At 65.3% G+C, this 57671-nt stretch carries 50 protein-coding genes and 1 tRNA gene (1 of these 51 only partly in view); 19 read left to right on the plus strand and 32 right to left on the minus strand.

Translation table 11 applies throughout. From position 1 onward, the window contains the following. The first annotated feature begins 216 nt into the window (after window positions 1-216). From H9654_RS08100 to H9654_RS08110, 3 genes are all read left to right on the plus strand, one after another. Window positions 217-1254 (plus strand): AraC family transcriptional regulator, encoded by a 1038-nt coding sequence (locus H9654_RS08100; protein ID WP_191770370.1) that lies wholly within the window; start codon window positions 217-219, stop codon window positions 1252-1254. A gap of 69 nt (window positions 1255-1323) precedes the next feature. After that, window positions 1324-2442: a nuclear transport factor 2 family protein gene (locus tag H9654_RS08105; protein ID WP_191770371.1), complete on the plus strand. Its 1119-nt coding sequence runs from the start codon at window positions 1324-1326 to the stop codon at window positions 2440-2442. Window positions 2443-2490: 48 nt separating this feature from the next. Further along, window positions 2491-2937, plus strand: a complete 447-nt coding sequence (locus tag H9654_RS08110) for a nuclear transport factor 2 family protein (protein ID WP_191770373.1) — start codon at window positions 2491-2493, stop codon at window positions 2935-2937. 59 nt (window positions 2938-2996) lie between these two features. Here H9654_RS08110 and H9654_RS08115 read toward each other — a convergent pair whose 3' ends face one another. Next, window positions 2997-5042 carry a TonB-dependent receptor gene (locus H9654_RS08115; protein ID WP_191770375.1) on the minus strand — a complete coding sequence of 682 codons (2046 nt, stop codon included), beginning with the start codon at window positions 5040-5042 and terminating at the stop codon, window positions 2997-2999. 157 nt (window positions 5043-5199) lie between these two features. Between H9654_RS08115 and H9654_RS08120 the strand changes: the two genes are divergently transcribed. Continuing rightward, on the plus strand, window positions 5200-5589 hold the full coding sequence (locus tag H9654_RS08120; RefSeq protein ID WP_191770377.1) for an OsmC family protein: 390 nt from the start codon (window positions 5200-5202) through the stop codon (window positions 5587-5589). A 17-nt stretch (window positions 5590-5606) separates the two neighbouring features. Here the strand turns inward: H9654_RS08120 and H9654_RS08125 are convergent, their stop codons facing one another. Continuing rightward, entirely contained in the window at window positions 5607-6272 is a 666-nt protein-coding gene (locus tag H9654_RS08125; RefSeq protein ID WP_191770378.1) for a class I SAM-dependent methyltransferase, read from the minus strand. 55 nt (window positions 6273-6327) lie between these two features. Between H9654_RS08125 and H9654_RS08130 the strand changes: the two genes are divergently transcribed. Then, window positions 6328-6774 carry an Rrf2 family transcriptional regulator gene (locus H9654_RS08130; RefSeq protein WP_191770380.1) on the plus strand — a complete coding sequence of 149 codons (447 nt, stop codon included), beginning with the start codon at window positions 6328-6330 and terminating at the stop codon, window positions 6772-6774. Then, complete coding sequence (locus tag H9654_RS08135) at window positions 6771-7667, plus strand: NAD(P)/FAD-dependent oxidoreductase (RefSeq protein WP_191770382.1); 897 nt, start codon at window positions 6771-6773, stop codon at window positions 7665-7667. The genes H9654_RS08130 and H9654_RS08135 overlap by 4 nt, the downstream gene beginning before the upstream one ends. A 37-nt stretch (window positions 7668-7704) precedes the next feature. On the opposite strand, the gene H9654_RS08140 is transcribed toward H9654_RS08135, so the two are convergent. The 9 genes from H9654_RS08140 to H9654_RS08180 form a co-directional block, all read right to left on the minus strand. Then, window positions 7705-7980, minus strand: coding sequence for a hypothetical protein (locus H9654_RS08140; RefSeq protein WP_191770384.1), 276 nt, complete (start codon window positions 7978-7980; stop codon window positions 7705-7707). Continuing rightward, window positions 7973-8479: a hypothetical protein gene (locus H9654_RS08145; RefSeq protein ID WP_191770386.1), complete on the minus strand. Its 507-nt coding sequence runs from the start codon at window positions 8477-8479 to the stop codon at window positions 7973-7975. The genes H9654_RS08140 and H9654_RS08145 overlap by 8 nt, the downstream gene beginning before the upstream one ends. Before the next feature lie 201 nt (window positions 8480-8680). Beyond that, window positions 8681-8989 (minus strand): hypothetical protein, encoded by a 309-nt coding sequence (locus H9654_RS08150; RefSeq protein WP_191770387.1) that lies wholly within the window; start codon window positions 8987-8989, stop codon window positions 8681-8683. A gap of 93 nt (window positions 8990-9082) precedes the next feature. Then, the gene (locus H9654_RS08155) at window positions 9083-9559 is read right to left on the minus strand and encodes a hypothetical protein (RefSeq protein WP_191770389.1); all 477 of its coding nucleotides are present in this window, start codon (window positions 9557-9559) and stop codon (window positions 9083-9085) included. 562 nt (window positions 9560-10121) lie between these two features. Then, entirely contained in the window at window positions 10122-10415 is a 294-nt protein-coding gene (locus H9654_RS08160) for a hypothetical protein (RefSeq protein WP_191770391.1), read from the minus strand. A 705-nt stretch (window positions 10416-11120) separates the two neighbouring features. Further along, complete coding sequence (locus H9654_RS08165; RefSeq protein ID WP_191770393.1) at window positions 11121-11393, minus strand: hypothetical protein; 273 nt, start codon at window positions 11391-11393, stop codon at window positions 11121-11123. 502 nt (window positions 11394-11895) lie between these two features. After that, window positions 11896-12861 carry an RHS repeat-associated core domain-containing protein gene (locus H9654_RS08170; protein ID WP_225211938.1) on the minus strand — a complete coding sequence of 322 codons (966 nt, stop codon included), beginning with the start codon at window positions 12859-12861 and terminating at the stop codon, window positions 11896-11898. A gap of 16 nt (window positions 12862-12877) precedes the next feature. Then, window positions 12878-18124, minus strand: coding sequence for an RHS repeat protein (locus H9654_RS08175; RefSeq protein ID WP_191770397.1), 5247 nt, complete (start codon window positions 18122-18124; stop codon window positions 12878-12880). A 543-nt stretch (window positions 18125-18667) separates the two neighbouring features. After that, entirely contained in the window at window positions 18668-21088 is a 2421-nt protein-coding gene (locus tag H9654_RS08180) for a membrane-bound PQQ-dependent dehydrogenase, glucose/quinate/shikimate family (RefSeq protein ID WP_191770399.1), read from the minus strand. A gap of 196 nt (window positions 21089-21284) precedes the next feature. Here H9654_RS08180 and H9654_RS08185 point away from each other — a divergent pair, with 196 nt between their 5' ends. After that, window positions 21285-22343, plus strand: a complete 1059-nt coding sequence (locus H9654_RS08185) for a LacI family DNA-binding transcriptional regulator (RefSeq protein WP_225211939.1) — start codon at window positions 21285-21287, stop codon at window positions 22341-22343. Window positions 22344-22399: 56 nt separating this feature from the next. On the opposite strand, the gene H9654_RS08190 is transcribed toward H9654_RS08185, so the two are convergent. Genes H9654_RS08190 through H9654_RS08200 form a run of 3 tightly spaced genes read right to left on the minus strand, consistent with a single transcriptional unit; the run spans window position 22400 to window position 27239 of the window. Continuing rightward, window positions 22400-25465, minus strand: a complete 3066-nt coding sequence (locus tag H9654_RS08190; protein ID WP_191770402.1) for an efflux RND transporter permease subunit — start codon at window positions 25463-25465, stop codon at window positions 22400-22402. Next, complete coding sequence (locus H9654_RS08195) at window positions 25462-26559, minus strand: efflux RND transporter periplasmic adaptor subunit (protein WP_191770404.1); 1098 nt, start codon at window positions 26557-26559, stop codon at window positions 25462-25464. The genes H9654_RS08190 and H9654_RS08195 overlap by 4 nt, the downstream gene beginning before the upstream one ends. 47 nt (window positions 26560-26606) lie before the next feature. Next, window positions 26607-27239, minus strand: coding sequence for a TetR/AcrR family transcriptional regulator C-terminal domain-containing protein (locus H9654_RS08200; RefSeq protein ID WP_191770406.1), 633 nt, complete (start codon window positions 27237-27239; stop codon window positions 26607-26609). Window positions 27240-27500: 261 nt separating this feature from the next. On the opposite strand from H9654_RS08200, the gene H9654_RS08205 reads away from it, so the two are divergent. From H9654_RS08205 to H9654_RS08215, 3 genes are read left to right on the plus strand one after another with little or no spacing between them, the layout of a single operon-like run. Continuing rightward, window positions 27501-28301, plus strand: a complete 801-nt coding sequence (locus tag H9654_RS08205) for a MipA/OmpV family protein (RefSeq protein ID WP_182657122.1) — start codon at window positions 27501-27503, stop codon at window positions 28299-28301. A 26-nt stretch (window positions 28302-28327) separates the two neighbouring features. After that, complete coding sequence (locus tag H9654_RS08210) at window positions 28328-29041, plus strand: response regulator transcription factor (RefSeq protein WP_182657121.1); 714 nt, start codon at window positions 28328-28330, stop codon at window positions 29039-29041. Further along, the gene (locus tag H9654_RS08215) at window positions 29028-30386 is read left to right on the plus strand and encodes a sensor histidine kinase (protein WP_191770407.1); all 1359 of its coding nucleotides are present in this window, start codon (window positions 29028-29030) and stop codon (window positions 30384-30386) included. Before H9654_RS08210 ends, H9654_RS08215 begins: the two co-directional genes overlap by 14 nt. Here H9654_RS08215 and arsC read toward each other — a convergent pair whose 3' ends face one another. After that, entirely contained in the window at window positions 30387-30782 is a 396-nt protein-coding gene (gene arsC / locus H9654_RS08220; protein WP_191770409.1) for an arsenate reductase (glutaredoxin), read from the minus strand. Window positions 30783-30794: 12 nt separating this feature from the next. Beyond that, window positions 30795-31136: a hypothetical protein gene (locus tag H9654_RS08225; RefSeq protein WP_191770411.1), complete on the minus strand. Its 342-nt coding sequence runs from the start codon at window positions 31134-31136 to the stop codon at window positions 30795-30797. Window positions 31137-31360: 224 nt separating this feature from the next. Between H9654_RS08225 and H9654_RS08230 the strand changes: the two genes are divergently transcribed. The 3 genes from H9654_RS08230 (at window position 31361) to H9654_RS08240 (ending at window position 35437) form a co-directional block, all read left to right on the plus strand. Continuing rightward, window positions 31361-31834, plus strand: coding sequence for a hypothetical protein (locus H9654_RS08230; RefSeq protein ID WP_318241123.1), 474 nt, complete (start codon window positions 31361-31363; stop codon window positions 31832-31834). 137 nt (window positions 31835-31971) lie between these two features. Then, window positions 31972-34011, plus strand: coding sequence for a TonB-dependent receptor (locus tag H9654_RS08235; protein WP_191770415.1), 2040 nt, complete (start codon window positions 31972-31974; stop codon window positions 34009-34011). A gap of 1 nt (window position 34012) precedes the next feature. Further along, a complete protein-coding gene (locus H9654_RS08240; RefSeq protein ID WP_191770417.1) occupies window positions 34013-35437 on the plus strand; it encodes a PepSY-associated TM helix domain-containing protein in 1425 nt (474 codons plus the stop codon). Here H9654_RS08240 and H9654_RS08245 read toward each other — a convergent pair. Then, entirely contained in the window at window positions 35434-36327 is an 894-nt protein-coding gene (locus tag H9654_RS08245) for a LysR family transcriptional regulator (protein WP_101100409.1), read from the minus strand. The genes H9654_RS08240 and H9654_RS08245 overlap by 4 nt on opposite strands. A 159-nt stretch (window positions 36328-36486) precedes the next feature. On the opposite strand from H9654_RS08245, the gene H9654_RS08250 reads away from it, so the two are divergent. Then, window positions 36487-37140: an isochorismatase family protein gene (locus H9654_RS08250; protein WP_191770419.1), complete on the plus strand. Its 654-nt coding sequence runs from the start codon at window positions 36487-36489 to the stop codon at window positions 37138-37140. 137 nt (window positions 37141-37277) lie between these two features. Here H9654_RS08250 and H9654_RS08255 read toward each other — a convergent pair whose 3' ends face one another. Both H9654_RS08255 and pmbA read right to left on the minus strand, forming a co-directional pair. Then, window positions 37278-37661 (minus strand): DUF4870 domain-containing protein, encoded by a 384-nt coding sequence (locus tag H9654_RS08255; RefSeq protein ID WP_042612249.1) that lies wholly within the window; start codon window positions 37659-37661, stop codon window positions 37278-37280. A gap of 85 nt (window positions 37662-37746) precedes the next feature. Then, entirely contained in the window at window positions 37747-39120 is a 1374-nt protein-coding gene (gene pmbA, locus H9654_RS08260; RefSeq protein ID WP_191770421.1) for a metalloprotease PmbA, read from the minus strand. A 68-nt stretch (window positions 39121-39188) separates the two neighbouring features. On the opposite strand from pmbA, the gene yjgA reads away from it, so the two are divergent. Then, complete coding sequence (gene yjgA / locus H9654_RS08265) at window positions 39189-39785, plus strand: ribosome biogenesis factor YjgA (protein ID WP_191770423.1); 597 nt, start codon at window positions 39189-39191, stop codon at window positions 39783-39785. 146 nt (window positions 39786-39931) lie between these two features. Here yjgA and tldD read toward each other — a convergent pair whose 3' ends face one another. From tldD to H9654_RS08285, 4 genes are all read right to left on the minus strand, one after another. Beyond that, complete coding sequence (gene tldD / locus H9654_RS08270; RefSeq protein ID WP_191770425.1) at window positions 39932-41377, minus strand: metalloprotease TldD; 1446 nt, start codon at window positions 41375-41377, stop codon at window positions 39932-39934. 67 nt (window positions 41378-41444) lie between these two features. Continuing rightward, complete coding sequence (locus H9654_RS08275) at window positions 41445-45341, minus strand: YhdP family protein (RefSeq protein ID WP_191770427.1); 3897 nt, start codon at window positions 45339-45341, stop codon at window positions 41445-41447. A 30-nt stretch (window positions 45342-45371) separates the two neighbouring features. Continuing rightward, the gene (rng, locus tag H9654_RS08280; protein WP_042612244.1) at window positions 45372-46859 is read right to left on the minus strand and encodes a ribonuclease G; all 1488 of its coding nucleotides are present in this window, start codon (window positions 46857-46859) and stop codon (window positions 45372-45374) included. Further along, window positions 46852-47460, minus strand: a complete 609-nt coding sequence (locus tag H9654_RS08285) for a Maf family nucleotide pyrophosphatase (protein WP_191770429.1) — start codon at window positions 47458-47460, stop codon at window positions 46852-46854. The genes rng and H9654_RS08285 overlap by 8 nt, the downstream gene beginning before the upstream one ends. A 129-nt stretch (window positions 47461-47589) precedes the next feature. Here H9654_RS08285 and H9654_RS08290 point away from each other — a divergent pair, with 129 nt between their 5' ends. The 3 genes from H9654_RS08290 to H9654_RS08300 all read left to right on the plus strand — a co-directional run bounded on the left by H9654_RS08290 (window position 47590) and on the right by H9654_RS08300 (window position 52287). Next, window positions 47590-48327 (plus strand): SIMPL domain-containing protein, encoded by a 738-nt coding sequence (locus H9654_RS08290; RefSeq protein WP_101100439.1) that lies wholly within the window; start codon window positions 47590-47592, stop codon window positions 48325-48327. Between the two features lie 303 nt (window positions 48328-48630). Then, window positions 48631-49290 (plus strand): energy transducer TonB, encoded by a 660-nt coding sequence (locus tag H9654_RS08295; protein ID WP_191770431.1) that lies wholly within the window; start codon window positions 48631-48633, stop codon window positions 49288-49290. Window positions 49291-49473: 183 nt separating this feature from the next. Next, window positions 49474-52287 carry a TonB-dependent receptor gene (locus H9654_RS08300; protein ID WP_191770433.1) on the plus strand — a complete coding sequence of 938 codons (2814 nt, stop codon included), beginning with the start codon at window positions 49474-49476 and terminating at the stop codon, window positions 52285-52287. A gap of 78 nt (window positions 52288-52365) precedes the next feature. On the opposite strand, the gene H9654_RS08305 is transcribed toward H9654_RS08300, so the two are convergent. The 5 genes from H9654_RS08305 to rsfS all read right to left on the minus strand — a co-directional run bounded on the left by H9654_RS08305 (window position 52366) and on the right by rsfS (window position 54630). Further along, window positions 52366-52638, minus strand: coding sequence for a hypothetical protein (locus tag H9654_RS08305; protein ID WP_191770434.1), 273 nt, complete (start codon window positions 52636-52638; stop codon window positions 52366-52368). Window positions 52639-52730: 92 nt separating this feature from the next. Next, window positions 52731-53486, minus strand: a complete 756-nt coding sequence (locus tag H9654_RS08310; RefSeq protein WP_191770437.1) for a bestrophin-like domain — start codon at window positions 53484-53486, stop codon at window positions 52731-52733. 76 nt (window positions 53487-53562) lie between these two features. Then, window positions 53563-53639: transfer RNA gene (locus H9654_RS08315), tRNA-Asn, on the minus strand. Window positions 53640-53661: 22 nt separating this feature from the next. Then, window positions 53662-54132 (minus strand): 23S rRNA (pseudouridine(1915)-N(3))-methyltransferase RlmH, encoded by a 471-nt coding sequence (gene rlmH, locus H9654_RS08320; protein WP_191770439.1) that lies wholly within the window; start codon window positions 54130-54132, stop codon window positions 53662-53664. Between the two features lie 72 nt (window positions 54133-54204). After that, complete coding sequence (gene rsfS / locus H9654_RS08325; protein WP_042612238.1) at window positions 54205-54630, minus strand: ribosome silencing factor; 426 nt, start codon at window positions 54628-54630, stop codon at window positions 54205-54207. A 198-nt stretch (window positions 54631-54828) separates the two neighbouring features. Between rsfS and H9654_RS08330 the strand changes: the two genes are divergently transcribed. Next, window positions 54829-55098 (plus strand): hypothetical protein, encoded by a 270-nt coding sequence (locus tag H9654_RS08330; RefSeq protein ID WP_157825147.1) that lies wholly within the window; start codon window positions 54829-54831, stop codon window positions 55096-55098. Window positions 55099-55117: 19 nt separating this feature from the next. On the opposite strand, the gene nadD is transcribed toward H9654_RS08330, so the two are convergent. The 4 genes from nadD to leuS form a co-directional block, all read right to left on the minus strand. Beyond that, window positions 55118-55774: a nicotinate-nucleotide adenylyltransferase gene (gene nadD / locus H9654_RS08335; RefSeq protein WP_191770441.1), complete on the minus strand. Its 657-nt coding sequence runs from the start codon at window positions 55772-55774 to the stop codon at window positions 55118-55120. A 9-nt stretch (window positions 55775-55783) separates the two neighbouring features. Further along, window positions 55784-56824 carry a DNA polymerase III subunit delta gene (gene holA / locus H9654_RS08340; protein WP_191770449.1) on the minus strand — a complete coding sequence of 347 codons (1041 nt, stop codon included), beginning with the start codon at window positions 56822-56824 and terminating at the stop codon, window positions 55784-55786. Between the two features lie 12 nt (window positions 56825-56836). Beyond that, on the minus strand, window positions 56837-57490 hold the full coding sequence (locus H9654_RS08345) for an LPS-assembly lipoprotein LptE (protein ID WP_191770450.1): 654 nt from the start codon (window positions 57488-57490) through the stop codon (window positions 56837-56839). Window positions 57491-57644: 154 nt separating this feature from the next. After that, window positions 57645-57671, minus strand: the 3' end of a protein-coding gene (leuS, locus tag H9654_RS08350; protein WP_101100395.1) for a leucine--tRNA ligase. The gene runs 2613 nt beyond the window's last position; only the last 27 of its 2640 coding nucleotides appear in the window; its start codon lies beyond the right edge, outside the window; the stop codon is at window positions 57645-57647.

Below are 57671 nucleotides of genomic sequence, written 5' to 3' on the forward strand. Positions count from 1 at the left end.
CCTGGTGGGTGACGACCGTTGGTCGTCACGCTTCCGCCTTCCGCCTTCCGCTGCGCTCGCCGAGCATGGCTCGGCGCTACCCCGCCTTCGGTAGTGACGGCCGCTGGCCGTCACGCTCCGCCCTTGGTGGGTGACGACCGTTGGTCGTCACGCTTCACCACCCGGTCCATAATGCCCGACACCCCGCCAGCAACCCCTAGCGAAAGGACGCCTAGCATGCTGAGCCAGCACTTCCTGTTCTTCTTTGCCATGCTCGGCGCCTTCATGGGGCTCGGCCTGGCCAGCGTTCTCTGGTGGCGCGCCAAGGGCGAACCCACCCAGCGCTGGCTGTCCCTGCTGGTGCTGGCGGTCGGCGTGCGCACCGGCAAATCCGTGGTCTTCCATTTCTGGCCGGATATCCCACGCATCGCCCTGCAGCTCGGCCTCACCGCCTGTTTCCTGATCGGGCCCTGCCTGTACTTCCTCATCCGCTCCACCCAGGGCAACACGCGCGCCGCCAGCCGCGTGGACCGCTGGCATATCACCGCGCTGGTCATCATCACCCTGGCGGTGAACCTGTTCCTGCCCTACACAGGCAACGATGTGCTGTGGCGCAACCTCATCACCCCCGGCATCAATTACGCCTGGCTGGCCTACCTGCTGCTGGCCACCGCCGAGGTCTACCGCCATCGCGCGCGTTTGGCGCGAAGCCCGTCCGGCCCGCTGTTGCTGGGCGCGCTGCTCGGCATCTGGTTGATCTGGACCGCCTACTACACCGCCGGTTACACCTCCTACATCGTCGGCGCGCTGTGCTTCACCTTCGTGCTGGCGTCCAGCGTGCTGGTCTACCTGCGGCTGCGCTCCGGGCAGGCCGCCATCGAGCCCTACCAGGACCGCCGCATCCCGACCGACGAGGCGGCCACCCAGCTCAAGACGCTGGCCGAACTGATGGCCCGCGAGCGCCTGCACCTGGATCCCAGCCTGACCCTGCCGCGCCTGGCGCGTCGCATGGGCGTGCCGCAGACCCGGCTGTCGCAGGTCCTCAACGCCGACAACCAGACCTCGTTCAAGCGGTACCTAGCGCAGCTGCGGGTGGCCGAAGCCAGGTCGCTGCTGCTGCAGGTGCCGGTGAAGCCGCTGGAAATCGTCGCCTCCGAAGCCGGCTTCCAGTCGATGTCGACCTTCCACAGCGCGTTCAAGAAGCACGAGGGCATCACCCCGGCCGCCTTCCGCAGCCGCGCCACCGACTCCGGAAACGCATTCCAGCACTCCTGAAACACGACGCAATACCTTGATCTGAAAGGGATCACCTAACGTGCGGACTCCTTCCCGTGAGTCCGCACCATGTATACATCCCGCTTCATCCGCCCCTTGCTGATGCTGCTGCTGGCCGCCTGCCTGGGCGCGGTCAGCACGGTCCAGGCGGCCACCCCGCAGCGCATCCTGTTCGTACTCTCCAGCAGCAAAGTCCACGGCAGCTCCGCGCTGCCGGCCAGCGTCAGCTTCGGCGAGGTCGTCCACGCATGGGATGTCTTCCACGAAGCCGGGTATGCGGTGGATTTCGTCTCGCCCGATGGCGGGGCCGTGCCGATCCTGGATGCCTACGTGAGCGACGAGGTGGCCACCCGCCAGCAGGACCCGCGCATCATGTCCGGGTTGCGCAACACCACCACGCCCGCCCGGATTGATCCGTCCCTGTACCGCGCCGTGTATTACGTCGGCGGCAGCAACGCCATGTACGGCGTGGCCGAAAACCCGCAACTGCGGCGCATCGCCGTGCATGTCTACGAGCGCAACGGTGGGGTGGTGTCGGCCGTCTGCCACGGCACCGCCGGCATCGTGGACCTGACCCTCAGCGGCGGCCAGAGCCTGCTCGCTGGCAAACGCATCACCGGCTATCCGGAACAGCACGAACAGCAGGATGCGGCCTACTTCAAGCAGTTCCCGTTCCTGATCGGCCAGACCGTCACCGCACGCGGCGGCACCTTCAGCGCGATCGACAGCGAACAGCCGTACATCCAGGTCGATGGGCGCGTGGTCACCGGCCAGAACTACGCCTCGGCCGCGCCGGTGGCCAAGGCCGTGGTGGAGGTGCTGCGCGGCGGGCGCGCCGAGGTGGAGCAGGTCATGCAGAAGGTCATGCAGGCGTTCGAAGCCGGCGACGCCAACCGGATGTTCGAGGTCCTGCGACGCGATGGCGTCGTGCTCGGCTACTCCGAAGGCCAGCGCCGCGTGGTCACCCAGGACGCCGAGGAATGGGCCACCGGCTTTACCGGCGTGGCCGCCGACGAAGACCAACGCTACCGCCGCTACGAAATCCTGGACGTCAACGAAAACGCCGCCGTGGTGAAACTGACCCTCGATTATCCCCGCTGGAAGGGGCTGGACTACCTGGCGCTTTCCCGTATCGACGGCACCTGGATGGTCGTCTCCAAGTCCTGGTCAGGCCAGGTCACACCCTGATTCCTTCAACCGACGCGCTTCGCCACAGACCCACCATCGAGAATCCTCATGAAGACCCTTATCCGATCCCTTGCACTCGCAGGCAGCCTGCTCCTGCTGCTCCCCAGCTACGTCATGGCGCAGGCCAGCGACCGTGAGGCCGTCGACCAGGTCATGCAGACCTTCATGCGCGCCTACCCCACTGCCGACAACGCGCTGGCCAGGCAGGTTTTCCGCAGCGACGGGGTGATGATCGGCTACTCGGCCGCCCGCGGCAGCGGCCTGGCCACGCGCACCGGGGAACAGTTCGCCGAAGGCTTCAACGGCAAACCGGCCGCCAACGAAGCACAGCGCAAGCGCAGCTATGAAATCGTCGACATGGCGCAGAACCTGGCCGCGGTCAGGGTCACGCTGGACTACCCCGGCTGGGACGGCGTCGACTACGTCGTGCTGCTGAAGACCGACGGCAAGTGGATGATCATGAGCAAGTCATGGACAGGCCAGGCCAGACCCTGACCTTCGGTGGGTGACGGCCTTCGGTGGGTGACGACCGTTGGTCGTCACCTTCCTGGCCCTCACAACTTCAAGTTCAATCCTACATACACCGAACGCCCTGCAGCAGGCGAAAACATCGGCTGCGCCTGCTCCCAGAAGAAGCTGTCATACCACGCATACGCATACTCCCGGCCGGTGGCATTCTTCACCTGCAGGTCCACGCTCCACGCCGGAGTGATCTGGTAGCGCGCGCTCAGGTCCAGCACCGCGAAGCCGCCGAACTTGCCCGCCACGTTGCGTTCTTCCAGGTAGTAATCGCCCTGCGCACGGGCCTGCAGGCCCAACTGCAGCGCATCGCTGGCCTGGTAATCCACGCCGACGTTGCTGATGTACCGCGGGGTGGCAGCCACTTCGCGCCCCTGCAGCGAAAGGGCCGCATCACGATCATCGCGGGTGATCTTTGCTTCCTGATAGGCATGCGATGCCCACAGCGTCCAGTTGTCGCCCCACTGCGTGCTGATCTGAGCATCCACGCCGCGACGGCGGGTCTTGCCCAGCGTCACCGTGGTGCCCGTGGCCGGCATGTTCGACACCTCATTGGCCGCGTCCTGCTGCCACACCGCGATGCGTGCCTGGCTGCCCCCGAACGGACTGAACTTCAGGCCCAGCTCCATGCCGGTGTTGGTCGACGGACGCATCGCTGCCTGCCCTGGCGTCAGGTAGGCAGGCGCGGTGGAGCCGGTCAGTACCTGGAAGGTGCGCCCCCAGTTGGCATACACGTTGGTGTCCTCCGCCAGCGCGTAGACCACGCTCAGTTTCGGCTGTTCGATGGTGCCGTAGCGCTGCAGCGGGCCGGTGACGCCGCCGGGCAGCCGGGTATCCCCGTCGAAGCGGTCCACGCGGTACGCCGGCACGATCTTCAGCGGTTCGATCGGCTGGTAGATGGCCTGTACATAGGCGCCCCAGTTGTCGAAGGTGTGCCGGTCATCATTCTGGATGCGCGCCGGTGCACTGCTGAAATCGGTCGGCTCGCTGTAGCTGAAGCGCAGGCGCTGGTAGCCGTTGTCCTGGTGTTCGTAGTTCATGCCACCTTCCACGGTAACGCTGTCCCTGGCATGCCAGGTGAGCGTGGTCAGCATGCCGGTCTGCTTCTCGTCCCACACCCGGCGCTGGCGCGGTGCGTTGCCGGTGGGCAGGTCACTGAAGGTCACCCGACGGTCGTCTTCGTAGCGGTTGTAGTACAGCCTGCTGCCCAGGAACAGGCTGTCGGCAAGCTTCAGGTCCAGGTGTACGCCCACCTGCTGCATGTCGCGCACATCGCGGTCATTGAGGTTGCGGCGCTGCGATCCCCGCCGGTCGCTTCGCAGCTCGTCGGCGGTCATGAAACCGGGTTCATCGGCGATGTGGTGATAGGCGCGCGCGGTCAGCCCGATGCGCATGCCGTCTTCAAGATTCCCATGGAACCACTTGCCACCCAGCGCGTATTTTTCGGAGCTGTCGTGGTCACGGTAACCATCGGATGCCTGGCTGCCGACGAAGTAATTCTGCGCGAATCCATCGCGCTCGCGACCGACCGCCAATTGCGCATCGCGCGTGTTGTAGCTGCCATGGCCGAGCCGGGCATCGGTATAGTTGCCCCCCTGCCGCGTACCGAAGTTCACGTTGCCACCGATGTTGTGCAGCCCGTAGCGCGGATCGTTGGTGCCGCGCACCACCTCGATGAAGCTGATTTCCAGCGGGAACAACATGTCGATGAAGCGCTGGTTGCCACTGTTGACGTTGCTGGGCACACCGTCGATCAGGGTCTTGATGGCATTGAGGTAGCCCTCGCCGTTGAAGGCGCGGAAGCTCACCTTGCCCGACTCCGCACCCTGCCGGGTTTCGGTCAGCTGGATGCCGGGCATCTGCCCCAGCAGCTCCCAGCTGTGCGACACGTTCTTGTCCTCGATCTGGTCCGCACCCAGCACGTCCACCGAGGTCAGCACCTGGTGCGCGGTGAGCTGCCCGTCGGTGTGCTGGTGGACATCCACCTTGCCCAGGGTCAGGGCGGAGCTGGAGGACTGCGCGCGCGACTCGGGCGCGAACAGGATGGCCGCCGTAGCAGCGACCAGAGCTTGGATTTTCATGGGGTGGAAACGCCTGATGCAGAAGGGGACAAGGTCGCGAGCGGGGCAATGTTACAGAATAACATTACATTTCGACCAGTCCCCCCACCGGGCGATGTACTGCCCGCCGCCCCGCCTTACCATCGCAGCCTCGCCGTTCCGCACAGAGAGCACCCGCATGGCCCGCGTCCACGTCACCTCGACCGGCAGCAACTTCGCCCATCGCATCAGCAGCGGCCAGCACACGCTGCTTGCCGATGAGCCCGCGCCACTGGGAGGCCAGGACCAGGGCATGGCCCCGTTTGAACTGTACCTTTCCGCGTTGGCCGCGTGCACCGCCATTACCCTGCGCATGTACGCCGAGAAGAAGGGCTGGGAGCTGGGCGAATTCAATGCCGAGCTGACCTCCACGCGGGACGCGGCAGGCAAGCTGCTGGTGCATCGCACGCTGCGCGCATCGGCCAGCGTGACCGACGCCCAGTGGACGCGCCTGCTGGACGTGGTGGAGCGCACCCCGGTGACGCTGGTGATGCGCGAAGGCGCCACGATCACCAGCGAACGCGGCTGACCGGCAGCACGCGCGGATTACCCGGCGTAGGCCACCCAGCCCCTGAAACTGAAAGCGGCGTAGAACAGTTCCACCGTGCCGAAGCCAGCCTCGTGCAGCAGCGCCACGTCCTGCTCCGGTGACAGCGCGGGCAGCAGTCGGGCCATGCTGTCCACGGTGTGCGCCACGTCCAGCGCGATCCCCGAAGAGGCCGAGAACGCGGCAAAGCGCTGCAGCCAGCGGCCCTTCTGCGCGTCATCCTGCGCATAGCTGTGATGTGCCACCACCAACGGCGCGCCTGGTTTCAGCCGGCGCCGCATTGCTTTCAGCGTGTGCAGTCGCTGCTCGGCCGGCAGGAAATGCAGGGTCAACAGGCAGGCCGCGCCGTCGCATACTTCTTCGGGCGCGTCGTCGATGTAGCCCTCGGTGAACACCACGCGCGATGCCAACGGCCCCAGCCTCTGGCGCGCCATGTCCAGCATCGATGCAGACGGATCGACAGCGCGGAAATGCCACCCGGGCTGTGCCTCGGCGAAGGCGCGTAGCTCCATCCCACCGCCCGCGCCGAGCACCAGCACAGTGCCGTCTGCCGGCACGCGTTCTGCCAGCAACAGGCGCGCCATGCGCTGCATGTCCAGCAGGCCCGGTACCTTCTGCATCGCACCTTCTGCATAGCCTGCAATGGCGTGGGGATCGGAAAACATGGGCGCCTGCCTCGTTGATTTGACCTGTGGCGCTAAAGGTAACATCATTAGTTACATGAAACGCGACAGCCGACTTTCCGCCGTCCTGCATGCCCTGCTGCACATGGCCGAGCAACCCGGACCGATGACCTCCGACGCGCTGGCGACCTGCCTGGGCACCCATCCGGTGGTGGTCCGCCGCACCATGGGCCTGCTGCGCGAAGCCGGGCTTGTCGCCGCCGTGCGCGGCCACGCCGGCGGCTGGCGCATCAACGCGGACCTGAGCAAGGTGAGCCTGCGCCAACTGCACGAGGCACTGGGCGAGCCGGCCTTGTTCGCCATCGGCAACCGCCACGAAAACCCCGAGTGCCTGGTCGAACAGGCCGTCAACGCCGCCCTGGACGATGCCTTCGTCCAGGCAGAAGCGCTGCTGCTGGAGCGGTTTGCCGCGGTGTCACTGGCCGATCTCGCCGCCGACTTCAAACGTCGTCACGCCCACCATCTGCGGAGCAAGCATCCATGAACACCCAGGACGTCATCATCATCGGCGGCAGCTACGCCGGCATGGCCGCGGCCCTGCAGCTGGTACGTGCCAGGCGGCGCGTGCTTATCATCGACGCGGGCAAACGACGCAACCAGGCGGCCGCCGATTCGCACGGCTTCCTCAGCCAGGATGGCGCCGACCCGGCCGAGATCGCCCGCATCGCACGCCAGCAACTGCAGGCCTACCCCACCCTCACCTGGGTGGAAGACGTCGCCATGGATGCATCGGGAACACGCGATGCCTTCAGCGTGGCCACCACAGCATCCGGCACCTTCAGCGCCCGTCGCCTGCTGCTGGCCACCGGCGTGGCGGACGAACTGCCCTCCATCGACGGCATCGGCGAGCGCTGGGGAAAGAGCGTATTCCACTGTCCCTACTGCCATGGTTATGAGCTGGACCAGGGCGAGATCGGGGTGATTGCCGTGGTGCCGATGTCGATCCACCAGGCGCAGCTGCTGCCCGAATGGGGCAACGTTACATTCCTGCTCAACGAGGCCATCGAGCTGGACGCGGCGGCGCGCGAGGAACTTGTTGCGCGTGGGGTACGCATCGAAGCAACGCCCATCGCACGTATCGAAGGGCACGCCGATGTGGTGCTGGCGGACGGGCGAAGGCTGTCTTTTGCGGGGCTGTTCACCGCCCCGCTCAACGCGCCTTCCACGCCGATCGCGCAGACGCTGGGCTGTGCGCTGATGGAAACCCCGATGGGTACCCAGCTGCAGACCAGCGATGCCAAGGAGACCAGTGTTGAAGGTGTGTTCGCCTGCGGCGACGTTGCGCGCATGCCGCACTCGGTTTCACTGGCCGTGGCGGATGGCGCGTGGGCGGGGGCGCAGATTCATCGGACACTGGTGTGGCCTACGGCGGGGTGATGTCTGGAGTCCTTCGGGGACCTGCTTTAAAAAACCATCATTCGTTGCAGCTCGTCCACTGCCGAATTAGATCCTCGACATGCTCAATCTGCGCCTTCGCGTAATCCCTGTCCTTCACCCTGATATCCACATCGTCGAGGTAATGCCACAGTTCATGCGGAACACCCACGGCGCCTCGATCCAGCATCATGAGCCGCTTGATGGTCGCTGCATCACTGTTCCACTGCGCCATGCCCTCCCTGCACTCCGGCTCGGATAGAAGAAGGGTCCGGATACCATTGATGATGGCATCCCTGAGTTCATCATCAGCCATAAAAACCACTCCTTGACTCCGAATCGACCAGAAATCTGACACCGGAACCATCTGGTACGCACGCTATGGCCGGCGCAGGAAGATGGCCAGCATCAGCCCTTTGCACGGAAACGTCCCACACCGAATCATCCTGCCCGTCGTCTTCCACGGACACACATAATTCGATCACCACGGCGTCAATGACTATGGATAGCCGCCCATCCGCTTGGAGTTGAGTGGCATCAACCGTCTTGCCAATACAGAAGAATACTCGCGCAAGAAACTCACTCCGCCCGTCAAAGAAGTCGCTTGACCCTGGCGTGTCGGGCGACAGTCCATTCTCGCGAATCGTGGCAGCACACACAAAATCGACGTCAACGTACAGGCTCTCGCCCGGAATCACGACAGGATTGATGAATCGAAGGGAGATGGAAATGCTGGTAACACTAAAGCTGTCAAGGCATGCCCCTGCAAGCATCTGAAGCAGCGCGCCATTGGCAGATTCCGTATCCAGCTCCATCTTTGCGCAAGTCGACGTCACCGCGTCTTTCCTTTGGACAAAATGCCGCAGCCAAGGCCCACACGCATCAGGTCAGCCGTCATCGACCTTGCTCGCCATCAGCCACGCAACCATACGTTCTCCGATGCTGTTCACCCGCAGACAAGACTGCGTGGTCTTCGGGCGAAATCGACGCTTCCGTCAGCGGCAACTTTTCAGACATCATCGCCCACCCATGATCAAACGACCCGCCCTTGCAGCGGACAACCCGCGAACAGCGAGCCAAAATCGCTCCAGCGGGCCGATCCGGAAGAACGTAAAGCCCGAGTCGGCCGAGCGATTTTCAAGGCAGGACTCGTGGGTAACTTCCTCGATCTCATGAACCAGGTAGTACTCGCTGATAAGCGCTCCGCAGACGCCAACAACATGATGGGCGGCCATCCCTTCGCGGACAGGCGCCTCGACTTGCAGGCGCGCCACCCGTTCATCAGATGCCTCGCCATAGACCGTTGAGTAAAAGCCAAGCAGCATCTTATCGGGTCCCGGAGGAACCACGAAAACACCTTCGACAACTACCCTATATGCATGCACATCCAACCACCTTGAGTTGACCAGGCGTGGCACTTAGCGGCTCCAGCGCATTCCTACAAGCACCCCAAGCCGATCCGCGTCCACGGCCTCGAAGCTCGGAGAGACCTCGCCTCCAGCAATGTGCTGGAACGCACCCGATACACGGACATACTGAGGGCCGTCCTTGGTCATACTGACGAGCTTCTTGAACGATTCCGGTGAATCTACCGGATAGACAACGATCGAGGAGAAGGGATCGCGTGCATCAAGCAAATCCTTTGACGGGAACAGCATGATCACATCGTTCACTGGCTCTGCCCACGCCATGAAACTTACGCGCTCACCATCGTAAAGGGCAGGGTCTACGAGAACCGCAACGAATGAAGTCGCGCAGACACGGTCGTCGATGGAATTGACCATGAACCTGCAAACCCCTGGCGAACGCGTATCGCGCTGGGGCACCGGGTCCTTGGCACATGCAACCAACATGAGCGCAAGCGCGATGCCTGCGCAAGCTCTGACCTTCTTCATTGCAGCACCTCGTGACCTTCCTTGTTCCGTCAAGCACACCACCCCAGTGGCGCCAGCTTAACGAAGTCCTGTCAGCCTCACCAGCAGCGGCGACCATTCACTAACTCGGCAGTCTAGTCGGGGACACAGCTACCTCGGCAGGGGTAAACGCATATCTCACGACCCGCATCCTCCCGCGCAGTTACTGGTCGCCGAGCTGCGCGTTATCGACCATGTCGCGCCAGCGTTCGGCCTCAATACTGAAGGGATGCGTCGGCAATTAAAGGGTGCTCGATAGATCCATTTCGAGACCGCCATGGGCGTGGTGGGCGCGCTCGGGCTACACTTGCAGGCCCGGTCTACGACCTACGGATGACCCGCGCACATCACTCGCAAAACTGGCTTCAGGCGCCGTGCGCGGACCCAAAATGCCGGTACAGCGACTCTAGATGCAGCCTATTGACTGAAGGTGCCGATGGGTACCTTCAAGCTGACTTAGCCTTGCATCGACACGAGTTCTTCACCTGCCACGTTTATCCCGATATGTCGGGGCCCCGTGTTTGCGCACCTACACTTCCATGACTCAGCCCGTCATGAAAGCAGCGAATGTAAGCGCAACTACAGTGAATCCCAGAAAAACTCGAATCACCATCATCTCAAGCCGCACCTGATGCAGTTCTTGACGCGGAATCCTGGTTTCCAACCCGAGCACTATGGCGAGATACGTTGACTGTCCCCGCAGACCGAACGCCTCCGGGCAACCTACCCTTACCCACAGCTCTGGGTAGAGCCGAGGAAAGCGTCTCGAAAACCGAAAAAACACGATCAAGTAACCAACGACCGACAGAAAACCTATTGCAAAAATCATCTCAAGCATTATGGAAATTTCCCTGGTGTAGCCCCAACTTCGTAAATTTCCACGCGAGCTTCCGCACCTCCGCCGGGCTGACCCATCGCCCTTTGGTAACTCTCAAAACTAAATTCGTACACTCGCCCATTACGCACCATCATCGCGTCAACTCTCCTAGACGCGGCAGTAGAAAGATCGCCGCACCCAGAGTTCTGCCCGCCGCGGAACATCCCGCGACTCGACTTGTGCACTAACATATCAGCCGAACTCCTGATGGCTATTTGGGGTGCGTATGCATAAAGCCAATCTCGTCCCTTCCGCGAGTTAGAGGAAAAACTCCACTCGCGCTCGTTGGCCGTCCATCGCTATGTGCTGGCCCAGCTCGGACTTTGCCTCCCGGAGCTTTGTAGAACAAGGACACAATCTCAACCCCCCAACTCTCCGACACCGGCTCAACACTACTTGCCCAGACGCCGTACATTTCCTTCTTTGAATCGAACGGCCTGAACCCATCCGCGTTCCGCAAAGCTTGGTTCGCTTGTCGTGCCGCCCCTGCACCCGCTGTACTCGTTACCAACCCAGAAACGCCCCCGGCTTGACACATAGCGGTGATGTGAGCACCTGTGCACTGCCTTCCATCTCGATCAACGTTCCCCACAGGATTCCCGTTGGCATACCTATACCTGTTGAACTGACCAAATCCCTGCCCATACGGCGTCACGGGATCGACACTCAGGAAGCTGCCGATCGCACTACCTCGTTCGACGTGGTAATGGTTGCCGGCTTGCCGTCCGCGGTGTAAGTCCAGTCCTTGTCGCCATTCTTGTCCGGGAAGCGCAGGGTGATCAGTCGATTGCGCGCGTCGTAGCCACGCGCCACCTTCCGTGCGGCGACGGTGGTCGAAGCCATGTCACACGACGTTGTACTGGGGAGGTTGAGACCGGACGCGCTCCAGACCAGATTTCCCGCGTCGTCGTAACCCACCAGGGTCGAAGACGATTCCATCGGCGGTGACTTGTGAGCGGCAACTCCATCTACAGCCAACAACATGAGCCACCTTTACCCTGCACGAATAGAAGTGGGAATGTCGCAAAACTTTACATGACGCACTGCTCGGGCAGCTTTAACAGTACCTGTTCGATACATTCATCGAACCCATTATCGCAACGACCCTCTACTGAATTCGACTGAGGATCCTGCACGTCGAAGTCGATCAAATGTTTCGACAGCGGGCTTCCATCCGCTGCCTGCACGACGTCTCGAGTCAAGGGCCTGACCTCTCGGATGTTAATTTGCCATGAACCATTATTTAAATCGGCCGTCTGCGCGAGCTGGACACGCCTCATTAGCTCTGCCTGATACCACTGCGCCATTCCCGCACTAGGCATCTGGTTGATAACAACAACCTGACATGGAGCGTAGCCACATCCAGCCAGCATAAAACCAGAGCCAAGCAGAAACGCGGATCTCAGTACCCGCATCCTCAGCGACAATCGATTTCTTCCCATTATTTACCACCCAATTTTTTCTCAAGCTGCTTTGATTCAATCCTACCACTCACTCTGAACACCCCTTGGAAAGATCCCAATTGGTGCCTGAATGTAGTGGAGTTTCCTTTGATTGCATCCTCATCCATTGCGCGAAGCGAGTTTCCACTGCGATCAGCCATGATATGTTTCTGCGAATACCCAGGCCGATAGGTGGATGTACGCCCCTCCCTGCTACCTGAGTCAGCATAGCCCTCAGGCGCGCCAGCAAAATGCAATATGTCATGCACCGCTGCTCCGCGCCAGTTGAGCCCACCCGTGTCAATATAGCCTTTGTTTCCGCCAAAGCTGTCAACCCCTTCGCCAGCGCGAGGATAGGATTTGTAGTCCCTCCCCTCCTCGAGCCGCATAACATTAGTTCCAATACCCCCTGGCGCCTGAAGGGGCTGAAGCACTATCCTCAGCCCAGAGAATTCGGATTTAAGCGAATCTACTCTACGCTTGATTTCCCCAACATTCTCTCGCGTTGCACCAGAACCACTAAAATGAACGGGTATGACTACTACATTTGCGTCTGTGAAATAAATCGCATCATTCCCGTCAGGATCAAGAAATTTGAGCGGGTTCCCATTCCCATAACGGTAGCGATTGAAGTTCGCAGAACTACCGCTGTAAGCAGCGACGGCGTCGACTGAAAGAAAGGCGCCGATCTCTGCGTCGTAGTAGCGTTGTTGCATGTAAGTCAGACCGGTCGCGGAGTCCGCCACATGCCCCGTGAAACCCGGCGCATCCGACGGCCCGGTTCCTACGGTCGCGCCATACGGTTCATACACCGTCCGCTCGGTCACGTTCCCCGCGGCATCGGATACCGCAACCGGCGAGCCCAGCGCATCGGTGTGGATGTACTCGATGATCTCTTGGCTGGCGGCACTCCACGTGCCTGCCAGCAACACAGCGCCCGTGGCCAGTCTCTTGATGATATTCATGGTTCGCATCCGCTCGTCACAGGGGGTTGGTGAGGTCGCCAAGGTCAACCAACGACTGATTGACCGGCGGGCTGGACCATGCAGAGCAACCACTGGCATTGCAGGCGCGGATGATGTGGCTGGAAGCACAATATCCGGCGCCCTCAGACTTGATGGAAGTCAGCGGCCCGGTGTACTGCGTTCGGCCGCCATATGCTTGGAACTCATACGTTGCAGCCCCTGTCACAGGAGTCCATTGCGCCTCACAGCGGTTCTTGGTGGCACGGTTCACGATCCACTGATACTTCACTGACTTGGTGATCGCAGGCGTACCAGGCGGCGGGCTGGAAACTACCGTCACGTTGTTGGAGTACCCGCTGCAGCCGGCGGCATTGCACGCCTTCACCCGATACGTGTAAGTGGCAAACCCAAGGCCATTGCGCGTTGACTGGGTAGATCCATCGTTCTGGACCACGCCCCAACCGCCGCCATTCACGCTCTCCTCAAGCACATAGTTCACCGCCATCGCAACGCCATTCCAGCTCATCGTGGCGCTTCCACTACCAGTGCTTGCCGGGCCGCTCAGCCCCGGCGCGCCCGGAGGCTGGATGACCGAGACAGTCGCGGTTCCCGAATAGGCACCCCACCCTGCATCGTTGCCGCCACGCACGCGGTATGCATAACTACCCGTCCCCTTACCGCTGAACGCCTGACTGGTACCGGTAATGGAAGCCACCACCGTCCAGCCGCTTCCATTCACACTTTCCTCCAGGCCGTAGCGCGTGGTCGCAGCCAGCGCATTCCAGCTCACGGTATAGGCACCACCCAGGCTCTGGCCAGGTGCGGAGATACCCGGCGCGCTTGCCGGCGGGTAAAGAACCGTCGTCTTTGCGGTAGCCGACACCGCTCCACATCCTGCCGGGTTGCAAGCGTAGACACGGTACCCGTAGCTGCCCGTCGCCTTGCCCGAAACCGCCCAGCTACGCGCCGCAGTCTCCTGCACCGTTGCCCATGCACCGCTGCCGATCTGCTCCTGCAGCCGGTACGTGGCAGCGCCCGTTACAGCCGTCCAGGTGACGGAATAGTTGCCGTTCAGCGCGGTTGTCGGAACTGAGACAACTGCTGAGGCAGCGGGCGGCTTCTGCACCGAGATCGTGGCCGTCGCACTCCAGCTACCACAGGCATCCTGCTGGCACGCACGGATGCTGTAGCCATAATTTCCTTCGGCTTTGGCAGAGGCACTCCAGGTTCGCGCCGTGCCGTTGTGCACAGTGGTCCACGCCCCCGTCCCGAGCTGCTCGCGCAATTCATAGCGTGTTGCATAGCTGACAGCGGTCCAGCTCACCCCATACGTCCCGCTATTGCTGAACGATGGAACAGTCAGCGCCGGCGTGGTCGGCGCAACGACCTGGATCGCGCGCGCGACCAAGCTCCCGTTGAGCTGGATATACTCCGTGTTCTTGCCTTCGCGAGCATTGTCCTGCCGGCGTAGAACGCCGTCGTTGCCGTACAGGGAGCGGATGGTGCTGCCACCGCTGGTCGCGGTCGACAGGATGCGCCGCCCCTGTGCATCGTAACGATACCGCTCAGCGGCAGCCACCGCGCGCAAGCGATTGCCGAAGTCAAAGGTGTGCGTGATACCGCTGCGCTTGGCGACATTGCCCTGCACATCGTAGGTCAGCGCTATGGTTGTTGCGCCCGCGCTGTCCTGCACGTTGGCCAGGCGATTCTTGGCGTCGTACCAGTAGTTGTGGTCCTTGACCCCACCCAACTTCGCGCTACGCAGGTTGTCCACCGCATCGTAGGTGTAACGGAACACACCATCGCCGCCGAACGACGCCGAGTTCGCCTGCACCAGGCGATCCAGGCCGTCATAGCTCATCGTCCGTGTGCGCGCGCCGTCCAGGTGATCCACGATGCGCCCCACGTTGCCGTTGGCATCAAACTCATAAGTGGTATCAAGTGCGCCGCGGCTGTCGGTCACCCGTGCAGGCAACTGGCGTGCGTTCTGCTGCATCGTGTGGACGATGCCATTGCCATAGCTGAACTGCTTCATCCCACCGTTCGGGTAGTAGCTGACGCCGGTTGCAAAACTGCCGGCCTTGGTCGGCTGACCCAACGCATTGGGTGCGTAATCGACATAGCGGCCGCTGGGATAGGTCAAACCCGCCAAGGCACCCAGCGGGCTGTACGCATATCCGATGGACTGAATGCCCAGCGTACTTTCACTGGACGTTTCAGCAACAAGCATTCCGCGCTTGTTGTAGCTGTAGGTGTTTATGGCCTGGGCGGTGCCCGCCTCGTTCGACGTGGTAATGGTTGCCGGCTTGCCGTCCGCGGTGTAAGTCCAGTCCTGGTCGCCATTCTTGTCCGGGAAGCGCAGGGTGATCAGTCGATTGCGCGCGTCGTAGCCACGCGTCACCTTCCGTGCGGCGATGGTGGTCGAACCCATGTCACACGACGTTGTACTGGGGAGGTTGAGACCGGACGCGCTCCAGACCAGATTTCCCGCCTCGTCGTAACCCATCAGGGTCGAACCAGTTTCCGGCTCAATCGACTTGCAGAAGCGCTGATTGGCGTCGTAAACGTAGCTACGGGCAATGCGCGTGCTGCCATCGAGGTTACGGCGAACGATGGAACGGGGCTTGCCGAACACATCGCGCGTGATTTCGGTAACCGCACCTTCCGGATGGGTGATGACCGTAGGCGAATCGGTTGATGGCTCACCAAACGCTTGGAATCGCGTGGTGGTGATGTTTCCGCGCGCGTCGGTAACCTTCACCTGACCCGCGCCAGGGTAGTCGGTCAGCGTGGTAAGCAGGCCAGACTCCGCATCAACGGAAACGGAGCGCTGGCGGCCGAGCGCATCGTACGTCGTCCAAGCGCCTGCGTTCAGGGTCGCGCTGGTCCCCCAATGGGAGGCGAATACACGACGCCCAGCCTCGTCATACGCGAACCGCTGATAACGCTGCGTTGCACTACGCGCTGCGTTGTCGTATTCCTCTGTCACCAACGGCCGCCAGAACGCGTCGAAATACGTATTCTTGCGGGCATTGCCAGTCATGGTGCTCTGTCGCCAGTGGCCGGCCGGAATGCCGTACTCGTCACCATTCACCGCCGAGAACGTCTGTGTGGTCCGCGTCCAGGCAACGCTGTCATTTGCCGGCCAGTCGATGCTGGCAATGCGGCCCATGGGGTCATAGCCGTACTGGGTGGTCGCGCCGTTCTCGTCTGTCACCGAGGCAATCCAGCCGTTGTCGTCCACTACGGCGGACTGCGTTGCACCGTCGGCAAAGCGGATCTGCTGTGGCGTGCCGCGTTTCCATGCAGACAACGTGGTCGCGTTGCCCAGCACGTCCGTTACAGAGGCCACCGTGCCATCGGCGTTGTAGCCCAGCGCCTGCTTCAGTTTGCCGAATGCGCGCTCTTCGATGGGACGCATCAGCGAATCGAAGGTCGTCTGGGATTCAACGGCCCCGGTGTCATCATTGGTGAGCTTGGCCGTCTGACCCATCACCCACAACGCACTGTTGTCCTGATAGGTCGTAGTGTCCGTGCGCGAGCCGTAGGCACTGGAACGGTTGACCCGTGTAGGACGGGCCATGGCATCGAAAACCAACATACTGGTCTGGTAACTGTCGCCGTCCTGATCGATGGCCTCGGCCACGACCGGACGTACCTGGGCCGTGCTGGGATCGTCACTACCGTAGATCAGACCATAGGTGGGTGCGAAGGGCTGGCCTGCGACTTCACCCGTCGTCATGTAGACACTGGACCGCGTACTGACTGTATTGCCTGCGGCATCCAGCGTACTGGTTCCGAGTAGCCTACCTTCGTTGAGCGCATAAAGCGTGCCGTAGCGGTGAACGGTCCGCGTGCCATCCGGATTGGAGATGGTTACGTTCTTTTCCTTCTTGCATGTGGTGCAGGGATAGTTTGCAGGCGAGCCTGAGCTGCCCCAGAGAGGCTCAAAGCCTGCGCCGTAACTGTAGCTCCAAGTCAGCGGCTTGGAGAGGCCTGGACCAGTAATCGTCTTACTGGTCAGAGACACAACGTCAAAGAAGAAAGGCCTCCCCAGCACGTAGTAATACTGCGCTTCGCCGCCCTGAGTACTGCTCAACCGCTGCAGGCACTCACTCATGTGGACACCGCTGCGGCCATGCCGCAGATTGCGCAGCTTGAACGTTCCGGTGGCACCAGAAGGATGACCAACCGTCATCGTCAGCTCACCAAAGGATTCAGGCGGCTGCTCGGCGCAGTTGGGCCGCGAATTTCCATCCCACATCTGCGAATCGGTCCTCAACGCGCTTGAGTAGGAATACGACCAAGCACTACCGTCGGGTAAGGCGACCCGCGTAAGACGTGTTTGCCCTTCAACACTTCCGTAGGAGTACGACCATGTCCGTCCCGCTGCGGTCGCGGTGGCCAGATGACCGCCGCTGTACGTCAGCACGATCTCGCGCCCATCGCTGGACCAGATGCGGACCGGGCGTCCCTCTGCGTTGTAGGTGTACTGCACCCAGTTGCCGAAGCGGTCTTCCACACGACTGGCCTGAACATAAATGCGCATGCGGGAGACGCGGGCACGTCCACCGAATCCCAACGAACGGTCGATGATGCCGGCCAGGCGGCTGGCAGCTGTATCGAAGTAGTAGGAAACGCCTTCCGTGGTCTTGACCCGGTACCCTTCACCAGCCAGTCCAGACTTCATCGGAATACAGTCGATGGCATCGCGCTGGGCTGTAGTCCATTTACGGGCCACGCCATCATTGGGGCGCGGCGTGTCGGCGTTGAGTCCCAGCATGGCGCGATCGCCACCGCCCGGAATATGGATCTGATTACCCTGCCAGATCTCCGTCAGCTGGAAGGCTGTTGGATAGGAGGGCACCATGTGCCCACTACAGCGGTTCTCACCCCAGCCGCTGGCCGGAAAGGTCCCCGAAATGCTGGGCACATCGACTTCCCAGCCGCCTACGCCGTCAAGATTGGCGTTGTAGTTGGTGCCACCGATCAGATCCAGCTCGACGCTGAAGCGTCGACGCATCTGCACCGGCAAGGAATTGTTACCCGGCAGGGTGATGTCGGTGACGGCGAACTCCGTCTTGCCGTTGTACAGGCTGACGTTGTCGCCCATCAGGTCATCTTTCAGCGCGGTGAGGTTCTGCGCCGATTCGATGTGCTTGCGGTACTCCTGATACGGCTCGATGGCCGCAGCCTGATTCGCGCACAAGCCTGCTAGTACGGCGGCGCCGATACGGCCGCCCCAGGTCAGTTTCGTAGTCAACCCCAGTCTCCCTTTCACTACACGTCCGCGTACCCGGCCACGACGGCGGACGACGCTTCCATGCGCTGTTTAGGCGTCGAGTCTAAAGGATGAAGGATGGCTGAAGGAATGGCACGACAGCAAATCTGTGAAGTGGTTCGTACTGCACTGCCGCAATCCACGTCCGCCGTGTTCCCGTGACCGTGCACGACTCCCCCTCCTGCTTCGTCAACCAGTTGGAACGCAACCTGGAAGAACGGAGTCCACGATCAAGGAACAGCACCGACCTACGACGGTGCTGCCAACCTGACGCATGTCGAACGTATCGTCATCCCTGTCACTCCGCTGCGGGCGCTGGCGAACGCCGGCGCAACGTGGTGGGTGCACCGGGGAGCAGGTGTGGGTAAACGCTGCGCCATAGCGCATCGAATTGAAAAGGCAAACGCCAGCGGTGAATGACCGCCGTGAAGAATCAGTGTCATCCGCCTCGGTGCCCGGCGCCAGAACCCCTTTCCCATCAGGAAAAGAGGATCGGGCGCCGGCAGTTGTCACGCCTACGCGGTGCTACTGCGGCAATGCGTAGGCCACCACGAAGTTGCCGCGTGGGGTGTGCATGAAGTGGTGGCCGGTTGCCGTGATCACCACGTATTCCCTGCCCCCTGCCTCGTAGACCATCGGCATCGCCTGGCCACCGGCCGGGAGCGGAGCAGACCAGACGGTTTTGCCGGTGGTGATGTCGATGGCACGGATAAGGTCATCGGTTGCCGCCGCAATGAAGACCAGGCCGGACTTTGTGACCACCGAGCCGCCGTTGTTCGGCGTGCCGATGACGATGGGCAGACCCGTGGGCAGGCCGAAGGGACCATTCTTGCGGGCCGTACCCAGCGGTCGATCCCACACGGTACGACCGTCGCGCACATCGATCGCGCGGATGCCACCGTACGGGGGCTCCTTGCACAGCATGCCGGTGAACTTCATCTGCCAGCCCGCATTGACATCCACGGCAACCGGCAGGCCTTCCTGCGGATCGCCTGCGCCTTCGCCGTGCGCCTTGTAGCCGGGATCGTTGATGATCTGCGGGGCCTTCCACCCAAGCTTGTCCGCCTCTGCACGGCTGACCAGCCGGGTGTAGTTGGGCATGTCGTTGTAATTGGCGATGATCAGGCCGCGTGCCGGATCAAGCGCCACGCCACCCCAGTCCGAGCCGCCGTTATAGCCGGGATAGTTGATGATCGGCTTGTCCACGCTGGGCGGTGTGTACTGCCCGCGATAATCCGCCTGGTGGTACTGGATGCGGCAGGCCAGCTGGTCCAGCGGGGTCAGGCCCCAGGTCTTCTCCGGCGTCATGTCTCCCTTGGCCAGGCTGTTGAACAGCGAGAACGGTTGCGTCTTTGAACGCGCCGCCGGCTCGAAGCCACCCTGCGGCACCGGTCGCTCTTCCACCGGGAACAGCGGCTTGCCGGTCTCGCGGTTCAACACGTAGACGTCGCCACTTTTGGTCGGGAAGATCACCGCCGGGATGCGCGTTCCGTCTGCCTGCGGATAGTCGAACAGGGTCGGCGGTGAACCCGGATCGTTGTCCCACACATCGGCGTGGGTGTTCTGGAAGGTCCAGCGCGGCTGCCCGGTTTCCACGTCGAGCGCGGTCAACGAGGGCGAGTATTTCAGTTCTTCCGGCGTGCGCTCGGAGGAATAATAGTCGCCCGATGCATTGGCGACCGGCAGGTACACAAGGCCCAGCTTGTTGTCGCCGGTGAAGGAGGTCCACACGTCCGGCGAGCCGCGCTTGTACACGTCCTCGCCAACGCGCGGCGCGGTATCCATCGGGGTTGCCGCATCCCATGCCCACTTCAGCTTACCGGTGCGCACATCGTAGGCCTTGGTGACGCCGGAAGGACCATAAGCGCGCTGCCCATCGATGGTGGTGTGCCCGACGATCAGCGTATCGCGCACCACCGCAGGCGCCGAGGTAATGGCCACGTAACCCTGGTACACCTCGCCCATGCCTTCGGTGAGCTTCACTTCGCCGTTGCTGCCGAAGGAATCGCAGCGCTTGCCGTCACGCGCGTCGAGTTCGATGATGCGCGCATCCAGCGTGCCGACGATGATGCGGGTTGCGCAGGTGGCACCCGCTGTCGCGGTGTCGGCGGCCGGTTCGGCGAAGTACGCCAGCGAACGACAGGCCGGGGTGTAGGGCACTGCCTTGGAGGTCACGCCGGGGTCGAAGGTCCATTTCGCTTTGCCCGTGGCAGCGTCCAATGCGGTCACCGTATTGAGGTAGCCGCATACGTACAGAGAATCGGCGATTTTCAGCGGCGTGTTCTGCACGCCCCAGCGCGAATCACTCGGCACCTCGCCGACTTCCGCGGTCCATGCCACCGCGAGATTCTTCACGTTTGCAGGCGTGATCTGGCTCGCCAGCGAATAGCGCATGGCAGCCTGGTTGCCCCCGTAGGCGGGCCAATCGGTGGACGGCAACGCACTGTCCGTGCCGGCCCCGGTGGCGGCCTCGAAGGCATTGCCTGCCACGGCGGGTACATTCTCTGCTTCGGTCACGCCCTGCGGTACGAAGGCCAGCCCGGTTGCGACCAGGAACGCGGCGACCAGCACACCGGTGACCGCCCCCGCCCTGCGCCGGGTCATGCGGGCATGCAGCGTAGGCAGCAGCAGCGAGAAGCCGATGGCAAGCACCAGCACCAACGCAAAGCGCGGCACCCAGGCCCAGTAGCGTGAACCGGCCTCCCAGACAGTCCACGCCAGTGTGAGCAGGAACAAGGCGCCGAACCAGAGCGAGGCCGATGGTCGTCGCCGCGCCAGTCCGATGGCACTGCCAAGGCTGAGCAGCCCGGCGATGGCGTAGTACCAGTTGCCGCCCAACGCGATGAGCCAGATGCCGCCGCCGACCATGCAAAGGCCGAACACGGCCAGGACCAGCGACAACAGCCACCGACCTGCGCGAACGAGGGGTTTTTCCGAGGAGTTCATTTCAGTTCCGGGAGAGAGGGGGACGCGAGCCTGGCGCCTGGATACCGGTGCAGGCGGGTCCCCGGGGGAGACCGGGTAAGCAGGCCGGGCGTCGCATCGGGCGCAGTGGGCCGCTTCGGGGGATGAAACGTTTTTTGCATAGCTATGCAAGACTACGCCCACAGAAGTGAAAACCAAATCATCAGACGGTGCATCCATGTGTCCTGCAGGCTCGACATCGAACGGAAAACGGCGATCGCAGGTCTCTTCCTGGTCCGTGGCACGGTTGGCCGGCGTTTCCCAGTCCACGGTCTCCCGGGTCTTCACGCCCGGGGCGTCCGTGTCCCTGGCGGTGCGGGAAAAGGTCCTGGCCGCTGCGGACCAGCTCAAGTACCGGCCCAACGCGTTGCCGGCGATCCTGCAGACAGGCCGCTCAGGCCTGGTCGCGGTGGTCATGGGCGGCTTCTACAATCCGGTTTACGCAGGGATTCTCCACGGCATCACCACCGCCCTGAAGGAACGTCGGCTGGAAGCGGTACTGGTCGATGCCGGCAGCGACGAGAACCTGGGGGATCGCGTCGATGACCTGTCGCGCTACCGGATCGATGGCGCCATCAGCGTACTGGCGGTGCGTTCGGCCAAGGTCGCCGACCGGCTCGATCAGCTCGGCATTCCGGTGGTGGCGGTGAACTCCCGCCAGTTCGGCACGCTAAGGGTGGTATCCACGTCGAACCGGGCCATCGGCCGGGACGCTGCGAACGCGCTGGTGGACAGGGGCTGCACGCAGCTGGCGTATCTGGCAGGGCGCGATAACCCATCACAGCGCGAACGCGAAAGCGGCTTCAGCAAGCGCGTTGTCGCCCGCGGACTGCCCACACCGCAGCGCGCCGTGGCCGGATTCACCTATGAAGAAGGTTACGCCGCAATGGTGCAACTGCTGGCATCCGGGGCGCGGCCCGACGGGCTGTTCTGCGTGAACGACCTGGTGGCCATCGGCGCACTGGACGCCATCAGGACCGTGCCCGGGTTGCGCGTGCCCGAGGACATCCAGGTCATTGGCTGCGATGACATTCCCATGGCGGCATGGCAGCAGAACCGCCTCACCACATTTGCCCAGGACATGACCCTGCTCGGCCGCCAGTGCGTGGAAATGCTGGGCAATGACCCGCCTGCCAGCAGCGTAAGCGTACCGTCCACGCTGGTGCTGCGTGCGACTACCCGGACGCTGCTGCAGACACCGCAACAGATGCAGCGCAAGGCGCCGGCAGCGCAGTGACGGTTCACGCGGCCGGGTGGCGATGGATGCCGCCGACCATGGTCGGCGCTACCGGGCTAGGTGGCAGGATGCGAAGACTTCCGCCGGAACCTGCGTGACATCCACTCCCCCAGATCATCCACCACCGTGAACGCGGCCGGGATCACGATCAGGCTGAGCAGCGTGGAGGTGATCAACCCACCGATCACCGCGATCGCCATCGGCGCGCGGAAGCTGGAGTCACCCGCAAAACCCAGCGCGATCGGCATCATGCCTGCGCCCATCGCCAGCGTGGTCATGATGATCGGCTGTGCACGCTTGCGGCAGGCATCCACCAGTGCATCGTGCTGGCTCATGCCGTGCTCGTCCTCGGCGATCACCGCGTAGTCCACCAGCAGGATCGAGTTCTTGGTGGCGATGCCGATCAGCATCAGCAGGCCGATCAACGCCGGCAGCGACAGCATGTTCTGGGTGATCAGCAGCGCACCGAACGCACCACCGGCGCAGAGCGGCACCGCCGCCAGGATGGTGACCGGCATCAGCGCATGGTTGAACAGCAGCAACAGCACCATGTAGATGCAGACCAGACCGGCCGCCATGGCCAGCATGAAGCCGATGAAAAGCTCCACGAACACTTCGGCATCGCCGGTGTTGAGGAAGCTCACGCCCGGCGGCAACTGCTTCACCCCAGGCAATGCCTGCACTTCAGCCATCACCTCGCCCAGCGGACGGCCGTTGAGTTCGGCGGTGAGGGTGACGTTGCGCTGGCGCTGGTAGCGCGAGATCTGCGACGGGCCACTGCCCTGCTGGATATCGGCCACGGCCGCCAGCGGCACCGGACCATCGCGCCCCGGTACGCGCAACTGGCTGATCAACGCCGGGTTGGCCAGCGTCGCTTCGGCGAAGCCCACGCGGATCGGCACCTGGCGGTCCGGCAGGTTGAGCTTGGCCAGGCGCTGTTCGTAGTCGCCGGCGGTGGCGATGCGTGCGGCTTCGGCGATGTCGGCCGTTGCCACGCCCAGATCGGCGGCGCGCGCCGAGTCCGGAACGATCTGCACTTCCGGCCGCAACAGCGAGGCGGTGGAGCTCACGCTGCCCAGTCCCTGGATGCCACGCAGGTCGCGCTCCAGCGCGGTGGAGGCCTCCTGCAGGCGTTGCGGATCATCACCGGACAGCACCAACTGAAGCAGGTTGCCCGGTTCGGAACTCACGTAGCTCACGCGCACGCCGGGCAGGTTGGCCAGCTTGTGCCGGGCCTCGCGTTCGAGTGCGCGCTGGTCGCGGTCACGGTCATCGGCCGATCCCCAGTCCAGCACCAGCGTCGCCTTGCGCGGCTCGCCCACGCCGGTGGCGCCGGGGTCGCCGAGATCCAGCACGCTGCCCACGGCGGTGTAGACCTGCTTGAGTTCCGGCATGTCGGTGAGCAGCGCGCGGGCACGTTCGGCCACCGCCACGGTGTCCTGCAGGCGCGTGCCGGGCGGCAGTTCCAGGTTGAGGTTGCTGCGGCCCAGGTCGGACTGCGGGATGAAGGTGGCCGGGATGAACGGCACCAGCCCCAGCGAGGCCACGAACAGACCGGTGGCCAACCACAGCGTCCGGCCACGGTGGCGCAGCGCTGCGTCCACCCAGCCCAGGTACCAGACCATCAGGCGCGAATCCGGCTTCTCTTCGCCATGGGGCTTGAGCAGGTAGGCGGCCATCATCGGGGTGAGCAGGCGCGCCACCAGCAGTGAGAACAGCACTGCGGTTGCCGCTGTCCAGCCGAACTCACGGAAGAACTTGCCGGCGATGCCGGGCATGAAGGCCACCGGCACGAATACCGCGGCCAGCGTCAGCGAGGTGGCGATGACCGCATTGCCGATCTCGCCGGCCGCTTCGCGCGCAGCTTCCAGTGGCGGCTTGCCCATGCGCAGGTGGCGCACGATATTCTCGATTTCCACGATGGCATCGTCGACCAGGATGCCAACCACCACCGACAACGCCAGCAGGGTGATGATGTTCAGCGTGAAGCCGAAGAAGTACATCACCGCGAACGTGGGAATGATCGACAACGGCAACGCCAGCGCAGCTACCCAGGTGGCACGCCAGTCGCGCAGGAACAGCCACACCACCAGCAGGGCCAGCAGCGCGCCCTCCCACAGCATCGTCATCGACGAATCGTAGGAGCGGTGGGTTTCGTCGATGGCGGTGGTGACCAGCCGGAAATCAATGCCGGGATGGTCCGCCTTGATCTTGTCCAGCGCGGCATGCACGCCGGCTTCCACCTTGACCTCGCTGGAGCCGCGCGTACGCGACATCGAAAACGCCACGACCTGCTTGCCATCAAGCAGCGCCGCTTCGGTCGGGTCGGCGGCCGCGTCGGTCACCGTGGCCAGCGTGGAAAGACGCACCGCGCGGCCATCCGGCAGCGCGATGGAATAGTCACGCAGCGCCTGCGCATCGCTTACCGTGCCCAGCGTGCGGATGGTCTGCTGGGCGCCTTCTATCTCGGCCTTGCCGCCCGCGCGCTCCACCTGGATGCGCGCCAGCTGCTGGGAGACATCGCCGGCGGTGATGCCCATGGCGATCAGCGCGTTGGGGTCCAGGTCCACGCGTACCTGGCGCTCCACGCCGCCCACCCGGGTGACCTGGGCCACGCCGGGTACACCGTACATGGCGCGCGCGATATCGCGGTCGACGAACCAGCTGGCTTCGTCGCTGCTCATGTGCGGTGCGACCAGCGCGTAGGTCATCAGCGAGCCGCCGATATCGACCTTGGAAATGACCGGTTCCTGGATGTCCTGCGGCAGGTCGGTGCGGATGCGCGTGACCGCATCGCGGGTGTCATCCAGTGCAGTGGCGAGGTCCGCTTCCAGCTGGAACTCGATGGTGGTGGTGCTGACGCCCTCGCTCACCGAGGACATCACGCGCTTGACGTTGTTGACGGTAGCGACCGAGTCTTCGACCTTGCGCGTGACCTCTGCTTCCAGTTGGCTCGGCGAGGCGCCGGGCTGGGTCACCGTCACGGTGGTCATCGGGAAGGCGATGTCCGGGAAACGCGCTACCGGCAACTGGTAGAAGCCCCAGAGTCCGGCCACGCACAGCACGAAGAAGATCAGCAGCGCGGGAAGCGGGCGCTTGATCGCCCAGGCGGAAAAATTCATTGCGCAGCCGCCTTCGCATCGCTGGCCTTCGGCGTGGTGACCACGCGCACGCGGTCGCCCTCACCCAGGAAGCCCGCGCCTTCCACCACCACCTGGTCGCCGGCCTTCAGGCCTTCCAGGATGGCGGTGCGGCCCTGCACGGCCTGCCCGGTGCTGACGCGGTGGCGGCTGGCCTGCTGCTTGTCGGTGACGGTGAACACGTAATTGTGGCCGTCGCGCTGCACGATCGCCGCAGTCGGGATGGTCAGCGCCTGCCCGTCACCGGTGACGATGCGGCCTTCCACGTAGACGCCGGGCTTGAGCGGCCCGGGCGTGGGCAGGTCCGCGTACAGGGTGCCGGTGCGGGTCTGCGCGTCCACGCCGGGGGTGACCGCGCGGATGCTGCCGGTGACCACCTGGCCTGCGTAACGCAGTTCGATGGTGTTGCCTACGGCGACGTCGGCCAGCTGGTTTTCCGGCAGTTCGGCGCGCCATTCCAGGCGACCATCGCGGATCAGGCGCAGCAGCTCGGTGCCGGCCGATACCACCTGGCCGGGCTGCACCAGCCGCTTGGAGATCAGGCCATCGGCCGGCGCGCGCAGGTCGGCGAAGTCACGCCGCAGCTTGGCTGCATCGCGCGCGGCACGGGCGGTGGCAGTCTGGGCTTCGGCATTGATGCGGTTGGCGCGCAGCTCGTCCAGGCTGCTGGCGCTGATCAACTGCTGGGCGGCCAGCTTGGCGCTGCGCTCGTAGTTCATCCGTGCCAGTTCCTGCGAAGCCTGCGCCTGCCGCAGCGAGGCATCGGCCTGCGCCAGTTCGCTGTCCAGCGTGCGATGGTCCAGCTGCAGTAGCACTTGGCCCTTCTTCACCCACTGGCCCACGTCCACCGGCAGCGCGGTGACACGCTGGCCGCTGATTTCCACGCCCAGCTGCATTTCCTCGTAGGCAGTGACCGGCCCGGACACCAGCACCGTGCGCGCCATCGCCTGCTGCTGCGCGGGCGCCAGCGATACCGGAAGCGCGGAGCTGTCGGCTGCGGTTTCATCGGCCGCTTCGTCCTTGCCGCCGCAGCCGGCGAGCAGGAAAACCAGCAGGATCAAAAAGGGTGCACGCATGTGTGGCTTTCCGTGTGGAGGCATCAGGTTCAAAAGGAATGCGGGAGTCAGGGGGTGCGGCCAAGCCGCAGTTCGATGCCGTCCAGCATCAGCGCCAGGCCCTGTTCAAAACGGGTATCGAAATCGACTTCGCGCCAGACCTCGCGCGCTTCCCAGCAATGCGGGAAACGCTGCTCGGCCAGCGCCATGAACGCCTCACCCAACGCTTCCATGCTGCCGTCGCCGGGCCAGGACTGTTCTTCGATGACATAGCCCATCGTGTAGTACACGATGTCCATCGCCGTGGTGGCGGCAAAGCAGGCCGATGCACCAGCGCCAACCAGTGCGGCGATGCTGGCCTCGCCCACGCGCAGCACGTTTTCGGTGGCCAGGAAGGTCCCGGCATACACCCGTGCGCCATCACGCCGCGCCTTGAACGCGACGCGGAACTCGCGTGCGATCTGCAGCAGGGTCTGGCGCCAGGACTGGCCATCGGGAACGGCCTGCGCCACGTCGGCGATCATCGCGTCGGCCATGGCATCAATCAGCGCCTGCTTGCTCTTGAAGTGCCAGTACAGCGACGGCGCACGGATGCCCAGCGAACAGGCCACCTTGCGCAGGGTGAGCCCCTCCAGGCCGGCCTCGTCGAGTATCCGGAAGGCCGCCCCGACGATCTGTTCACGGGCAATCGGTTGGCGCACGAAGTTTCTACCTAACGTTGTTAGGGGGCGAATCTAACAGTGTTAGGTTGGCCGCCGCAAGCGCCCCGGTGGGGTGACGCCCCGCCGTGGTGGGTGACGACCCGTTTCGGTGGGGTGACGACCTGCTTCGGTGGGTGACGACCGTTGGTCGTCACGCCTTTGCCCCTGCCTGAACCATCCGCCACTTGGACACCCTCGGTAAGTCGCCTGTAAGTCAGCCCCGGCAAGACTCGGCGCACTCTCCCCCGCGAAGCCCTTCCGATGCTCAAGTACGTAGTGTCCGTTCCCTTCCTGCTGCCGGCCGCGGCCCTCGCGCAGAACACCTCCAGCACCGGCGATCTGCTGGCCAAGGCGGAGAACGACCGCTGGTCGATCGGCGTGGCCGCCGCGGCCAGGCAGAGCCCGTATGCCGGCGAAGGCACCCGCGTGCGTCCGCTGCCGCTGGTGACCTTCGAAGGCGAGCGGATCTTCTGGCGCGGCGTGAGCGGCGGCGTGCACCTGTTCAAGGGCGAATCGTTCACCCTGGATGCCGTGCTGGCCGGCCGCTTCGACGGCGTCGACATCAAGGATCTGGGGCGCCGCGAGCTGGCCGACAACGGGGTCGATCGGACCCTGCTTGAGGACCGCGACGACGGCCTCGATGCGGGCCTGGCGGCCAGTTGGAGCAGCCGTGCCGGCGAGTTCAAGCTGAGCGCAGTGGCCGATGTCACCGATACCAGCGGCGGCTACGAAATCGCCGCCGACTATGCGTACGCCCTCACCTGGGGACGTACCACCCTCGTTCCGGGGGTCGGGGTGCGCTGGATGTCCGGCGACGTGGTCAAGTATTACCATGGCACGCTGGATGAAGAAGTCGCACGCGGTGTGGCACGCTACCAGCCGGGATCGGCGGTGGTACCGCAGATCAGCGTCGGCTTCTCGCGCCCGCTGGGCGACAAGTGGCGCCTGATGGGCGGGGTCGACTACAGATTCCTGCCGAATGAAATCACCGACAGCCCGCTGAGCGAGCCCGATACGGATGGCTCGGCTGGCCTGCGGATCGGCATCACCCGCAGTTTCTGACCTCCCGCCCCCCGGTATCGTCCTGCATGCCACCGCCCCCGCTCGCTGCCCTGCCCAACCGCATCGCCCTGATCGAAGACCATCCCCGCCTGGCCAGCCTGGTAGAGCGCGGGCTGGGCGCGGCGGGCATTGCGGTGGATGTCTACCCGGGGGTGGAAACAGCCTGGCATGCGCTTGCGCGGCACGGTTATGCGGCGGCGGTGATCGACCGCGGCCTGCCGGATGGCGATGGCCTGGACCTCGTACGCCGGATGCGTGCGGCCGGCAACCGAATTCCCTGCCTCATGCTGACGGCCCGCGATGGCCTGCACGATCGCGTCGATGGACTCGATGCCGGGGCCGATGATTATCTTCCCAAGCCCTTCGCCATTGAGGAGCTGACCGCACGCGTGCGTGCGCTGATGCGACGTCCATCGGAACTGCGCGAGCTGGATGTGTCCCACCAAGGCCTGTACGTGAAGGCTGCGGAAGGCTGCATGCGCTGCGGCGACGAGCAGATCAGCCTGGCCCCGGCGGAGCTGCAGATCATCCTCTCGCTGGTGCACGCCGCTGGCCAGGTGGTCCGCCGCAGCACGTTGGAAGCGGCCGCGTGGGGTGTTGGTGAAGCGGTGACCCCGAATGCGCTGGACGTGGCGCTGCACCGGCTGCGCCGCAAGCTGGCGGCCATTGAATCGGGCCTGTCGGTGGTGAACGTGCGCAACCTGGGCTTTGCGCTGCGGATAGCCGATGCTTCCGCGTAGCCTCAGCGCACGCCTGATGCTGGCCACGCTGTTGGCGCTGCTGGCCGCAGCGGCCGCCGCAGTTGCGGTCACCGCCTGGGTAAGGATGAGCACGCCGGAAGACGCCGTGCGCGAGGAACTGCTGGAAGAGGTCGATGAGGTGCAGGCAGGCCTTCGGCCGGATGCCACTGGCAGCCTGCACGTGGTGCTGCCGCCACAGGCCGGCAACGTATACGACGCCATGCCCCGTGATGCGGCCTACTGGATCACCGACGCGCAAGGCCGCACGGTCGCCAGCAGCCGCCCCAGTCCCGCGCTGGACGCATTGAAGCGCGTTGCTGCCGGCGCAACGCGGATGACCGTCCCCAACCCCGGGGGAGACATCGCGCTGCAGGTGATCCACGCCCGGATCGATCATGCCGGAACCTCCTACGTGGCAAACATCGCACGCAGCGACCGGCTGGTGATCACCCTGAAAAACCATGCAGACAAGCTGTACCTGCGTGCCGGCGCGGCGGTGGTCATCCTCGCCCTGCTGACCTTCGCGCTGGTAATCACCCTCACCGTCAACCGCATGCTGCGGCCGCTGCGGCAGGCCTCCCGCATGGCGGCGCGGGTCGGTCCACGCAACCTGGACGCACGCCTGCGCAGCGACGGGTTGCCCTCCGAAGTGGTGCCGTTGATCGATGCGTTCAACGCCGCGTTGGAACGCCTGCAACAGGGCTTCCGCGTGCAGCAGGACTTCCTTGCCGCCGCCGCCCACGAACTGAAAACCCCCCTCGCACTGCTGCAGGCCGGGATCGAACTCAGCGGCGCCCCCAACACACCGCTGCTGCTGCGTGACACCGAACAGATGGCGCGCCAGGTGCACCAGCTGCTGCACCTGGCCGAAGTCAGCGAGGGGCATAACTACACGTTCACGCCAATCCACCTGCGCGCGGTAGTCAGCGATACCGTGGACTATCTGTCACGGCTGTCCGCGCAGCACGCGGTGCATGTGGCGGTGCTGCCGGCCAGCGTGCCCTCGACTGCCGTGGAAGCCGATGCGTCGGCGGTGTTCGTGCTGGTCAAGAACCTGCTGGAGAACGCGCTGCACCATTCCCCGGCGGGCAGCACGATCACCATCGCACTTCAGCCGGATGGCTTCAGCGTGCGCGACCAGGGATGCGGCATCGCTGAGGCGGACCGTCCACACCTGTTCAAACGCTTCTGGCGCGGCACTGCACGGGACGGCCGCGGTGCCGGACTGGGCCTGTCCATCTGCCTGGAAATCTGCCTGTCGCATGGGTGGGCGATCAGGCTTGAGCCCGTCAGTGGCTCATCCGGCGCGTGTTTCGTGGTGGAAACCAACGGCGGAGTGGAATGATCAGCCGACCACTTCGCCATCTTCCTTGGTGAATGGCCTGGTGATCGGCGGCAGGATCTGCAACACCACGTCCGAAGGCCGGCACAATCGCGTTCCCATGTCAGTCTGCACGAAGGGGCGGTTGATCAGGATCGGATTGGCCAGCATCGCATCCAGCAAGTCGTCATCACTGAGGGTGGCGTCGTCCAGACCGAGCTCCAGGTAAGGCGTACCTTTCTGCCGGATGGCATCGCGCACGCCAAGGCCAGCAGCCGTGATCAGGTCAACCAGCCGGCTCCTGTCCGGCGGATCGGCGAGATACTCGATCACCTCAGGCTCAATGCCTGCATGACGGATCAGCGCAAGCGTATTGCGCGAGGTTCCGCAGCGGGGGTTGTGATAAATCACCGCGTTCATGCGTTTTCCTGTTCAGACGAAGACCCACGCCAGCATGCCACCGGCGGGCAGAAAACCCAGAATCACAAACACGCCCAGGCACCCCGAACCACCGCCACGTCCCTGGCCGGCATACGTATCGGGCTCACGTCGGGGCTGGGATTGCAGCCACTTCAGGTGACAGGGCGGGCAGAAGAACCGTGTTTTCCCACGACGCCATGCTTCGATGGTGCGATTGCTGTGTCGGCTGGCGGTGTTGCAACGTCCACATTTGAACACCATGTGCGGTGGCTTGCGCTTGGGCCAGAACGATCCCATCAGCCCCAGAATGACGACTGCGGCAGCGACGCCTGCAAGGATGGTTTCCGGGCTCACGAAGCGTCCTTTCTGTCAGCGGTTTGAACCACGGGTTTCGATGCGGGCCCTGCGATCCATCCCCCTGCACAGGGCGCGCCCGGGCTCACTATATTCAACCGAGGCGTAATTGGCAGCATCCCTGCGCTGGTGACCCCGGGCCCAGGTGTGACAAAGCGTCGCAGCAGGCAGGTAAACGGCCCTCTCACGCGCTGATCCCGCTGGCTTCCCCTAGAATCCAAGTCGTGCGCTCGCCCCTCTTCCACCGCTGGCTCCACGCCTGGGCATGCCTGGCCATGGCCCTGGTGATGGTGGCGCCGCTGATCAGCCGTTCGCTGGCGGAGCATCCCGCGCCAACGGCTGCCCTGGCGCCCGTGGAAGCTGCCGCGAACCCGCACATGGGCAGCGCACACGATATGCACCATGGCATGCAGCACGCCATGCATCACGACATGACGGCAGCGCAGCCGCCGTCGCACGCCGCTTCAAGCGAGTCCGTAGCGCCCGCCTCCGCCGATCCCCACGCCAAGCATGAGATGGGCGTGGAGTGCGACTACTGCCTCATGGCTGCGCGGATGATCAGCCTGCTGGTCGCGCTGCTGCTGTTGCTCACTGTCTGGCCCGCAGCCTTCGGCACGATCACGGCACGTCACCCGACCCGGCCCGCTCCTGCGCTGGGCACGCTGGGCGCCCGCGGTCCGCCGGCCATCGCCTGCTGATTCAGTCCCCGGCCTGCGGCTGCATGCTGCACGTCGAGTAATGACTGAATCCCCGACTTCCCTTCCACCGGGCTGACGCACCGGATCTTCTGCCTGTCCCGACCGCCCCCGGTCGCGGCATTTCGATGTTGTGGACCATGAAAAAACTTCAACCAAAGCAGCCGCTGCCAACGGCGATCCTGGCGGCACTGGCGTGCGCGGCCGCCTTACCTTCGGTGGCAGTCGCGCAGGATGGAACCGCACTGACGTTGGGCACCGTCCACGCCCGCGCGACGGCGCAGCGGGAGCTGCCGGCACGCCTGGTGTTCACTTCGGTGGACGTCATCGGCGGTGACCTGCTGCAGCGGCAGAAAGTCGACCACAGCTGGGAGCTGCTGATGAACGCCCCCGGCGTGCAGGTGACCCAGTTCAAGATGGGCACCGATGCCGGCCGCTTCTCCTTCCGGGGCTTCAACGGCGAAGGCCGCATCAACGCGGTCAAGCTGCTGATCGACGGTATTCCCAGCAATGACAATGCTGGTGGGATGCCCTACCTGGATGCGGTGTTCCCGCTGGACATCAGTGCACTGGAAATCGTCCGCGGCACCAACGATGCCCGCTATGGCCTGCATGCCATCGCCGGCGACGTGAACGTCCTGACCCGCCAGGGCGGCAACGATGGGCAGGCCAGCCTCACCGTCGGCAGCTTCGGTACCCGCGATATCCAGATCGCCAAGGGATTCGAAAAGGGCGCGTGGGCGCAGAACTATTTTGTCGGCTGGCGCGGCTCCGAGGGTGAGCGCGACCATGCCGAAGCCAACCAGCGCAGCTTCGCCGGCAAGTGGTTCTACAGCAACGAAGAAGACCAGTGGCGTGCGGGGCTGAGCACCCGCTATTACAAGAACACCGCGCTGGAAGCCGGCTACCTGAATTACGCCGAAGTGCAGGCCAATCCAACGCAATCCCCCGATTACGCGCGCGATGACCGAAGTGAGCGCCGGACCGTGCAGACCTCACTGCATGCCGATGGCCAGCTGGGCAACGGCTGGAGCTGGAATGCCAAGGCCTACCAGAATGACTACCGCAACCAGCGCTGGGTGACCTTCACCGCGGGCGGCGCACAGCAGGAGCGCTTCAACGACGAGACGCACCGCGGCGTGATCCTCAACACCACCTGGCGCCCTTCTACCTCGCTGGCGGAGCTGGTGCTGGATGCCGGCGTTGACGCGCAGTGGCAGGACAATCTTGCCGCCCGCTACCGCACCGTGGCACGCGAGCGCCAGAGCACCCTGCGTGACTGGAGCTTCGACCTCGACACGCAGGGCGCGTATGTGCAGGCCGTGGTCAAGCCGGTTGAAGCGCTCAAGATCGTACCGGCGTACCGGGTGGACCAGATCGACGGAGGGTTCCGCAACCGCACCGATGGCAGCCATGCACCCGCTTACCGCTATGGCCTCATCAAGCAGCCGAAGCTGAGCGCGTCCTACGACCTGGGCGCCCGCACCGTGGCATATGCAAACTGGGGTCGCACGTTCCAGATCGGCAGTGGCAACGGTGCTTACCGTATCCAGGCCAACAACGTGCTGCCCTCGCGCAATGAAGGCTGGGAAAGCGGGCTCAAGTGGACGCCGCTGCCGGGGCTGCAGACCCGCGTGGCGTACTGGGAGCAGCGCGCATCGGATGAAGTGGCCACCATCCTGGGCGTCAACGGCGCGATCGGTGCCAATGAAGTCGGCAATGTCGGCCAGACGCTGCGGCGCGGCTGGGATGCCCAGCTGAGCTGGCAGGCCAACGAGCAGTGGCGGGCCTGGGGCGCGTATTCGCGCCAGAAAGCGGTGATCACCGTGGCCGACCCGAGCGCGCCGCAGACGCGTGGCAGGCAGATCGAGAACGTGCCGAACTGGCTGGCCAGTGCCGGCGTGGAGTACGCGCCGCGGGTGGACTGGAGCTTCAGCGCATGGGGCAACGGGCAGGGCGATTACTTCGTGGAACGGAGCAATACGCTCGGCCGTCATGGCGGCTACGTGCTGATGAACCTGAGCGCGACCTACCACGTGGACAACCGTAACCGCGTGGCCCTGCAGCTGAAGAACGCGACCGACCGTTTCTATGTCTATGCCTGGTATGACAGCGGTTCCTCCGGTTACTCACCCGGTGATGGACGCGCGCTCTACCTGAGCTGGACACGGGATATCTGACATGCAGACCACGCCTGCCCGCAGCCCGACTGATCGCTGGCGCTTCCATCGTGCAGTGTGGCGGTGGCACTTCTATGCCGGCCTGTTCGTGCTGCCGTTCATCGCATGGCTGGCGGTGACCGGCGCGGCGTATCTGTACCAGAAACCGATCGACCGCTGGATCCACCACGATCTGAAAGTGGTGCAGCCCGCGCACGGCATGCCCACATCAGCGAGTGCCCAGATCGCCGCCGTTGAAGCCGTCGCAGCAGGACGAACGTTCCGTTACACCCTGCCCGAGCGCGTCGATGGGAGCGTGGAAATCGGCGTGCAGCAGGCCGATGGAGCGCGCGATGTGTACTACGTCGACCCCGGCACCGCGCGGGTGCTGGGCTCGCTGCCGGACAAGGGCACCTTCTCCGGCGTGGTGCGCAGGCTGCACAGCCTGGACCTGATCGGAAGCTGGGCCAGCGCGTTGATCGAAATCGCCGCAGGCTGGGCGATCCTGCTGGTGATCACCGGGGTTCTCCTGTGGTGGCCGCGCGGGCAGCGTGGCGGCGTCAGCAGCGTACGCGGGCGACCTGCCCAGCGCCTGTTCTGGCGTGACCTGCATGCGGTGACCGGCGTGTGGGTGGGTGCGGTGCTGCTGTTCCTGGCCCTGACCGGCATGCCGTGGTCGCTGCTCTGGGGCAAGCAGGTCAACGTCTGGGCAAACGGCCACGACGTTGGATACCCGGCTGGCGTGCGGGTGGACGTACCGATGTCCGACCAGCGCCTGGCCGATACCACCGCCACCAGCTGGTCGATGGAGCAGGCAAGGCTGCCGACCTCGCACGTCGCCCCTGCGCAGCACGCCGCGCCGCCACAGCAGCAGGCCCACGAGGGCCATGAAGGTCACGGCGGCAGGGTGTCCGGTGATCTCGCCCCGCAGCCCGGAGCCATCGGCATCGACGCCGCGCTGGAGCGCTTCAACGGGATCGGCATGGCACCCGGTTACAGTGTGGCGCTGCCGCGTGGCCCGATGGGGGTGTACTCCGCGTCGGTCTATCCGGAGCGGGTCAGCCTGCAACGCGTCGTGCACATGGACCAGTACAGTGGCCGCATCCTGCTGGACATGGACTACGCCGACTACGGCGCGCTTGGTCGGGGACTCGAATGGGGCATCAACGTGCACCTGGGCCAGCAATACGGCACCGTCAACCGGCTGTTGCTGCTGATGGCCTGCGCGGCAATCTTCCTGCTGTGCGTCAGCGGCGCGGTGATGTGGTGGAAACGCCGTCCCGCCGGTGGCATCGGCAGTCCTCCCCTGCCGCATGCGAAACGCACGGTCGCCATCGTGTTCGCGCTGCTGTGCATCGGCGGCATCCTGTTCCCGCTGATGGGACTGTCGCTGCTGGTCATCGGCGTGCTCGATTTCATCCTGACCCGCGGCTGGCGCAGCAGCTAGCGGCGAAACGCTGCTTCCTGCGCCCCGTCGTCGAAGCAGGAAATCAGCAGTTCGGTCAGCGCCCGCACCTTCAGCGAGGGGTGCGGGCCCGGCGGACGGATCACGTAGATACCGGCTGCCGGCGGCGGATAACGCGGCATCACCGGCACCAGCGTGCCAGCATCCAGGTACGGCTGGGTGAGTCCATCGGGCAGCCAGGCGATGCCCAGCCCCGCCACCGCCGCGGCAATCAGCGCAGTGCCGTTGTCGGCCTTGAAGCGCCCACGCGGATGCACGGTCACCACGGCATCGCCATCGCTGAACTGCCAGGCTTCGGTGCCCTGCATCAGCGCCTCATGCGCCAACACTTCGTCCGGCGTTTCCGGCGCGCCATGCGCCGCCACATACGCCGGACTGGCGACGAGCTTCCCGTACAGCGGTCCCACGCAGCGGGCGACCAGGTTGGAATCAGGCAGGTAACCCACGCGGATCGCGCAGTCGAATCCCTCCGCCACCAGGTCTGCGAAGCGGTCGCTGTAGGACGCGTGCACATGCAGTTGCGGATGGCGCCGCGCCATTTCGGCGAACACCGAAGCGAAGTGGGTCGGGCCAAACGTCAGCGGAGCGGCAACCCGCAGGCGACCGCGCAGGTCACCACTGGGCAGGATCGCATCGCGCGCCGCATCGATCTCCGCGCAGGCCTTCGCCGCATGATCGCGGAAGGTGGCACCGGCTTCGGTCAGCGCTGCGCCGCGCGTGGTGCGTGCCAGCAGCTGCACACCCAGCTCTGCCTCCAACCGGGCCAGCCGCCGGCTGACGATCGACTTGGACACATTCAACCGGCGCGCGGCAGGCGAAACACCCCCTGCGTTGGCCACTTCCACGAACGTGCGCAGTTCTTCGATATCCACCGTGACCTCCCGGATCCACTCGCCAGCCTGACACACGCCGGGCCCGTCCCGCGTTCCGCATTGTGCGACACAGCTTGGCAGGAAAGGGTTCTACCGCCCCGGACGGGGGGATGACAAGGTTCGGTTTCGCTGCACACCCCTCGGCAACAGGATGACTCCATGACCTTCCGCAACGGCCTTTCCTCGCTGCTCCGCCCTGAAGATTCCGTGCTGGTGCTCATCGACCACCAGCCCTACCAGCTGGCAAACCTCAACAGCCACGACCCGCATGCCGTGGTGAACAACGCGACGGCGCTGGCCAAGGCAGCCAAGGCCTTCAAGGTGCCCACCATCCTGACCAGCGTGATCGCCGATCGCGGCGGGCTGATCTTCCCGCACATCACCGATGTTTTCCCCGGCCAGGAGGTCATCGACCGCACCTTCATCAATACCTGGGAAGACCCGAAGGTGGTCGATGCGGTAAAGGCCACCGGCCGCAAGCAGCTGATCATCGCCGGCCTGTGGACCGAAATCTGCGTGGCGATGCCGGTAATCCAGGCGCTGGGCGAAGGCTGGGATGTCACCGTGATCACCGATGCCTCCGGCGCGGTTTCGGTGGAGGCCCACCACGTGGCGATCCAGCGCATGATCGCGGCCGGCGCCAACATGATGACCTGGATGGCATTGGCCGCCGAATGGCAGCGCGACTGGGCGCGCACCGAGCACGCCGCCGAACTGACCGAAGTGCTCAAGCAGCACGCCACCGGCAGCGGAATCGCCTACCTGTGGGAACAGCAGCTGCTCAACACGCCGGTGCCGCCGAGCGCGGGCTGATACTCCGCGATCCGATCCGGGAAACCGGTAGCGCCGAGCCATGCTCGGCGAGCGCGCGGCGCGGCGCAAAAAAAATGCCCGGCATGGCCGGGCATTCTGTGCAGAGCGTGACGACCAACGGTCGTCACCCACCGTGATTACTTGATCAGGCGCAGGGTGAACGGGTAGCGGTAGGCTTCGCCGTTGTTGGACTTCACTGCGGCGATGATGCAGAAGACCACGTTCAACACGCCGACCACCGGCATCAGCAGGGCGCCGATGAAGACGATCATCAGCACCACGCAGATCGCCATGGCGATGGCGATGGTGATCTGGAAGTTCAGCGCTTCCTTGGCCTGGTCGGTGACGAAGGCCTTGCTGGCGTCGTCCTTGTTGATCAGCCAGATCACCAGCGCGCCGATGAACCAGGTGAAGATGCCCAGCAGGTGCGCGGCCAGTGCCATGGTGCGCTGGTCGGCCGGGGCCGGCTCCACGCTGGACGGCGGCGGCGGCGGGGCGGTGACGTTGTCGAATTCGCTCACGGAAAACTCCTTTTAAGGTGTAGGGTCGGCGCGACCCACTCCCCGTGGGCCGTCGCAGCCCGGCAAGAGTACGCCAATAACGACGTCAGTCGTTACCGGCGACCGTCATTTTGCCGATCAGGAGCGAGCCGATGGCGATGTGCGAACGGACGTCCACGTCGCTGCCGATCGCCTCGATGGACTGGAACATGTCGCGCAGGTTGCCGGCGATGGTGATGCCGTCCACCGGGGACAGGATTTCGCCATTCTCCACGCGGAAGCCGCCGGCACCACGCGAGTAATCGCCGGTCACGCCGTTGACGCCCTGCCCCATCAGCTCGGTCACCAGCAGGCCGTTGCCCATCTGCCGGGCGATGGCATGCAGGTCCAGGCCCGGTGCGCTGGCGGCCACCTGCAGGTTGTGCACGCCACCGGCGTTGGCGGTGGTCTGCAAGCCCAGCTTGCGCGCCGAATAACTGCCTAGGATGTAGCGCTGCAGCACGCCATCGCGCACGATCGCCGAGGTCCGGGTCGCCACGCCGTCGCCATCGAAGGCGGCCGAGCGGCGGCCACGACGCAGGTGCGGCAGCTCGTCGATCTGCATCCAGGCCGGGAACAGGGAAGTGCCCAGGCTGTCCAGCAGGAAGCTGGACTGGCGGTACAGCGCGCCGCCCGAAATCGCCGACAGCAGGTGGCCGACCAGACTGCGCGCCACTTCCGGTGCGAACAGCACCGGCATGCTGCTGGTGGCCATCGAACGCGGCTGCAGCCGGGCGATGGTGCGCTCGGCGGCCTTGCGGCCCACCGCGGCCGGGTCTTCCAGGTCCTCGCGGGCCAGCGCGCTGGTATACCAGCCATCGCGCTGCATGCCGTCGCCCTGCCCGGCAATCAGCGCCACGCTGATTGAATGGTGAGTGCCACGCTCGCGGCCGAAGAAGCCGTGCGAGTTGGCATACACCGACAGGCTCTGCCCGGTCGATGCCGAGGCGCCATCGCTGTTGCTGATGCGCGCATCGCTGTCGCGGCCGGCCGCCTCACAGGCCAGCGCCAGGTCGATGGCCTGGTCGGCCTGCAGCGCCCATGGATGCCAGCTGTCCAGTTCAGGGAATTCGCGGGCCATCAGCTCGGCGTCGGCCAGCCCGGCGGCGGCATCGTCTTCGGTATGCCGGGCGATCGCGCAGGCCTGCTCCACCGTGGCCACCAGGCTGGACGGCTGCAGGTCGGCAGTGCTGGCGCTGCCCTTGCGCTTGCCGAAGTAGACGGTGACCGCGATCCCCCGGTCGGCGGTGGATTCCACCGTCTCCACCTCGCCCAGGCGCACGTTCACGTCCAGCCCGCGGTCCTCGCTGCAGGACACTTCAGCCTGGCTGGCGCCCAGCCGGCGGGCGTGGTCCAGCAGCTGCTGGGAGATATCGGCAAGCTGTTCCAGCCGGGCCTCGGTGCCAGCGGCAGCGGCCGCTTCAGGGGCGATGACGTTCAATGCTTTATCCTGTACAGGTTGGGCCCGGCACTGCGCCGGGCGACGTATTTACGAAAGTAGGAAAGACGATGCGCGGACGCGACGAAGAAACCGGTGAATTCCACGATAAAAGCCGCAAGCAGAAGCGCAACGAAGCGCTGGACGTGCTTGCGCTTGGCGAAAAGCTGGTTTCGCTGACTCCTGCGCAGCTGGCGCGCCTGCCGGTGCCGGAAGACCTGCTGCCGCACATCGCCGAATGCAAGCGGATCACTGCCCACATCGCGCACAAGCGGCAGCTGGCGTTCCTGGCCAAGCACATGCGCCGGGAAGAAGAGGCCACGCTGGATGCCATCCGCGAGGCGCTGGACGCCAACAGCGATACCGGCCGCCGCGAAGTGGCGATGATGCACCGGGCCGAAGACTGGCGCGAAAAGCTGATGAGCGACGGCGACGCCGCGCTGTCCAAGCTGCTGGACGAATACCCGCAGGCCGACCGCCAGGAGCTGCGCACGCTGGTGCGCAACGCCCAGGCCGAGAAAGCCAAGAACAAGCCGCCGCGCGCCTACCGGGAAATCTTCCAGGTGCTGCGTACGCTGATGCTGCCGGCCGCGCTGGGGCTGATCGTGGCCGACAGCGGCGAGGACGCCGAAGCCGTGGAAGAAGACGCGGACGACAGCCAGGACTGAGGCCTGCGCTGCCGGGAAAGCCGCCGAGCATGGCTCGGCGCTACCTGCTTGCGCTGCCGGGAAAGCCGCCGAGCATGGCTCGGCGCTACCGGGCAGGGATACCGCCGGGAAGCCCGCGGCGCTGCCGGGCAGGGGCACCGCTGGCATCACGCCTGGGTGCCACCCACGGTGAGTCCATCGATCAGCAGCGACGGCTGGCCCACACCGACCGGTACGCTCTGGCCGTCCTTGCCGCAGATGCCGACGCCCTGGTCCAGCGCCAGGTCGTTGCCGATCATGCGCACCTTCTGCATGGTCTCCGGGCCGTTGCCGATGATCGTGGCGCCCTTCACCGGCGCGGTGATTCGACCGTCTTCGATCAGATAGGCCTCGGTGGCCGAAAACACGTATTTGCCGCTGGTGATGTCGACCTGGCCGCCGCCGAAGTTCACCGCGTACAGGCCCTTCTTGACCGAGCGGATCATCTCTTCCGGGTCATGCTGCCCGGCGCGCATGTAGGTATTGGTCATGCGCGGCATGGTCAGGTGCGCGAACGATTCGCGGCGGCCGTTGCCGGTCGGTGCCATGCCCATCAGGCGCGCGTTGAGTGAATCCTGCATGTAGCCGACCAGGATGCCGTCTTCGATCAGCGTGGTGCACTGGGTGCGCTGACCCTCGTCATCGATGTTGAGCGAACCGCGCAGGCCTTCCAGCGTGCCGTCATCGACGATGGTCACCCCCGGCGAGGCCACCCGCTCGCCCAGGCGACCGGCATACACGCTGGTACCCTTGCGGTTGAAGTCGCCTTCCAGGCCATGGCCGACCGCTTCGTGCAGCAGCACGCCGGGCCAGCCCGGGCCGAGCACCACCGGCATCACGCCGGCCGGTGCGGGTACCGCCTCCAGGTTCACCAGGGCCTGCCGCAGCGCTTCGCGGGCGAAGGCTTCCGGACGGCCACTGGCAAACAGTTCGGTGTAGTCGTAGCGACCACCGCCACCGGAATAACCGGATTCACGACGGCCGTTCTGCTCCACGATCACCTGCACGTTCAAGCGCACAAGCGGGCGGATGTCCGCGCCCAGCACGCCGTCGCTGCGTGCAATCAGGATGGTGTCCACGCCGCCGGACAGGCTCACCATCACCTGCTTCACGCGCGGGTCGGCGGCACGCAGGTAGGCATCCAGGCGCTTGAGCACTTCCACCTTGGCTTCGTTGCCCATGCTGTCCACCGGATCCAGCGCCGGGTACAGCGCGCGCGCATCACCGCGCAGCAGGGACTTGCCGGTCTGCGCCCCACCCTCGCGCGAAATCGCGCGGGCCGAGTGCGCGGCGTTGGACAGCGCGTCGCGGTGGATTTCATCGGAATAGGCGAAGCCGGTCTTCTCACCGGAAATCGCGCGCACGCCGACGCCCTGTTCGATGGAATGCGCACCGTCCTTGACGATGCCATCTTCCACGCTCCAGCTTTCGCGGCGGGCGTGCTGGAAGTACAGGTCACCGAAGTCGATGCCCGGGCCCAGCAGGTGGCCGAAGGTGTTTTCCAGGGTGCCTGCATCCAGCCCGGCGGGCTGCAGCAGGCGGTCGGTCGCGAGGGTAAGGGCGTTATCGGTCATGAGCTTCAATCTGGGGGCAGAACGCGGCCATGGCAAGCCGCGTCATGCAGAGGGGAGTGCCGAGCGCTCAGCGCGCGGTCGGCTTGGGCGGCGGCGGCACGGACGCATCGCGCTCCACCACCTCCACTTTCGGCTCTTTCCAGGGGCCGGTGACACGGTAGGTCTTGGCCCCGATTTCGCCCAGCGGCTTGGACAGCACCGCATTGGTGGCCGCGCCGAGCGCGGCGCCCACCGGGCCGCCGGCCACTGCGCCCACCACCGTCAGCAGGTTACCCGAGCGCGGGTTGACGTCGATGGTCTGGTCGAACTGCTGCGCGCGCAGGTCGGTACGGCCGCGGATACGGATGTTGGCGGCCGGGCCTTCGATCATCACCTTGTCGGTGGTGGCCGATCCATCGGCGAAGGCCAGCGTGCCGGCGATCTGGTTGAACGCAAAGCCCTTGGAGAAGAAGTCGCGGAAGTCCAGCATCAGCCGGCGCGGCAGCTGGGTGATGCTCAGCAGGCCCAGCACGCGCCCCGCACCGGGCTCCAGTTCCAGCAGCTGGCCGTTGCGTGCATCGACCTTCATGCTCCCCTGCAGGTTGCCCAGCTGGAAGTCCGACGGCCCACCGGCCCAGCCGGCCTGCAGGTCGATGCTGCCCTGCCCGCCACGCAGCTGGCCACCGTAATCCAGGTCGCGCAGCAGGTCGCCGAGGTCTTCGCTGCGCACCTGCGCGGTGAGGTCGGTGCGTGCCGCAGGCCCCTTGCCCAACCAGCTGCCACGGACATCGATGGCCTGTTTCGGCGAACGGAAATCCAGTTGCTGCACGCGCAGACCGTTGGCAACGGGCTGGGTGCGCACCACCGCCTGGCCGAGGTTGATCTTGCCGAACTGCAGGTCGGCGATGTCCAGCGACAGCGGCGGAATGGCGGCTGGATCAGTGTCGTTGGCGCTGGCCTGGACGCGCGCCGCCATCACTTCACCATCGGGCATCACGATCGGCGCGCCATCGCGCGGACGCGGCTGCGCCGGGCCCGGCAGTGACTTCCAGTGAACGCGCTGCAGGGCGCCGCTGATGGTGGCGCCGCTGGCGTTGGGCACCTGCAGCTGGCCGGCCAGCGAGGGGCCGTCCAGGCGCACGTCCAGGTGCTGGGCGGTCGGCCGCAGCTGCAGGCGGGTCTGTTCGAACACCCCGCCGATCAGCAGCAGCTGGGCCACCTGCACATCCACCGAACGCAGCGGCATCGGGTCGCTGGGCGTGCCGTCGTCCTTGCCATCGCCGGCCGAACCACGCGCCAGGGAGATCCATTCGAGCGCATCCAGCGAGCCGCTTCGGCCATTGACCGCCAGCCCGCTGGCCGGCGGATCGCGGTCCACCCGGGCACTGCCCAGCGTGACCTGCACGCCGGTCTGGCCCTGGTGCGTGCGCGCGGCCAGTGCCAGGCGCTCGCCGAAGGCCACGTCGATGCGACCATCGCCCATCGGCAGCTGCGCCGCCACGCGGGTATCCAGCGCCTCGGCGGCCGGCTTGTCCAGTGGTGCCGGCAGGCTCAGCGTGGTGCCCACCAGGTTGGACTGCAGGTGCAGCCGCGCAGGCGGGGTCGGCGCCGCAGTGCCGCCGCCCGCTGACGGCGCCGCAGCCACCGCCTTGGGCATGTCCACGCCGATCTTCCAGTCCGAGCGGCCTTCGATGTAAGGCTTCAGCCAGGCCATTTCCGGGGCGCGGTCCAGCAGCGTGCCGGCGTCCAGGTTGGCATCCAGTTCCGATTCGAAGGCCAGCTGCGGATCGCGCACGAAGCCGCCCGCGCGCAGGCTCAACGTGCCCGGCGCGCCAAGGTGGCGCACGCTGAGGTTGTCGGCACCGAAGCCGCCACCGGCGTACTTCGCGCTGCCGCGCACGTCCTCGAAATCCAGCGCATAGCGCTTGTCGGACAGCTTTACGCCATCCAGCGCCACGCTGCCCTGCAGGTGCCCGGGCTGGCCGGGATGCAGCGGCTGAAGCAGGTCGAAATCCACATTCGCCGGGCCGCTGGCGCTGAGCGCATCCAGAGTGTCGCCGTACTGTCCGTGCAGCGGACTGCGCCGCAGCATGGCCAACAACCGGCTGGCTTCGCTGCGGCTCTGCGCACGCACGTACAGCGGGGTCTGGCCGAAGTCCTCGATCCCTGCTTCCATCGCATCCACGTTGACCCCGGCCAGGTCGCCGCGGCCCTTGAGCGAAAAGCCCGGACCGATGAAGGCGATGTCCGCATCCACCTGGGTCATGTCCGGCCAGGTCTTCTGGAAACGGATGGTGCCGTCCTCGATATGGCCGGTGGCCTCGAAGCGGCCGTTGTTGCGGTCGAACGGCCAGTCGTCCAGGTCACCGGTGACCAGCCCGATGCCGTTGCGCACGCGGCCGGACTGCAGCGCGGTATCCAGCCAAGCGCGCGCGTTGGCGCTCATCTTCGAACGGATCCAGAAGCGCTTGGCGGCGGTCATCGGCACATCGTCGATCTTCGCCGCCAGCTGCATCCACGGCCGCGTACCGTCGCCCTGGAACCACAACCCGCCGCGCACGTCGGCCGCGTAATCGGTGCCCTGCACGCGCAACGCCGGGGTGCCGATGCGCCAGCCACCGGCTTCGTCGTGCCAGCCCACCACTTCACCGGCCAGGCGCACGTCGTGACGCACGCCGAAGCCCTTCGGCCAGTCGAACTGCAGTTGCTGCTGCGGCTGCAGCTGCAGCGAAAAACCTTCGGCGTCGCCCTGGAAGCGGCCGCCTACGCCGGCCAGCCCTGGCCCGCCGTCCACGCTGGAAAACGCCAGTGTTTCCAGATCACCCTGCACCCACAGCGGCCCGTTGCGTTCGCCGCGAGCCTGCAGCGAACGCACGCGCACCTGCGGGTGGGCGCGGTACAGCCAGTCGCGCAGCCCGGCGTCGACCCGATCGGTCAGTGCCAGTGCGCGCAGCAGCACGTTGCCATCCACGTTGTCGGCGATCAGCGCCATGTGCTGCCCGGCACCGACCAGCAGGTCATCAAGCACCTGCTCGCGGCCGTCGGCACGCACCCGTAGCAACGGCGCCTGCGCGCGCCAGCCACCTTCGCTGTAACGCCATCGCGCGCGCATCTGCAGGCGCTCCACGTCCAGCGTCGGCCGCGCCACATGGGCCGTGGGCGCGCCGGCCAGGTGCAGCGCGGTCAGGTCCGAATCGGTGGTGACCATCACCGGGCGGAAGTCACGCAGGGCCACCCAGGCATTGAGTTCACCGCGGCCCTGCAGCACCTTCACGCCGGCACCGGAGAGCAGCGACGACCACGCCTGCAGGTCCACCGGATCCCCGCCCAACCAGGCCTCACCATTGCCATGGCGGCGGTCCACGTCCAGCACCGCCGAAAGCGGCAGCGCGTCTTCCCTGGCCCACGCCCGCACGCCCACGCGCAGGCGGTCACCGTTGACCCGCAGCCGCACGTCCAGCCGCGACAGGGTCGCCTGCAGCCCCAGCGAAGGCGCATCCACGGTCAAGCGACCGCGTTCGACCTGGAGTTCACCGAGCCGCCGCAGCGCCTCCAGCGGATCGCTACCCGGCCGGCTCGGCAGGCCGCGCACGCTCCAGCGCCCGTCGTCGGCTCGCTGCAGGGTGAGCGCCAGTCCGCGCAGGCGCAGTTCGGTCAACGAGCGCCCTGGCAGCAGGCCGGCGTACATCGCCACCTGCACTTCGGCCTGGCCCACGCGCAGGCCATCGCCGGCCCCGATGCGCAGGCCATCGAGCTGCAGGAGTGGGCCACGGCGGGTCCACTGCGCTTTCAGGTCATCGAAGCGCACCGGCTGGCCGGCACGTGCGGTCAACCAGGCGGCAATCTGTTCCGGGTGCCGCTCAGCCAGCGGAAGCAGCTGGCTGAAGGTACCCACCAGCAACGCCACCGCCACCAGGGCGATGGCGGACGCGTACAGGGCAAGACGGCGGATCCTTCGCAGTCGCAGGCGCGGCGGCGCGCTCATCGGCCCTGGCCGGCAACCGGCCGGTAAAGATCAGAGCAGGACCACATCGAATTGTTCCTGCAGGTACTGGTCGTCCGCCTGGAAGCGGATGCTCTTGCCGAGGAATTCTTCCAGCTCGGCAACGGCGGTCGATTCCTCGTCGGTGATGCGGGCCACCACCTTCGAGGAGGCGATCACCAGCAGGCGCGCCGCTTCGAACTGGCGCACCGCACGGGTGATCTCGCGGAAGATTTCGTAGGTGACCGTTTCGGTGGTCTTGATGCTGCCGCGGCCGCTGCATTGCGGGCAGGTTTCCGAAAGCTGGCGCTCCAGGCTCTCCACGGTGCGCTTGCGCGTCATTTCCACCAGGCCCAGCGGCGAGAAGTCGTACACGGTGGTCTTGGCATGGTCGCGGGCCAGTGCTTTTTCCAGCGTGCGCAGCACCTGGCGACGGTGTTCGGCGTCCACCATGTCGATGAAGTCGATGATGATGATGCCGCCCAGATTGCGCAGGCGCAGCTGCCTGGCAACGGCCTGCGCCGCTTCCAGGTTGGTGCGGTAGACGGTTTCTTCCAGATTGCGCTGGCCGACGAACGAACCGGTGTTGACGTCGATGGTGGTCATCGCTTCGGTCTGGTCGATCACCAGGTAGCCACCGGATTTCAGCGGCACCTGCTTGTCCAGTGCGCGGCCGATCTCGTCCTCCACCCCGAACATGTCGAAGATCGGGCGGTCGCCAGCGTACAGTTCCAGCTTTTCGGCCAGCACCGGCATGTACTTGGCCACGAAGGCCTGCAGCTGCACGAAGGTTTCCTTGGAATCGACCTTCACCTTGTCCACGTCCTTGCGGATCAGGTCGCGCACCGAACGCAGCGGCAGGCTGAGGTCTTCATAGATCACGCTGCACGAAGCGGCCTCGCGGCCGCGCCGCTCGACCACGTTCCACACCCGCGACAGGTAGGCCACGTCTTCGGCGATCGCTTCGGCCGGTTGGCCTTCGGCGTTGGTGCGCACGATGTAGCCGTAGCCACCGTGCTGGGCCGACAGTTCGGTCACCAGCGCCTTCAGCCGTGCGCGCTCGCCTTCGTCTTCGATGCGCGCCGAAACGCCGACCACCTTGGACTGCGGCAGCAGCACCATGTAACGCGAGGGGATGCTGATCTGGGTGGTCAGGCGTGCGCCCTTGGTCCCGATCGGGTCCTTGACCACCTGCACCACGATGTCCTGGCCGTCGCGCAGCAGCTCCACGATGGGTACGCTGGAGGGCGGCGGCAGGGTGGTGCCGTCTGTGTCCGGGCTGGCCACCGGAGCCGGCCGCACCACATCGTTGGCGTGCAGGAACGCAGCGCGCTCCAGCCCCACTTCAACGAACGCGGCCTGCATGCCGGGCATCACCCGCTGCACTTTTCCCTTGTAGATGTTGCCGACCACGCCGCGCCGCCAGCCACGCTCGATGTGCAGCTCCTGCAGCATGCCGTTCTCGATCACCGCCACCCGGGTTTCGCGGGGGGTTACGTTGACCAGTATTTCTTCAGACATGTACGGCAGCCTCCGTGGCGGCAACAGGGTAGGAAGGCAAGCCCGCGCCGGCCAGCAGCCGGTCGGTCTGGTACAGCGGCAATCCCATCACGCCGGAATAGCTTCCGGCCAGATGGGTGATGAAGCGCTCTGCTTCTCCCTGGATGGCATACGCACCGGCCTTGCCGAACGGCTCGCCGGTAGCCACGTAAGCGGCGATGTGGGCTTGCTCCAGCGCGGCGAAGGTGACCTCGGACACCACCAGGTCCACCGACAGGCCGCCGGCAGAAGCCAGCACCACGGCGGTCATCACCTGGTGGGTGCGGCCGGACAGCGCGGCCAGCATGGCGGCGGCATCCCCGGCATCGGCCGGTTTGCCGAACACGCGCTCACCCAGCACCACTTCGGTATCCGAGCCGACCACCACCGCTGCGGGATCGGCGGCCAACACGTGGGCCAGCCCTGCGCGGGCCTTGTCGGCGGCTGCCCGCTGCACGTAGTCGCGCGGCGTTTCGCCAACCGCGCGCACTTCGGCCACGTCCAGGTCCAGGGTCTGGAACGGACGGCCAAGGCGGGCAAGCAATTCACTGCGGCGGGGGGAGCGGGAGGCAAGATAGAGCATCGACACAGCATACCCTGCGCGCACGGCCTGAATCGCAGGCAACGTGCCGCGGCCATGCGCAACCCCGTTCCGGCTCACAACGCGTTCATCCCTTCGCCAGCAACCTCGATGGCCTTCAAGGAGATCTCCATGCGTCGCCCTGTCCTCTCACCCCTGCTGCTCGCCCTGTCCCTCGCCCTGGGAGCTTCCGTGACCGCTCAAGCCGCCGTACCGGCCCCTGCCATCGCCCCGGTGGAAGGCACCCTGCTCAACGTATCGGCCAACGCCGAAGCCAGCCGCGTGCCGGACATCGCCACGCTCTCCGCCGGCGTGGTTACCCAGGCCGTGGACGGCAACACCGCGATGCGCGAGAACGCGCAGAAGATGGACACCGTGCTGGCCGCGATCAAGGCCGCGGGCATCGCCGAGCGCGACGTGCAGACCAGCGGGGTGAACCTGAGCCCGCAGTATCGCTACGCTGACAACGAGGCACCGAAGATCACCGGCTACCAGGCCAGCAACACGGTCAGCCTGAAGGTGCGTGACATCGCCAAGCTGGGCAAGGTGCTGGACGCGCTGGCCGCACAGGGCGCCAACCAGATCAACGGCCCCAGCTTCGAGATCGACCAGCCGGAACCGGTGTATGACGAAGCCCGCCTGGCCGCACTGAAGAAGGCCCAGGCCCGTGCGCAGACCTACGCCAAGTCGCTGGGCCTGCAGGTGCGCCGCATCGTCAGCATTTCCGAAAGCAGCGGCGGCGGCTTCCGCCCGGTGATGATGCGCGCGGCCGCCGCGCCGATGGCCGCCGACATGGCCAGCACCCCGGTGGCCGCCGGTGAAACCACCGTGTCGGTGAACCTGGACGTGGTGTTCGAACTCGGCCGCTGAGGCCTTCGCAGTTGAGTGCCGATCCACTGTTTGGTGGGTGACGACCGTCCTTGGTGGGTGACGATCGTTGGTCGTCACCGTTCTGCCCGGGTGCCAACTTGTAGGGACGACCTTGGCCGTCACGGCGATCTGCGGGTGACGACCAAGGTCGTCACTACGTAGCGCCATCGCCGTTACCTGACTCGTAACCAAACGAACGCGCCTGCCCCGCTGGGCACGCCGCGCTGGCCGCGCTATTGCTGATCCGCCGGCATCCACCGGCCCCGATGACGTCCCCCTGCTGGCTTTGCATGGAGGTGAACCATGGTTCGTACGTACCCGGTAGTCCCGCTCCGCTTCGACCCCGCCCGCATCGCCGCATGGAGCACCGCGATCGCGCTGCACGTGCTGGCCTTCATGCTGCTGGTGATCCCCGCCGCCTACGTGGCCGTCCCCCTGCCACGTGAGGCCCCGCAGATCCGCTGGATCACCCCGGACAAGCCACTGCCGCCCACGCCGGTTCCGCCGGAAGTCGTCCAGCAGGTCGCACCGCCGCAGACCGTGGTGAAACCGCAGCCGACGCCCCTGCCGACCCCCACCACCGTCACCGAGCAGGTCCCGGCCTACGCCGTGCCCGCCGCCGAACCGCAGCCCGCCCCCGTTCCGAGCGTGCCCCTGCAGGCCGCTACGCCCACCCGCAGCGGTCCTGGCGCACAACTGCGGTACCGCTCCGCCCCGCCGCCGACGTACCCGATCGCCGCCCTGCGTGGCCGTGAGCAGGGCACCGTCCTGCTGCGGGTGGAAGTCAGTGCCGAGGGCCGCCCCACTGCGGTTTCCATCGAACGCAGCAGCGGTTCGCGCGCGCTGGACCTTGCTGCGCGCCAGCAGGTACTGCGCCAGTGGCGATTCGAACCGTCCATGCAGGACGGCGTGGCCACGTCCTCGGTGGGCCTGGTGCCGATCGAGTTCTCCTTGCCAGAGTAAGGCGCGACAGGGGGTGACGGAGATTACCCCCTGTCCAGCTCCCTGACGGACGTCACAAAGCGGACCCGATTAAGCAAAATTTCACTCTTGCGTCACCTGAAAGAAACCTAGATTGGCGACATCGCGGGGCAAGGGGGCCTGCGGTAGGACACGCCACTACGTATTCCCAGTCAGGAGAGAGCTGTGAAATACCCGACCCTTCCACGTGCCAGCCGCCGCACGTCGCTTGCCACGTCCATCACCCACGTCCTTGCTGGCAGCGCGCTGCTGATCGCGGCCGCCGGATCCACGACGGCCTTCGCGCAGGACCCCGCCACCAACCTGGACCGGATCACCGTCACCGGCTCCAACATCCCGCGCACCAATACCGAAACCCCCTCACCGGTGCAGGTGGTCACCCGCCAGGAGATCGACCGTACCGGCAAGACCACGGTCGCCGAATACCTGCAGACCCTGACTTCGGACGGCTCCGGCTCCATCCCCAAGACCTTCGGCAACGGCTTCGCCGGCGGCGGCGCCGGCATTTCACTGCGCGGTCTGGGCGCCGGTTCCACTCTGGTGCTGTTGAACGGACGGCGCATGGCCACCTATGGCCTGGCCGATGACGGACAGAAGGTCTTCACCGATCTCAGCACCATCCCGCTGGATGCCGTGGAGCGCGTGGAAGTCCTGAAGGACGGCGCGTCTGCCACCTATGGTTCGGACGCCATCGCCGGCGTGGTGAACATCATCCTGCGCAGTGACTTCGAAGGCGTGATCCTGCGCGGCTCCTATGGCTTGTCCGGCGACAGCGACGGCGATGCGCGCAAGGCAACCCTTACCGCCGGTACCGGCAATCTGTCCGAAGATGGCTGGAATGCCTTCGCCAGCATCGACGTGGGCAAGTCCGATGGCATCCGCGTCAGCGACCGCCGCAACCGCGACTGGATCGGCACCGGTGACCTGCGTCGCTGGGGCTACAGCGCCGGCGGCAGCCAGTTCCTTGGCGGGGCGATCACCGGCAACGGCAGCGGCGGCGGCAACTCGCCGACCGGCAGCATCTTCAACCCGACCACCGGCCTGCTGGAATCACTGCCCGGTTGTTCAGGCCTTTCCAGTGTCGCCCCGCAGGATCCGGGCGGCGGCTGCCTGTGGGACATGGCCGACTATCGTGACCTGAGCCCGGAAGAGAAATACGTCAACGTGTTCGGACGTGCGACCTTCGCCTTCAGCGACAGCGCCGAAGCCTATGTGGAAATGGGCTACTCCAAGAAGGAAACCACCTTCAACAACACCCCGTCCAACGTGTCCGGCGCGTGGGGTTATCCTGGTGGCCCGGTCAATGCCAACAGTGGCCCCGGCGCCACCGTGCTGGCGGTCGGGCATCCCGACAACCCCTACGGCGAACCGGTGCGCGTGCGCTACAACGCCTTCGACGTCGGCCCGCGCGTGACCAACAACGACAACGAGTTCATCCGCTTCCTGGCCGGGGTAAAGGGCACCTGGGGCGAGTGGAGCTACGACACCGGCTACCTGCATTCGTCCACCAACCTGGTCAACAAGCGTGACGGCTTCCTGCGTTACAGCGCGGTGCAGTGCGTGCTGGGCGACCTGGCCTGCCCGGCTGGCACATGGAACATCGGTGCCGGCTCGGAAGGCAATCCGCAGAGCCTGTACGACTACATTTCCCCGACCATCCAGGCCACCGCCAAGAGCAGTCTGGACATGTTCGACTTCAAGGTGAACCGCTCGCTGATGGACCTGGCCGGTGGTCCGCTGGGGCTGGCGCTGGGCACCGAGTGGCGTCGTACCACCAACAGCCTGTCGCCGCAGACGTACACCGATGCCGGCGACATCATCGGGCTGGGCTTCTCGTCCTACGACGGTACCCAGAACGTCTACGCCGCCTATGCCGAACTGGCCGCGCCGGTGCTGGAATCGCTGGAACTCACCGCCGCCGCGCGCTATGACAAATACGAAAGCGGCGATGATTCGGTGACCCCGAAGGTCGGCTTCAAGTGGACCCCGATCGACTGGATCGCCCTGCGCGGCACCTATGCCGAAGGCTTCCGCGCGCCGAACCCGGCCGAAAACGGCGATGGTGGCCTGGCCGCCTTCTCCAATGCGCTCGACCCGGTCCGCTGCCCGGGTGGCACCCCCGCCCCGGGTGGCACGCAGGATGATTGCGGCCAGCAGCCGGTGGCGATCATCACCCGCCCCAACCCGCTGCTGGAAGCCGAAGAGTCCAAGAGCTATTCGCTGGGCATCGTGCTGCAGCCGACCCGCACGACGTCGATCACCGTGGACGCATGGCGGATCAAGCGCACCAATGAAATCGCACAGGGTTCAACGGCTGATGCCATCGCGTCAGGCAACGTGCTGCGCGATACCGACCTGCTCAATGGTGTGCCGGGTACCGGCTCGATCCTGGCCATCAACACGAACTACGTGAATGCCAGCGCGTCGAAGGTTGAAGGTATCGACACCGATATCCGCCAGGACATCCCGCTGGGTACTGCCGGCGACCTGCGGCTGGACCTGCAGTGGAGCCACACCAGCAAGTTCGAGCGTACCGAGGGTGACACCACCCACGAATACGCCGGCACCCACGGCAACTGCGATGTCACCAACTGCATCGGCACGCCGAAGGACCGCATCAACTTCGGTGCCACCTGGAACTACCACGACTGGTCGGTCAGCGGCATCGTCAACTACATCAGTTCGATGGACAACCTGGCCGAAACCGGCGGTACCAAGGAAGACGACTGCCTGAACTTCCGCGCCGATGGCAGCCCGGCCCCGGGCGACTGCAAGGTCGCTTCATTCACCACGTTTGATCTGTCGGCCAACTGGAAGGCCATGGATGGACTGGAGATCTTCGGCTCGGTGGCCAACGTGTTCGACCGCACCGCACCGCTGGATCCGGCCACTTACGGCGGCATCAACTACAACCCGCTGCACTTCAGCGGCGCCATCGGCCGCTACTTCACGGTGGGCGCGAAGTACACGTTCAACTGATCGGATTCATCGCGTGATGTGACCAAGCCCGGGCCCCGTGCCCGGGCTTTTTTCTGCGTGCATCGGCGCGCGGGATGACTAACGGCGACGCGTGGATCGGAGAACGCGCGCGATGCATCCCAGCACGCACCCTGCCCCCACGCCCAGCAGCGCGCCGTGGCCGGGCGCGGCGCCAAGCAGCCAGGCAAGCGGCATGCCCACGATCAGGCCGGCAAGGCCGAACCAGGCGATATCCCGATTTCGGGCTCGCTCGCGCGAGGCCGCCTTCAATGCCGCGGAACGGTACTGCTGTGCCTGCAGGTCGGGGTCGAGCACCGCCTCTGCGATGGCGGCGGCCTGTTGTTTCTCCATGAGTCACTGCTCCTGATGCCGATGCTGGCCGCTGAAGCCTACCGCCGAGCACGGCTCGGCGCTACCAGGGCGGGCACATGCGCTGGGTTACCTCATGGCTGGATCTCGGCCAGCGCGCGGTGCAACGGCGCGGCGGACACCTGGATCGGCCCATGGAACGGCACGCTCATGTCCAGCACGAAGTACACCGAGGTCGCGATCAAAGCGGCCGATAAAAGGAACATGCCGACCACCATCGGGTTGTGCGGGGCACGATAGCCGAAACTTCCATAGATCAGCGTCATCCACGCCATCAGCATCCAGATGATCAGGCGCGGCACGCTGGCTTCGGACTGTTCGACGATGCTCCATCGTTGCAGCACGACGGTCTGGTACTGCTGTCGCGCATTGGCCAGCAACCCTTCGTGGAAACGATCCGCTGGCGCGATACGATCCAGCGCGCCACCGACCTGGTCCAGTGCGTTGGCCGCCGGGTCGTGGTGGTGGACGAGGGCATCGTCGCTGCGCGCGGGATGGGCGATGGCGGTCTCGATGTACTCCCTGAGCCGCCGTCGGGTCTCCTCGGTTTCCACCCCGTACGTCCGCAGCGAGCGGTCGAACATGATCAGGCTGGTCGAAAAACCGTGCACGTTCGAATCGATGGTTTCGAAGGTGTTCTTCGACGAATTGATCAGCAGGCCGAACACCAGCGAGGTCATCACCACGAAGATATTGGCCACCAACCGCAGGACCGTATTGGTCTCGTCATCCCGGTGCCGGGCCGAAAGCCGCGGATACAGGTACATCATGCCGATCGACGCCGCGCTCAGGCAGGCGAAGACGATACCCGCTGTGATGATCTCACCCATCGTGACGCTCCGGCCAAGGATGGGCGCAGCATGCCACACAAAAAAAACCCGCATCTCGCGATGCGGGTTTTCAAAATGGCGCCCGAAGTTGGACTCGAACCAACGACCCCCTGATTAACAGTCAAGTGCTCTAACCGGCTGAGCTATTCGGGCAGACGACCAGTATAACGACTCTTCACGCGCGATGGTAGGGGTGGTTGGCCAACATCGCCGCGGCGCGGTACAGCTGTTCGGCGACGACCAGGCGCACCAGCATGTGCGGCAGGGTCAATGGGCCGATCGACCATTTTTCATCCGCCAGTGCCGACACCTCCGACGAATGCCCTTCCGGCCCGCCGATCAGGAACGCCAGGTCCCTGCCCTGCCCGCGCCAGTGCTCCAGCCGCTGCGCCAACTGTTCCGAGCTGAGCTGTCGGCCGGGCACGTCCAGCGCCACCACGCAGGCATTCTTGGGCAGCGCGGCAATCACCCGCTTGCCTTCGTCATCGGTCGCACGGCGCGCATCGCGGCCCTTGCCACGCAGGCCCGGCTCGATCTCCACCAGCTCGAACGGCAGCCAGTGCGAGAGCCGCTTCTGGTATTCGGCAAAGCCCTGCGCCACCCAGCTGGGGGCGCGTTCACCGGTGGCGATCAGTCGCGCTTTCATCAGGCTTCCTCATAACGTCCAACGGCGCCATCGGCGCCGTCGGGGGTACACCACGGGCAGCAGGTCGGTCGATCAGACCTCGTCGTCCTGGCCTTCTTCTTCTTCGTGCTGGCGACGCTGGTCGCCCACCGTCCACAGGCGCTCCAGCGCATACAGCTCGCGCACGCGCGGCAGCATGACGTGGACCACGACATCGCCCAGGTCGACCAGCACCCATTCGGCTTCGCGCTCGCCTTCAACGCCCAGCGGCATCATGTCCAGCTTCTTGGCGAAGCGGACCACTTCCTCGGCGATGGACTTCACGTGACGCGACGAGGTACCCGAGGCGATCACGAAGTAATCGGCGACGCTGGACTTGCCGCGTACGTCGATGGTGACCACGTCCTTGGCCTTCAGCTCTTCGGTGGCGTCGGTCACGCAGGCCAACAGCTGCTCCACGGAGGGCGGCGGGTTGGGCAGTTCGACCTTGATGGTCTGGGGTTGGGGCTGGTTGCTCAAAGCGGGTCGACTCGATAAACGTAGGGGGGATTATACGTGGGACCGGCGCGGGAGGCATTCACCGGATTCAGCCCCCAGGCGGACAAGCCGCTGACCTGACCCGCGCCGCCGGCTATGCCTGATAACGGGCCCGGTTGGGCGAGCCGATGATGGTGGCCCGCCGGTTGCGCGCCCTTTCCCATTGACTGGAGCATCACCATGAGCCTGCTTGCCACCTTCGTCGTCGCCTCGGGTATCGCGCTTGGTAGCGCTGCAGCGCCCGTCCAGGCGCCAGTAGGTCCTGAAGGGGATCCCTGCCCGGGTTGCGTTGCCTGGCGGTGCGATACGCGCGGAAGCGTCCACCTACCGTTGGTAGTGAATGAACCCGATCACAAACAGGCCGTCCTGCGTGCCATTTACGAGCATACCCGCGCCACCTTCGGCGGCCAGGTTCCCGCGTCGGTGACCTGCACCACGACGGGCGGATGACAGCTGCCAAGCCCCAGGATCACACACCGTAAAGCCGATGTCCGGTGATGTAACCCGCCACCGCCGGCGGTACCAGGGCCTGCCAGGTGCCGCCGGCGGCGATGCGGGCGCGGACCTCGCTGGCCGACTCGCTGCGCAGCGGCTGATGCAGGCGCAGCACACGCCCTGCCGCTGCATCCTCAAGGTCCTGCGGCTGGTCGGTCCAGCGGCCGTGCAGTGCCTGGCCCAGCACGCCCTCCACCACCTGCGGCAAGCTGCTGCCGGGGCGCTCGGCGACGATGAAATGCGCCAGCCCGAACAGGTCCTGCCAGCGATGCCAGGTGGCCAGCGACAGCAGGCTGTCGGCCCCCACCAGCCAGGCCAGCGGCGTATCCGCGCCGAACGCTTGGCGCAGTTCGGTCAGGGTATCCACGGTGTAGGACGGACGTTGCGGATGGCGGGCGGCGCGCTCCAGTTCGTGGCGATCCAGCAGCAATCCGGTTTCATCGGCAAGCGCCAGCTGCAGCATCCGGCAACGTTGCTCGGCGCTGGCGCCGGGTGCCGGACGGTGCGGCGGGTCGGCCGCCGGCAGCAGCCGTATCGGCAGGTTCAAGGCATCGCGTGCGGCACGGGCAATGGCAAGATGCCCGTTGTGCACCGGATCGAACGTGCCGCCGTAATAGATGCGAAGGCCCATGGCCAGCGCTCAGGCGCGCGCCAGCAGGCGTACCGCGCGTGCTTCGGACACCGCCACCAGCAGGCGTTCCAGGGCCAGCCACGGGTCACCGTCGGCGCGCCCTTTGGCAATGCGATCCACCAGCCCGGCTTCGGCAACGAAGCGCTCCCAGCGCTTGGCTTCCGGGTGCCGCTGCAGCGCGCGCTTGTACGGCGCCTGGCGGGACTCCCAGATGCCGCGTGATTTCATTTCCGCTGCCAGGTTGCCGCCCCGCGCCTGCACCTGGGCCAACGCAGCGCCAGCCAGCAGTTCACGGATGACAATCGGCATAAGGGCGGCCACCGCCTCGCCTTCGGCGCGCAGCCCGGCCACCATCCGCAGCACCGCGGTGGGCTGGCCGGAGAAGGTCGACTCCACCAGCCGGAAAACGTCATAGCGGGCCGCATCGGCCACCAGCGCGTCCATCTTTTCCACATCCAGCACCTGCCCGGATTCGACCAGCAGGGCCAGTTTGTCGATTTCCTGCGCGGCGGCCAGCAGGTTGCCTTCCACCCGCTCGGCCAGCCGCTGCACCGCTTGTGGATCGGCGCGCAGGCCCTTGCCACGCAGGCGGCGCTCGATCCACTCAGGCAGCTCGTGCGGCTTGATCGCCCAGGCTACCGAAATCACGCCGGCACGGCCTACGGCATCGGCCCACTTGCCCTGGTGCGATTTGCTCCATTCATTGGCGGTGATCAACAGCACCACGTCCGGTGGCGGTGAGGCGCAGAAGTCACTGATGACTTCGGCGCCTTCCTTGCCCGGCTTGCCGTTGGGCAGCCGCACTTCGATCAGGCGGCGTGCACTGAACAGGCTGGGCGCGTTGAACCCCGCCTGCAGCCGTCCCCAGTCGAAATCGCGCCCATCGGCATCGAATACTTCGCGTTCGCTGATGCCCTCTGCGCGCGCTTTTGCGCGCACCGCATCGGCCGCTTCCAGCACGCGCAGGGTTTCAGGCCCGGCGATGAGATAGACGGGCGCCAGCGGCTGACCGCCGGTGGCGCTGGCCAGCTGCTCCGGGCGCTGTTCCATCCGGGTGCCGGCTCAGTCCTGCACCGGCTTGGTGGCCGGCTGGGGGATGGGCTTGGCAGTGGGGATGGTGGTCTGGATGGCCGGGACGCCGGCCGGTGCCGGACCTGCCGGAATCACCTGCCCGTCAACCGGGCCTTCGACCGGGGCCGAAATACTGCGGCCTTCGCGCAGCTCGTTGCGTACCACGCTGTCGATGCGGCGGATGATCGAGGCCGACATTTCACGGCGCAGCTCATCGGCCAGGATCTCGCGCTCGGTGGTGGTGCCGGTGGCGTCGGTCGGCGGGGAAACGTAATCGCGCGACAGCTCGATCACCTGCTGCGGCACCAGTTCGCTGCCGTCTTCGCGGCGGAAGATGAAGATCACCGCGTAGCGCAGGCTGTATTCCTGCGCACGACCCTGTGCGTCGATGGCGATCGGCAGGTCACCCCAGCGCTCGGACAGAACCTGCAGCTGCGCGGCCGGTGCGGTCGAGTCGTCATCGGCCAGGGTCGCCCCGGACGCCCGCAGGCTGCGTCGCAGCAGCTTGGCCAGTTCGCTGTAGGGCGCGGTGGAGACCACCTTCACTGCTGCCGTGTCGGCCGGCAGCATCAGCTTGTTGCGCATGTGGAAGCCGCAACCGGCCAGGCCGAGGGCGAAGAGAAGGGCAAGCAGGATTCGGGTCATGGACACAGTCTGTAGTAGCCGGGCGGCTGCGGCAATACAGCCTGCCCGATGAGGCGTGAATGACGGTTGATCATCGGGGCCCGGGAAGGCGGTGACGACCAACGGTCGTCACCCACCAGAGCCTGGCGTCACCCACCGCGGTGGCGCGGCCGGGTCAGCCGACGACGATGTTCACGATCTT

It is taken from the genome of Stenotrophomonas lacuserhaii, from assembly GCF_014836545.1.
Taxonomy (GTDB): domain Bacteria; phylum Pseudomonadota; class Gammaproteobacteria; order Xanthomonadales; family Xanthomonadaceae; genus Stenotrophomonas; species Stenotrophomonas lacuserhaii.

Bases quoted from the DNA above. Each gene is read 5' to 3' on its own strand.
- H9654_RS08135 (WP_191770382.1), top strand. From the start codon at position 6,771: ATGAACACCCAGGACGTCATCATCATCGGCGGCAGCTACGCCGGCATG.
- H9654_RS08305 (WP_191770434.1), bottom strand. From the start codon at position 52,638: ATGGAGAAACAACAGGCCGCCGCCATCGCAGAGGCGGTGCTCGACCCC.
- H9654_RS08110 (WP_191770373.1), top strand. From the start codon at position 2,491: ATGAAGACCCTTATCCGATCCCTTGCACTCGCAGGCAGCCTGCTCCTG.
- H9654_RS08290 (WP_101100439.1), top strand. From the start codon at position 47,590: ATGCGTCGCCCTGTCCTCTCACCCCTGCTGCTCGCCCTGTCCCTCGCC.
- H9654_RS08160 (WP_191770391.1), bottom strand. From the start codon at position 10,415: ATGCTTGAGATGATTTTTGCAATAGGTTTTCTGTCGGTCGTTGGTTAC.
- H9654_RS08210 (WP_182657121.1), top strand. From the start codon at position 28,328: ATGCCACCGCCCCCGCTCGCTGCCCTGCCCAACCGCATCGCCCTGATC.
- H9654_RS08250 (WP_191770419.1), top strand. From the start codon at position 36,487: ATGACCTTCCGCAACGGCCTTTCCTCGCTGCTCCGCCCTGAAGATTCC.
- H9654_RS08185 (WP_225211939.1), top strand. From the start codon at position 21,285: ATGTGTCCTGCAGGCTCGACATCGAACGGAAAACGGCGATCGCAGGTC.
- H9654_RS08165 (WP_191770393.1), bottom strand. From the start codon at position 11,393: ATGGAATCGTCTTCGACCCTGGTGGGTTACGACGACGCGGGAAATCTG.
- holA (WP_191770449.1), bottom strand. From the start codon at position 56,824: ATGGAACAGCGCCCGGAGCAGCTGGCCAGCGCCACCGGCGGTCAGCCG.
- H9654_RS08105 (WP_191770371.1), top strand. From the start codon at position 1,324: ATGTATACATCCCGCTTCATCCGCCCCTTGCTGATGCTGCTGCTGGCC.
- H9654_RS08285 (WP_191770429.1), bottom strand. From the start codon at position 47,460: ATGCTCTATCTTGCCTCCCGCTCCCCCCGCCGCAGTGAATTGCTTGCC.
- tldD (WP_191770425.1), bottom strand. From the start codon at position 41,377: ATGACCGATAACGCCCTTACCCTCGCGACCGACCGCCTGCTGCAGCCC.
- H9654_RS08120 (WP_191770377.1), top strand. From the start codon at position 5,200: ATGGCCCGCGTCCACGTCACCTCGACCGGCAGCAACTTCGCCCATCGC.
- H9654_RS08115 (WP_191770375.1), bottom strand. From the start codon at position 5,042: ATGAAAATCCAAGCTCTGGTCGCTGCTACGGCGGCCATCCTGTTCGCG.
- H9654_RS08345 (WP_191770450.1), bottom strand. From the start codon at position 57,490: ATGACCCGAATCCTGCTTGCCCTTCTCTTCGCCCTCGGCCTGGCCGGT.
- H9654_RS08190 (WP_191770402.1), bottom strand. From the start codon at position 25,465: ATGAATTTTTCCGCCTGGGCGATCAAGCGCCCGCTTCCCGCGCTGCTG.
- H9654_RS08295 (WP_191770431.1), top strand. From the start codon at position 48,631: ATGGTTCGTACGTACCCGGTAGTCCCGCTCCGCTTCGACCCCGCCCGC.
- H9654_RS08155 (WP_191770389.1), bottom strand. From the start codon at position 9,559: ATGAAGAAGGTCAGAGCTTGCGCAGGCATCGCGCTTGCGCTCATGTTG.
- rlmH (WP_191770439.1), bottom strand. From the start codon at position 54,132: ATGAAAGCGCGACTGATCGCCACCGGTGAACGCGCCCCCAGCTGGGTG.
- H9654_RS08205 (WP_182657122.1), top strand. From the start codon at position 27,501: ATGCTCAAGTACGTAGTGTCCGTTCCCTTCCTGCTGCCGGCCGCGGCC.
- nadD (WP_191770441.1), bottom strand. From the start codon at position 55,774: ATGGGCCTTCGCATCTATTACGGCGGCACGTTCGATCCGGTGCACAAC.
- H9654_RS08330 (WP_157825147.1), top strand. From the start codon at position 54,829: ATGAGCCTGCTTGCCACCTTCGTCGTCGCCTCGGGTATCGCGCTTGGT.
- H9654_RS08145 (WP_191770386.1), bottom strand. From the start codon at position 8,479: ATGGAGCTGGATACGGAATCTGCCAATGGCGCGCTGCTTCAGATGCTT.
- rng (WP_042612244.1), bottom strand. From the start codon at position 46,859: ATGTCTGAAGAAATACTGGTCAACGTAACCCCCCGCGAAACCCGGGTG.
- H9654_RS08130 (WP_191770380.1), top strand. From the start codon at position 6,328: ATGAAACGCGACAGCCGACTTTCCGCCGTCCTGCATGCCCTGCTGCAC.
- H9654_RS08215 (WP_191770407.1), top strand. From the start codon at position 29,028: ATGCTTCCGCGTAGCCTCAGCGCACGCCTGATGCTGGCCACGCTGTTG.
- H9654_RS08180 (WP_191770399.1), bottom strand. From the start codon at position 21,088: ATGAACTCCTCGGAAAAACCCCTCGTTCGCGCAGGTCGGTGGCTGTTG.
- yjgA (WP_191770423.1), top strand. From the start codon at position 39,189: ATGCGCGGACGCGACGAAGAAACCGGTGAATTCCACGATAAAAGCCGC.
- H9654_RS08195 (WP_191770404.1), bottom strand. From the start codon at position 26,559: ATGCGTGCACCCTTTTTGATCCTGCTGGTTTTCCTGCTCGCCGGCTGC.
- H9654_RS08140 (WP_191770384.1), bottom strand. From the start codon at position 7,980: ATGGCTGATGATGAACTCAGGGATGCCATCATCAATGGTATCCGGACC.
- H9654_RS08275 (WP_191770427.1), bottom strand. From the start codon at position 45,341: ATGAGCGCGCCGCCGCGCCTGCGACTGCGAAGGATCCGCCGTCTTGCC.
- H9654_RS08170 (WP_225211938.1), bottom strand. From the start codon at position 12,861: ATGAATATCATCAAGAGACTGGCCACGGGCGCTGTGTTGCTGGCAGGC.
- H9654_RS08240 (WP_191770417.1), top strand. From the start codon at position 34,013: ATGCAGACCACGCCTGCCCGCAGCCCGACTGATCGCTGGCGCTTCCAT.
- H9654_RS08150 (WP_191770387.1), bottom strand. From the start codon at position 8,989: ATGCTGCTTGGCTTTTACTCAACGGTCTATGGCGAGGCATCTGATGAA.
- arsC (WP_191770409.1), bottom strand. From the start codon at position 30,782: ATGAACGCGGTGATTTATCACAACCCCCGCTGCGGAACCTCGCGCAAT.
- H9654_RS08310 (WP_191770437.1), bottom strand. From the start codon at position 53,486: ATGGGTGAGATCATCACAGCGGGTATCGTCTTCGCCTGCCTGAGCGCG.
- H9654_RS08235 (WP_191770415.1), top strand. From the start codon at position 31,972: ATGAAAAAACTTCAACCAAAGCAGCCGCTGCCAACGGCGATCCTGGCG.
- H9654_RS08125 (WP_191770378.1), bottom strand. From the start codon at position 6,272: ATGTTTTCCGATCCCCACGCCATTGCAGGCTATGCAGAAGGTGCGATG.
- H9654_RS08100 (WP_191770370.1), top strand. From the start codon at position 217: ATGCTGAGCCAGCACTTCCTGTTCTTCTTTGCCATGCTCGGCGCCTTC.